This window comes from Kitasatospora sp. NPDC053308, from assembly GCF_055585785.1.
The window spans coordinates 1-57,671 of record NZ_JBVJJY010000021.1; the positions used below are offsets into that span (position 1 = coordinate 1).

The window sequence follows — 57,671 nt, forward strand, 5'->3', positions numbered from 1 at the left end:
CCAGCCCGGACAACAACTCCTCACGGCCGCCACCGACCACCACGGCACGGTGCTCGAACACCGACCGCGTCGCCGCCAACGACCACGCCACCTCCGCCGCCGTCAACTCCGGCCGCGCCGCCACCCACTCCCGCAGCCGCGCCGCCTGAGCCGCCAGCCCCTCCGCCGTACGACCCGACACCACCCAGGCCGCCAGCCCGTCCGGCTCCACCACCGCGGGAGCGGCCGGAGCCGCCTCCACCTCGGCGGCCCGCGCCCCGCCGGTCTCCTCGTCCGTGTCCTCACCGGCGGGCTCGTCCGCACCCGCGGACGCGCCGTCCCCGGTCGGGGCCTCCTCCAGGATGATGTGGACGTTGGTGCCGCTCATCCCGAACGACGACACGCCGGCCCGGCGCACGTGCTCCCCGGCGGGCCACTCCGCCGCCTCGTTCAGCAGCTTGACGTCGCCGGCCGCCCACTCCACGTGCGGTGTCGGCTCGTCCGCGTGGAGCGTGGCCGGCAGCCGCTCGTGCTGCAGCGCCAGCACCATCTTCATCACACCGGCCACACCGGCGGCCGCCTGGGTGTGCCCGATGTTCGACTTCACCGACCCCAGCCACAGCGGCCGTCCCCCGGCGCGCTCCTGACCGTAGGTGGCGAGCAGCGCCTCGGCCTCGATCGGGTCCCCGAGCGTGGTCGCCGACCCGTGCGCCTCCACCGCGTCGACCTCGTCGGCACGGACCCCGGCGTTCGCCAGCGCCGCCCGGATCACCCGCTGCTGCGACGGGCCGTTCGGCGCCGTCAGACCGTTCGACGCACCGTCCTGGTTGACCGCCGAACCGCGCATCACGGCCAGGATCCGGTGCCCGTTGCGGCGCGCGTCCGACAGCCGCTCCACCACGAGGACGCCGACGCCCTCGGCCCAGCCGGAGCCGTCGGCCGCCGCCGCGAAGGACTTGCAGCGCCCGTCCACCGAGGTCCCGCGCTGGCGGGAGAAGCCCACGAAGACGGACGGGCTGGAGATCACCGTCGCGCCGCCCACCAGCGCCAGCGAGCACTCACCGGAGCGCAGCGACTGCGCGGCGAGGTGCAGCGCCACCAGGGAGGACGAGCACGCGGTGTCGATGGTGACGGCCGGGCCCTCCAGACCGAGGGTGAACGCCACCCGGCCCGAGGTGACACTGGTCGCGATGCCGGTGAGGAGGTGCCCCTCCGACCCTCCGCTCTGCGCCGCCGGGTCGGTGCCGTAGCCCTGGCTGTAGGCGCCGGCGAACACGCCGGTCCGGCTGCCGCGCAGGGAGGCGGCGTCGATACCCGCCTGCTCCAGCGCCTCCCAGGACACCTCCAGCAGCAGGCGCTGCTGCGGGTCCATCGTGACCGCCTCGCGCGGGCTGATCCCGAAGAAGCCGGCGTCGAACTCGGTGGCGTCGTACATGAATCCGCCGTGTCGGGCGTACGAGGTGCCCGGGTGGTCGGGGTCGGGGTCGTACAGGTTCTCGAGGTCCCAACCGCGGTCCTGCGGGAACGGCCCGATCGCGTCGGACCCGTCGGCGAGCAGCTGCCAGAGCTGCTCGGGGCTCTGTACCCCGCCGGGGAACCGGCAGCCCATGCCGACGATCGCGATCGGCTCCTGACTCCGCTCCTCGACCTCAGCCAGTCGACGGCGGACCTGGCGCAGATTAGCCGTCACGAGCTTCAGATAATCGCGGAGCCTGTCTTCGTTGGCCATTTAATTCCGCCACCCCTGCTTGCCGAGGATATGCCAATACTGATCTGCACAGCCGCGGTGCGGGATTACCGCGGGAATTACGCAAAAACCGGGATTCTCTCAATACCTGCAAAAGATCGAGCCCACCAGCAACAGGAACGTATCCACCCCTGTTGGGCGGCGCAAACGTGGCAGTTGAACACTTGAACCGCCACTTGACCACGCAAGGGAATCGAGGAAACCGACACTCGATCCGCCGGACCGCACGGGTACCGGATAGCATTGAATACCACGGACGGCTATTCAGGTCCAGAGGCCTCCGTCGCGGGGAGCCCCACCACCGGGCGGACAGCACGGAGGGCGGCGGCCGGCCCCTGCGAGCCGCCCACCGCCCTCTGCCCACCGCCCCGCGCCCGCCGCGCCCCCGCCGCCTGCCGCCTGCCGCCGGACCACCGTCCGGCCCGCGCCTCAGAGCGCGCTTTCCCCGCGCATCCACTGCCCGAGCGTCCGCCGCGGGTACCTGACCACCACGTCACCGCCGCGGACCCGGCCGCTCACGTTCACCCGGAGCTCGACGGGCTCGTTCCAACCCGGCTTGGGCACCCGGACCTTGAGGTCCCCCACGCCCACGGCCAGGTCGTGGGTCGCCACCACGATGCCCGGCCTGACCACGAGGATCAGGTCGCCGCCGATGCTCAGGTAGACGTCGAGGTCGAGGGTGGCATGGCTGATCACCGCCTGGGTGAAGTCGAGCTTGACGTCGCCCCCGTGCATCCGGATGTCCAGCCGGCGCGGCACCTCCCAGGGCCCGACCCGCCGCAGGGTGCCGAACCGCTGGTTGATCTCCACCACGTCCTTGCCCGGCCGGCCCGGCTCGGCGCGGCGCACGGGAACGGGTGCCGGGACGGGAGCGACCGGCAGGTCCCGGGTCAGCTCGGCCAGTTCGCCGAAGGTCCGGGCGTTCAGCGCCAGCGCGAGACGCTCGTCGAGCTCCTCCGCCGTGAGCCGGCCGTCCGCCGCGGCATCGCGGAGGATCTCGACGACCTCGTCCCGGTCGGCGTGCGAAGCCCTGATGTCCCCCGCGGACACGTCCCCGGCGCGGTGACCGCTTGACGACCTGTCATCCGTCATGTCTCCAGCCTGATCTTCCTCTGGCAGCGTCACGTCCAATCGACGGTACATGACACCGGATTGCTCCCCGGCCGCAAACGGAACATCCGGCGCTGTTCAACTGGCCGCCCCCGCACGTCCGGACGGATCCGGAAGTGCCACCGGGTCACCGGACACCCCGCGGACGCACCGCTGCGCGCACGGCAGTTGAACGACGCGACGCGGACCCACGGCTCCCACTACGGTCGGCCGGACGAACCGTCATCCGGAACCCGCCATCGAAGCCGAGGAAGTGAACGGGGCCATGGAAACGTCGCTGGTCAGTCTTGTCATGGGGTCCTTCACATCCGCCACGGTGGGCGCGGCGGCGCGCCTGGGCATCGCCGACGCCCTCGCGGACGGGCCGGCCACGCCCGACGAGCTGGCCGAGGCCGTCGGCGCGGACCGCGACGCGCTCGTCTCCCTCATGACGGCCCTGACCGCGCTGGGGGTCTTCGCGAAGGGCGAGGACGGCCGCTACACCAACTCGCCGCAGTCCGAGCTGCTCCGGACCGACCACCCGGATTCGATGCGCTACCTGACCGCGCTGCTCTGCGGCCTCTACGCGCAGGCCGCGGCCGGCGGGCTCGCGGAGGCCGTGCGGACCGGCACCTCGGTCATGCCCCACGCGTTCGGCGTCCCGCTCTACGAGTACCTGGACAAGGACCCCGAGACCGCCCGGATCTTCGACCTCGCCATGCAGGACTGGGCCCGCCCGATCGGCGCCGTGCTGGCCGAGCACGTCCCGTTCGAGAACGTCCGCACCGTCATCGACGTCGGCGGCGGCAACGGCACCCTCCTCAAGGCCGTCCTCACGGCCCACCCGCACCTCAAGGGCATCTGCGTGGACCGTCCGGACACCTGCCGGCGGGCGGAGGAGGACCTCCGCGCCTCCGGCAACGAGGACCTCATCGCGCGGCTCACCTTCCAGCCCGCCGACATCCTCCGCGAGGTCCCCGAGGGCGGCGACCTCTACATCCTCAAGAACGTACTCCACGACTGGAGTTCGGAGAGCGGCGTCCAGATCCTCGGCAACATCCGCCGCGCGATGAGCGCCACCACCGCCCCCGACGGCGCCCCGACGCTCCTGGTGATCGACCCGCTGGCCGAGCACGACTCCGGCGCCGCCTTCCGCAACGTCATCAAGATGGTCGTCGGCGAGTCCAAGGCCCGCGAACGCACCGAGGCCGACATGCGCCGCGAAGCGGCCGCCGCCGGCCTGCAGGTCCTCTCCATCACCCCCTGCCCGGCCGACCTCAGCGTCACCGCCTGCACCATCGCCCCGAACAAGCAGACCCCCTGACGCGCCGACACCCGCTGGCGCACCCCCGATGGGCCCCAGCGCCGAGGTGATTCCGCAGGCCGCACCACCCCCAGAGCGCGCCGCCCGAAACACGGTCACCCCTGGCGAACCTTCGCCCCACAATCGGGATTCCCGCCACAATCCCGGCTGGAAATCGATTACCACGATCCGATCTCGACTACCGACGGCAATCGAGAATGCGGGCGAATCCAACACAGCCCAAGAGCGCCCACTCCGACAACCCGGACCCTGCCTGCGCTACCCACCGCACATGCTCCGCGATCACCTTCGCGGCGTGTCGCCGGCGCGTGTCCCGACCGATCGACCTTACCCGTGCTCCACGCCCCGCCCCGCACGCCCTGCGGCCACACCCGTCACTCCCGCCGCTCCGGAGACGCCATCACCACCTGGTTCGAGGGGGACTCCAGGGCGCAGTGCCCCAAGCGGGGCCGGCCAAGAACAATCGCGGCCCCGCCCCGAAAGACCTGACAGCAGGTCAGAAAATCTCTCACTTTCCAGGCAAAACGCCACCAATCAGCACCATGCGGAGGCAATCCGTTACAAAATCTTCATCCCGGCTGGTCATGGACCCTCTCCCGGGGGTGAGAGATTGTCATTCGGCTTCGAACAAGCCTTTACCAACAATGGCAATCTCTTGAGAGAGTCTTGATGTCACGACGGTCTCAGGCCTCGTCCGGTTCCACGGACGGGGCCTTCTCCACGCGCAGGGCGCGGCGAATAGCCGCGCTCCTGACACTCGGTCTGCTGGTGCAGACCGGCGTAGCGGTGGACGCGCTCACGGCGCCCCCCGCCATCGCCGCGCCCACACCCCCCGCACCCCCGGTCGCCCCGGCCACCGAGGCGTCGGACGAGGCGTCGGCCCTGCTGACCGCCCGGCTGCAGAAGCGGCGCATCGAAGTCACCGGTTCCCGGACGGAGTTCACCACCCTGTGGGCGAACCCCGACGGCACCCTGACCTCCGACCGGTCCACCGGGCCGATCCGGATGAAGGTCGGTGAGGCCTGGGTGCCCGTCGACACCACCCTGGTGCAGACGCCGGACGGCAAGGTCGCGCCGAAGGCGCACCCGGGCGGAGTGGTCTTCGAGGGCGGCGACGCCGGGGTGACCGTGGGCGACAGCCTGCCGAGCGCCGCGGCGGCGAGCGCTGCTGCGGGCGCTGCTCCGACCGCGCCTCCCAGCGCGGCGCCGACGACGCCCGCTGCCACACCGTCAGCGAGCAGCACCGCTCCCCCGACCGCCTCGCCGTCGGCTGCCCCGTCGCCGTCCGGTTCCGCCTCCGGTTCGGCCTCCGCGTCGGCCTCCCCGTCGGCCTCCGCCTCCGGCGAGCCGACCCGGGCCTCCCGCAACGGCGCCCGCGCCGCAGCGGCCCCGGCCACCGCCCCGAAGCCAGCTGACGACAAGCCCGCCGACGTCAAGCCCGCCGAGCGCGACCTGGTCAAGCTCGGCTCCGGTGAGCAGCAGGTCACGTTCGGTTGGCTGGGCAAGCTGCCCAAGCCCAAGCTGGAGGGCAACAAGGCCACCTACGTCGACGCCCGGCCCGGCGTCGACCTCGTCCTGGAGGCCACCCGGACCGGCTTCGAGCAGTTCCTGGTCGTCAAGGACCGCGCCGCCGTCGCCCAGACCGGCACCGTGACGATCCCGCTCGACACCACCGGCCTCACCGTCGCCCCGCAGCAGGATGGTTCCATCCAGCTGCTCGACAAGGCGAGCGGCAAGACCACGGTCCGGATCCCGGCCCCCGTGATGTGGGACGCCGCCGTCGACCCGGCCTCGCAGGAGCACCTGAACCGCGGCGCGGTGACGATGGAGCTGCGCGGCCAGGGCGCCGACACCGAGTTGGTGTTCACCCCGGACGCGGCCTTCCTCACGGACGAGAAGACCCGGTTCCCGGTCACGATCGACCCGGTGGTGGACGTCGGCACGACCTTCGACACCTACGTCCAGACCAACGAGAACATCGACGCCTCCGCGTCGACGGACCTCAAGCTGGGCAGCTACGACGGCAAGACCGTGGCCCGGTCGTTCCTGACCATCCCGGGCGGCCCGTTCAACGGCAAGCAGATCCTGAACGCCACGCTGCACCTCGCCAACTACCACTCCTCCTCCTGCACCCCGAAGCAGTGGGAGGTCTGGAACGCCCGCGGCGCCGCCGGGTGGACCCGCTGGGGCAATCAGCCCGCGATGGAGAAGAAGTGGGCCACCTCGAGCGACACGTGGGACGTGAAGAACGACGGTGACGGCTACGACTGCTACGCCCCGGACGGCTCCTTCTGGGCCAATGCCGACGTCACCGAGATGATCCGGTACTTCGCCGGGTTCGGGTACAACGACTACGGCTTCGCCCTCAAGGCCGCCGACGAGTCCAGCAGCCTGTCCTGGAAGCGGTTCAGCTCCGCCGAGGGCTACTGGCCGCCGTTCGTCTCGATCACCTACAACACCGTCCCGGCCACTCCCGGTACGGTCGAGGTACTGCCGTCGCAGCAGGGCAACCCGCGCTACACCTCGGACGCGAACCCGCGCTTCCAGGTGCAGGCGGCCGACCCCGACGGCGATCCACTGAAGGTCTACCTGGACCTGTGGCGCGGCGGCACCTTCCTCGGCAGCATCGTCCGCGACACCCCGAACGGCGCCATCGCGACCGTCCGCCCCTCCGACTACGGCATCGCCAGGCTCGACGAGGGCGTGCAGTACTCGATCTGGGCCACGCTCGACGACGGCAAGTCCCGCTCCGGCTGGGTGGGCACCAACGTCGTCGCCGACACCGTCAAGCCCGGCACGCCGTTCGTGAGTTCGGCCGACTACCCGTCCGACGACCTGTGGCACGGCACGGCCAACCAGCCGGGCTCGTTCACCTTCTCGCCCGCCCCGGGCACCGATGACACCGCGGCCTACGTCTACACCCTGGACGGCGGCACCCCGGTGACGGTCGCCGCCACCGGGGCCCTCACCGCGTCGATCACGCCGACCACCGAGGGCCGCCGTGTCCTGTCGGTGCAGTCCAAGGACCGTGCGGGCAACCTGTCCCCGCCCGCGAGCTACGTGTTCCGGGTCGGCCAGGCCGGCATCAGCTCCCCGGTCAACGGCACCCAGAGCGCCAAGCGCGTCAAGCTCTCGGTCGACGCCCAGACCCAGTTCAAGCGGGTGGTCTACCAGTACCGCCGCGGCCCGGGCGCCACGGAGTACAACGTCCCGCGCACCAACCTCACCAAGGCGGACAACACCCCGGTCACCGAGGACAAGCCGCGCCTCGCGGACCTCGGCCCGCACGCCAACTGGAACGTGCTGGACACCCTCGGCCAGGTCGGCGGCGTCGTCCAGGTGCGCGCCGTGCTGTTCCCCGAGGACGGCTCCGGAAGCGGCTACACCACCGTCTGGAACACCATGACGGTCGACCGCAACGCCGACGGCGCCGCGAGCGACAACATCGGCCCCGGCTCGGTCAACCTGCTCACCGGTGACTACTCCACCGACGTCACGGACGCCGACGAGTTCGGCATGTCGGTCAAGCGCGTCACCTCCTCCCGTGACCTCGGCCGCGGCTGGCAGCCCCAGGGCGAGCGGCTGACGGCCAACCAGCGCCAGATCGGCACCGACACGGCGGGCTTCACCCCGGGCCAGGCCAACCTGGCCCGTTCCACGGCGCGCGGCCACGACAGCTCCACCGACTCGCTGCTGATCACCCCGGCCGCCTCCGGCTGGGACTCCTTCGCCGCGCTCGGACCGGAGTACACCATGGGCCAGGGCATGAAGCCCGGCCGCACCTACCGGCTCACCGGCTGGATCTACGTCCCCGGTGCCACCGGTCTGGACAACCCGCTGGCCAACCGCGGCCTGCGCCTCGTGGGCGTGTACCGCACCCCGGCCGGCTACGGCGAGACCGCCTCGCCGAAGGCCTCGTTCACCGACGGCTGGCAGCAGCTGACCGTCGACATGGTCGTCCCGGCCGACGCCACCGAGGCCTGGTTCCGCCTCTACAACGGCAACGCCGCCGGCAGCGGCAAGGAGGTCTACTTCGACGACCTGTCGCTGAAGGAGATCGTCGCCCCGTTCGGCCCCCAGTGGGCCGGCGGACCCGACGCCGGGACCGGCGGCGACTACCGCTCGCTGTCCTTCCCCCAGTCCGACCTGGTCGAGATCAAGGGCAACGACGACACCTCGCTGACCTTCGCCAAGGGCAACGACGGCAGCTTCTTCCCCGAGCCCGGCGCCGAGGCCCTGACGCTGAAGGCCGTCCCGGCCAAGTCCGGCGCGCTGGTGCTGTCCACCTCCGGCCAGTGCCTGGAGGTGCCGAACGGCGCCGCCGGCAACGGCGCCAGGCTGCAGCCCGCGCCCTGCACCGGCGCCGCGAACCAGCAGTGGACCCGCGGAGACGACCTCACCCTGCGGCTGCTGGGCTACTGCCTCGACAACCCCCGGGGCCAGGTCAACGACGCCACCCCGCTCGCCCTGTGGGGCTGCAACGGCGGAGACAACCAGCAGTGGGAGGTCCGCCCCGACAACACGGTGCTGAACCGCCACTCGGGCAAGTGCCTCGACGCCGACAAGGGCGCCTCCATCTGGGTCTGCTGGGCCGGCCCCAACCAGATCTGGGACATTCAGACCGCCGGCACCACCTACGAGCTGACCGAGCTGGACGGCTCCAAGACCGTCTTCGCCCGCCAGGCCGGCTCCAGCATCTACCAGGTGGTCAGCGAGACGGGGCCCGACGCCGCGTCGACCACCCGCTACCAGTACGACACCACCGACGGCCGCTCGCTCGTCAAGCGGGTCATCCCGGCCGTCGAACCGGGCGTCGACGACGCCAACGGCTGCACCGTCGACCCGCTGCCGCGCGGCTGCGAGGTGATGGAGTACGACTACGCCAAGGCCACCACGGCCACCGCCGCCGCTCTGGGTGACTACCTGGACCGCGTCCGGGGCGTCAAGGTCTGGTCGTGGAACCCCGCCACCTCCAAGCAGGAGCCGGTCGAGGTCGCCCACTACGCGTACGACGACCGCGGCCGCCTGTCGCAGGCGTGGGACCCGCGCCTGGCTTCGCCACTGAAGATCGGATACGGCTACGACGACGCCGGCCGGGTCACCCGGATCGGCGCCGCCGGCGAGCAGCCGTGGAACCTCGACTACGGCAAGGCCGGGGCCGACCAGGACCCGGGCCGTCTCCTGAAGGTCCGGCGCAACACCCTCGCGCCGGGTACCAAGGACCAGGTCATCGGCGAGAACGCGACCAACCTCGTGTACGAGGTGCCGCTGACCCGCGGCGCGGGCGGACCGTACGACCTCTCGGGGGCCGAGGCCCTCAAGTGGGCGCAGACCGACGTGCCGACGGACGCCACCGCGGTGTTCGGCCCGGAGGACGTCCCCGCCGTCAACACCGCCACGGCTGCCAAGCCCGGCCCGGACGGCTACAAGCCGGCCACCGTCCACTACCTCAACGCCTCCGGCAACGAGGTCAACACCGCGACGCCGTCCGTGACGCCCGGCGGCGACATCGACACCAAGGAGTACGACCGCTACGGCCACGTCGTGCGTTCCCTGGAGGCCACCAACCGCTCCATCGCACTCGGCACCCACCCGGACACCGGTAAGTTCGTCGCCGAGCTGAACCTGCCGGAGGACTCGGCCTCACGCGCCCGTCTGCTGGACTCGCGCAGCGCCTACTCGGCCGACGGCCAGGACCTCGTCGACACCCTGGGGCCGGTCTACCGGGCCTCGCTCGCCGAGCAGGTCGACGGCCAGGCCACCCCGGTCAGCGTGACCTCGGAAGCGGAGAAGCTGCCGCAGCTGGGCACCAACACCAAGGTCCAGGTCGACAACGACTGCTGCGGCCTGACCTGGTCCGGCGGCGCGCACCTGAGCATCCGCGGCACTTCGGCCGGTGCTTTCGACAGCATGCGGGTCACCGTGCCCGAGGAGGGCGACTACGTCCTCTCCGGCCAGCTGACCAGGTACACCGACCACGGGATCGTCCAGTGGGCGATCGACGGCAAGGACGTCGGCCAGCCGATCGACACCTACACGGCCACGCCCGCCGTCGTCCCGTACACGGTCGGCGAGGCGGTCCACCTGACGCGCGGCGATCACGAGCTGAGGCTCACGGTCACCGGCACCAACACCGCGAGCGGCGGCGAGCGCTTCCACGCGGGCATCGACACCGTCACCTTGACCAAGACGACCGTCAACCCGACCCTCCCAGCGGGCACTTCGGTCGTCGCCCGGGACCACAACACCAACACGTACGACGAAGGGAAGCCCGACGGCCAGGCCTATCACCTGGTCACCACCGCCACCGACGGCGCCCGGATCGACGGCTACGCCGCCGACGTGGAGCTGCGCGTCACCAAGCACGGCTACGACGCGCCGGTCGGCGGCACACCCGGGTGGAAGCTGAGGAAGGCGACCTCCGTCACCACCGACGCCCTCGGTGCCAAGCTGACCGCGACCGTCAAGTACGACGCCTCGGGCCGGGCGCAGGAGTCCCGCAAGCCGGGCTCCACGGGCACCGACGCCGGTACCGTCAAGTCGGTCTTCTACACCGCCGGTGCCAATCCGGACGACAACGCCTGCTCCGGTCGACCCGAGTGGGCGGGCCTCCCGTGCGTCACGACGCCGGGCGGTGCGGTCACCGACGCGGACACGAGTCGGATGCCCGCCACCCTCCCCGTGAAGCGGATCACCCGCTACTCGCCCTTCAACGCGCCGGAGGAGACAACCGAAACCAACGCGGGCAAGTCCCGCAAGACCGTCACCACCTACGACGAACTGGACCGCGTCCTCTCGACCGAGATCACCTCGGACGAGGGCAGGCCACTGCCCAAGGTCACCGTCGAGTACGACCCGGCAACCGGCGAGGCGGTGAAGACCACCGCCGGCGGCAAGTCCCTCACCCGGGTCATGGACTCCCTCGGCCGACTGATCTCCTACACGGACGCCGACGGCGCCACCACCACCACGGAGTTCGACCGGTACGGCAAGCCGGTGAAGGTCAGCGACCCGACCGGGTCCACCACCTACGCCTACGACCGCGCGAAGGAGCCGCGCGGGCTGGTGACTTCGATCAACGACAGCGTCGCGGGCGAGTTCACCGCCAAGTACGGCCCCGACGGCCAGCTGGTGGAGCAGACGTACCCGGGCGGGATCACCCGGAAGGACACCTTCAACGCGGTCGGAGAGGCCACCAGCCGCAGCTACACCCGCAGTTCCGACAACACGGTGATCTGGGCCCAGACCACCGACATCTCCACCCAGGGCCAGGTGGCCAAGGACACCAGCTCCACCGCCACCCGCTCCTACCAGTACGACCGGCTCGGCCGGCTGGTGAAGGCCGAGCAGACCACGGTCGCCACCGGCTGCGTCACCCGCCAGTACGCCTTCGACGCCCACTCCAACCGCCTCTCCAAGCAGACCTCCCCGCGCGGGGCGGCCGGCGAGTGCAGCACGGCCGGGGCCACGACGGAGACCCACGCCTACGACAGCGCCGACCGGCTCACCGACGCCGGGTTCACCTACGACGCCTTCGGGCGCACCGTGAAGACGGCCACCGGCGCGACCAACACCTACTGGGCCAACGACCGAATCGCCGCTCAGGAGAAGGGGGACACCAAGCAGGAGTGGGCCGTCGACGCCGCCCACCGCCTGACCGCGTTCACCACCGGCAAGAAGCAGGCCGACGGCACCTGGGCCAACGCGACCTCGAAGCTGAACCACTACGGCGACGACTCCGACCAGGTCCGGTGGACGGTCGAGGACACCACACTCGGCACCCTGACCCGGAACGTCTCGGGCCTGGACGGCAGCCTGGTCGCCAGCACCAGCAGGACTGGCGACGTCCAGCTCCAGTTGGCGAACCTGTTCGGCTCGGTGGTCGTCACCACGGACACCGCACTGACCAAGCCGGTGGTGCTGGACTTCGACGAGTTCGGCATCCCCCAGGACGGCCAGGCCGACGTCCGCTACGGCTGGCTCGGCGGCAAGGAGCGCTCCGCGGAGGCCCTGGACGGCGACATCCTCATGGGTGCCCGCCTCTACAGCCCGGCCCTCGGCCGCTTCCTCCAGGTCGACCCGGTACCCGGTGGCAATGCCGGCGCCTACGACTACTGCACCGGCGACCCGATCAACTGCACCGACCTCGACGGCAACTGGGGCATGCCCAAGTGGCTCAAGAAGACGGTCGAGGTCGTCGCCAAGGTCGCCGAGGTGGCGTCCTACATCCCCGGACCCATCGGTGCCGTTGCCGCCACCGTTTCGGCAGTCTCCTACGCCGCCACGGGCAACTGGGAGAAGGCCGCGGAAATGGCCGTCACGGCTGTCGCGCAGACCGTCGGGGCCGGCCCGGTCGTCAAGTCCGTCGCGGCAGCAGCCAGAACGACCCGGGTGGCGGCGAAGGCCGGTAGGGCGGCCGGCGCCTCCAGGATGCTGAGCAGGGCCACCTGCAACTCCTTCGACCCGGACACCCTGGTCCTGATGGCCGACGGCACCCAGGTGCCGATCGCCCAGGTGAACGTCGGCGACTACGTTGCCGCCGTCGACCCGGAGTCGGGCACGACGACGGCCCAACCGGTGCTCGGTGTCCTGGTCGCGAACACCACCAAGCACATGGTCGACATCAAGACCGATCAGGAGCCCACCACCTCGGGCATCCGCGCGACGTCCTACCACCCGTTCTGGGTCGCCGGACGGGGGTGGGTCGACGCCATCGGCTTGAAGCCGGGTGACCGCCTGCTTTCGCCCGACGGCAGCGGTCCGACCGTCACGTCCGTGGTCGACGAGGGTGAGCTGCCGTCGCAACTCGTCTTCAACCTCAACGTCGGCGATGTCCACACCTATGCCGTGTCCGACGGCGTAAACGATGTCGTCGTCCACAACGCCAGCTGCCCCATCCCGCGACGGGTGTGGGCGAACCATATCTACACCGGGCACATATCGAAGGCGACCCAGAAGCTCCGCAGCAAGTTCATCGGTGATCGCGAGGAGGTCCGCGGACTCATCGCCGACACCATCCGCACGGGCAAACGGGCGCGCTCGACCCTCGGCCGGGCAGGCCACACGTACGAGAAGACGTACGACCGCCAGGTCGGAGTGCAGAGGAATCTCAAGGGAAGGGTTTCGAAGAAAAAGCGAGTCCGAGTGGTCGTCGTCAGGGGTAAGGTGGTAACGGCCTACCCGTTCTAGAAAATCCCAGGGGGTGCGAGGCGGAGTTCTTCCGCCTCGCACCCCCCTCATTCGATCCCTCGATGCGAAAATCCACCCCAGGAGAGCAGCCAATGACCGTGTCGGTGAAGATCAGCGCAAAAGGCAATCCTTTCCGGAAATCGAAGTCCCCGGCCCAGCAGGTCGGCCTGACCGAACTGACGCACCACCGCCCACTCGGTGACATCGAGATCCACGGAGACGGGATCACCTTCGAGATGCCGGGCGTCCCGCTTTTCGACTTCACCAGGGTCATGCTGCTCTGCCTGGAGGAGGCCCGCCTGTCTGGAAAGTCCGAGTACTATTTCCCGGAGGGCGAAGGATATATCTTCCTGGCGAAGGCCGGAAGCATTGTCGAAATGACATGCGACTTCGAGGACGGAGTCATCCGGGCGACACCCGGGCAATTCCGGAGGGCACTGGCGGCTGCCGGTCTCGACATGATCGACCACCTCCAGGGCCACGACGCCGGAGTCCTTCGCAACCCGCACTTCAAGAAGCTCCGGGCAGATCTCCTCCTGGCCGCCGAGGAGATCGATTGAGAGCTCCCGCGGACAGGTGGCGCGAGGAGATCCGGCGGCAACGCGGGTAGCAGGAATCGGTGATGCCGGAGGTGCGACGATCTGTGATCACCGGGGAGAATGTGCCCGCTCTGCCGTCAAGGCCGCCATACGTGCAAGATCCCGCTCATGCCGCCCAGGTCAACCAGGCGCGCTACGGACCCGCCTGGGCCATCCGCCTTGGGGCGAAGGCGGTGTTCCCGCCGTATTCGCCTGCTCCGTCGAGCAGGAGCGCGGCGACTGCCTGCGGGGCCCCGCGCATCTGGTTGCGGCCGACCGGCAGCCGCGCCACCTCGCCGCCAGCTTCGCCCTGGCCGCCGCCGGCACCCCACTCCCCGTCGCCTCCAAGACCCTGCGCCATCGCGCCCTGTCCACCACCACCGCGAACATCTACACCGGACTCACCCGCCTCGCCGCCGCGCCGTGGTCGACGCCACCTCCTGGACCCTCGACACCGCCGACCGCGCGGTCCTGGGCGAGCCCGCCTGCCGCAGCCGACGCCCACGGCACCAGAACCCCCGTCCCCACCACCGACTGGCCGCCCATCAGACACCGCAAAGAATAGAACCCGCCCCCCCGCCTGGCCGATGCCGCCCGGCGACACACTGCGACCATCAGCCGGCAGAACATCAAAAAGGCCGCCCCCGCCAGAAGCGGAAACGGCCTACGACCTGCAGTTAAGCAAGTCGGGACGACAGGATTTGAACCTGCGACCCCTTGCCCCCCAGTTTAGTAGGGATATCCTATTAACCCTCAAAATGCGCCCACGTACACGTCGTGCGCGTGCAGATGAGCACGTTTCGCGCACGTCGCGCGGCAGCACGCATGACATGTGGTCCCCAGCTGGTCCCCAGGCCAGGGGCTTGACGGGGGGTCCGGGCGGCGTTCATGTCTCCAGGGTAGCCCCACTCCGAGCGAGGATCCAGCGATTCCCGAGGATCGCCGAGAAACTCACCAGACAGGGACCATGAACTGGGGTGAGAAATAAGTCCGATCCGGGCCGAACGCCAGCCATAAACTAGCCACCGAAAATCCCGGACTCACCCATTCCCTGCGGGCTCGCAAGATTCTCAGCGTTGGCCGTGGCGTATTCCGGGGACCGGTCCGAGACTCGGCGCCCTCGCACCGCACCTGCTCCGGGTTATACGAGCCCAACAACCCACGGCCGACCGACAGACGCCTTCTCCCGACCTGTGGCCACTCCTCCGAGCAGCAACCCCGTTCGGGCAGAATCGGCGCGATCAAGCTGCCCTACCCACCGCACATGCTCCGCGATCACCCTCGCGGCGTGTCGCCAGCGCGTGTCCCGACCAGTCGATCTTGCCCGTGCTCCACGCCCCGCCCCGCACGCTCTGCCGCCACACCCACCACTCCCACAACTCTGGACACACGACCACCACTCGGTTCGAGGAGGAACTTATGGCGCAGCGTCCCAAGCGTGGCAGGGTGTACCGCAGGTGCGGGTGCAAGGACGGCGCCAGCGGGAAGCAGTTGGGTTCGTGGTGCCCGCAGTTGGCCGCCGACACTTCGCATGGTCGGTGGACGTACGCGGTGGACCTGGCGCCGGAGGACGGCAAGCGCCGGACTCGGCGGCGGGGCGGGTTCGCGAGCCGGGCGGAGGCTGCTCGGGAGATGGCGCGGGTGCTGGATGCCGAGTACCGGGGTGTGTACGAGGACCGGACGCTGCGGGTCGGCATGTTCCTGTACGAGTGGCTGGAGTCGAAGCGGCCGGCGCTGGCCCCGAACACCTGGGCGGGCTACCGCGCGTGCATCGAGCGTGACCTGGTCCCGGCGTTCGGCGGCATGCTGCTGCTCGATCTGCGGCCCAAGCACATCGACGCCTGGGTCAGCGCGCAGCTCACTGCCGGCCGCGGGCGCACCACCGTTCACCACGCGGTGGCCATGCTGCGCAACGCCCTGAACCACGCGGTGCGCACGTGGCGGCTGCGCTACAACCCCGCCAAGCACTCCGTACCCGCCAAGCCCCGCGCCGCAGCGCGCACCTGCTGGACCCCGGACCAGGCGGCGGCGTTCCTCCGCCACAACGCGGAGCACCACGCCGACCGGCTCACCGACCTGTTCGAGGTCATGCTCGGCACCGGCATGCGCCGAGGCGAGATCCTCGCCCTGCACTGGTCCGACGTGCACCTCATGGACCGCAAGCTCTACGTCCGCTGGACCCTGACCGCCGTGAACAACGGGAAGATCCACCTCGGCGAGCCCAAGACCGAAGCCAGCCGCGCCTGGATCAGCCTCTCCCGTCATGGCCGCCCTCCACCGCCAGGCCGCCCTCCAGATGGACACCCACCCCGACGGCCGCCTCGACGGCCTGGTCTTCACCCGCCCGGACGGCGAGCCACTACGCCCCCAGTGGGTCCTCGACCAACTCCGCAAACGCACCGCCGAACTCGACCTGCCGAAGATCGGCCTGCACGACCTGCGCCACACCGCCGCCGGCATCCCCCTCGCCGTCGTCTCCAAGACCCTGCGCCACTCCAACCTCGCCATCACCGTCGACCTCTACGGCCACCTCCTCAAAGACTCCGCCGACGACGCCGTCCTGGCCCTGGCAAAGGCCCTCGACCGCGCTGAGCTGGGTAACACCCATCTCGACAGGATCGGACTAGCGGGCTCTAACTCGCTGGCCGCGTAGCCGAGCTGGTGCCCACCAGATATTGAGCAGCTCCGGTAGACCAGTCCGCTGCCACACCATCACAGAATGTGGCGGCCTGCTGGCCGGAGAGGCTCGGTCGCCCTCCGGCCAGCAGGTGGTGACGGCCATCGGTCAGCGGAGCGACAGCGAGGCTCCCTCCAGGTGGGCTTGCGGCCCTCGGCCGCCCCGGAGGGCGACCGCCACCAGCGGACGACGGCGCGGGACTTGTCGGCGGCGGGGTTGCGATCCTCAGCCGCCCCGGAGGGCAACCGCCACGTTCAACCGGTACGTCGAGTTCGCCGAGATGGAGTGGTTGCGATCCTCGGCCGCCTCGGACGGCGACCGCCACCCTGAACGTCCGCGGCCGTACTCGGAACGCAGTCCAGGTTGCGATCCTCGGCCCCCGGAGGGAGACCGCTACTTTCCTTGAGCGGGACCAGCGACGCGTACCCGGGGTTGCGATCCTCGGCCGCCCCGGAGGGCAACCGCCACCTCCGCGCTCGTGCAGGCGCTGCGCAAGCGCCACGAGTTGCGACCCTCGGTCGTCCCGAAGGGCGACCGCCACGGCCCTGGCCGGCATCGGCCTGTACCTGTCCTTCGGGTTGCGATCCTCGGTCACCCCGGAGAGCGACCGCCACCTCAAGGTCGAGACCCTCCCCGGCGGCAAGGAGGTGTTGCGATCCTCGGCCGCTTCAGAGGGCGACCGCCACGTTCACAGTGTTGTCGGGCAAATAGTTGCGCAGGGTGTTGCGATCCTCGGTCACCCCGACGGGCGACCGCGACGAGGGCAACCCCGAGCGCTGAGCCGCCGCTGTTGAGTTGCGATCCTTGGTCGCCTCGAAGGGCGACCGCCACCAGGCCGCGCCCCCACCGTGAAGCCGCCCAACGAGGGTTGCGATCCTCAACGTGCCGTTCGGCGCGTAGGGCGCGGTCAGCCCGCGCGGCAACGCCCCCGGTGCCACCGCCGCGAAGGTCGTGCGGCGCACGCACTCGGTCTTCAACACACTCCAGAAGTTCTCGGCCAGGGCATTGTCGTAGGAGTCGCCGACGGTTCCCATGCTCGGCTCGATTTCCGCCTTCAGAAGGCGAGTTGTGAGCTTGATGAAGGCGTACTGGCAGCCGTGATCGCTGTGGTGGACCAGCTTGCCGGGCTCGACGGGCCGGCCGTGCAGGGCGTACTCCAGCGCGGTGAGGACCAGGTCGGCGTCCGCGCGCTCCGAGGTGTGCCAGCCCACGATCCGGCGGGAGAAGGCGTCGCGGATCGTGGCCAGCCACCACGATCCCTCACCGGTCGGGATCAGCGAGATGTCGGCCACCCACAGTCGGTTCGGCGCGGCGGCGGTGAAGTCGCGCTGGACCAGGTCCGGAGCGAGGTCGGCTGCCGGGTCGCGGCGGGTGAAGGAGCGGGGCCAGCGCAGGCTGACGCCCTGCAGGCCGGCCTGGCGCATCAGGCGCTCGGCATCGCCTTCGACGGCCGACTCTCCATCGGCCGCCGGTAACTCACACAACATCAGATACACCAGTCACTAGACACACCCGACCGTGGTTACGGACCTTCCACCAGACCTCGTAAGGAGAGTCGGCGTCGGTGGTCACCTCGAACCTCGTGCTCCGGCGGCGCGGTGGAACGGCCCGGACGGGGGTCAACTGTGCTGCAGGCAGCGCTTGAGTTCGTTGAGGTCGTAGAAGTGGCTGTCCTGGGCGACGGGCTTGCAGGAGGGCTTGAAGGCGGTCTCCTTCTCGTTGTAGAGCATGCGGACGAGGTACGTGGCGGGCTGTCCGGGCGCGGGCGTGTTCGCGAACAGGTCCCACTGGATGTTAGCGGCCATCGGCGAGACGTCGGCGCCGCGCCACGGGTTGTTCCGGTAGGAGTACGGCGTCCCGGGATCGGCGGGCTCGGTGCTTCCGGGCAGACCCATGAGGGCGGCGAGCGGCTCGATCTCCTCGGCGTGGGTGAACCGGAGCACCGCACCCTTGTCGCTGGTTCCTGCGGCTTTGCCCTCGGCCTGGGCGAGGAGGTCGTCGAGGAGGACGCCGGCCATCTTGTACGTGATCGTGCGGCCGCGGAAGGCGGGGCCCTTCTGGTAGAACTCCTCGGCGTCGTCCAGGTAGGCGAACCACTGGGCGTCGCGCGGGGTGACGAACCGGGCGAGGTCGACATCCGGCGCCTCGACGCTCAGGTCGGGCGCCGCGCTGTAGAGCTGGTACAGCGACCGGGCGAAGGACACCTGCTCCTCGGCGGGCATCGCCGCGACGAAGTCGTCCCGGAACAGGCGCACCGCGACGTGCCGCGCGGCTTCGGCGGTTCGCGGGTCGTTCTGGATCCGCGCGAGGGTGGCGGCCAGGTCCGGATCACTCTTCACGTAGGCCTGGTAGTCGGCGTTCTGAGGCTGCTTGTGGAAGTACAGCAGGTCCTTGTCGGTGACCGGGGCCTTGATCAGACCCGCCAGCGCGGGATCGCCGGAGGTGAGCCCGCCCGTGAACGCGTTGGCGCTCGCGACCGCACGCGGGACGCCCGAGGTCTCCACCACGATCGGCTCGTGCCGGGCCGCGATGGTGTGGAACAGCGACGGGAGTCGCTGTTCCATGCGCAGTGCGGTCCGGCGGTGCTCGTCGGCCCCGCGGCCGGAGAGGTTGCCGTAGCCGAGGGTGGACGCGGCGTCCAGGAGCGATCGGACCTGCGGACCGAGGTCCGCACCGAGGTCGGTGAGGGCGTTCTGCTGCTGGGCCGAACGCAGGACGGCGAGCACGGCGTCACCGTCGTCGCTGTTCGTCATGGCCCGGGATCCGTGGCGGGCGACGTTCTCGGTGAACATCGGGGTGAAGCCCTTCGGCGGCTTCCGGTAGCGGTTGGGCTTCTCCTGCGGGGCGTAGGGGGCCTTCGTGCCGTAGAGCTCCTGACGGGCGTAATGTGCATCGGTCCAGTCGCGAGCTGACGCGGTACCCGCGGCGGACAGCACGCTGGCGCTCAGGGCGATGGCGACGACGGCGGAAACAGTGGCGTGACGATTCATGTCGTCCTTCGGGTCTGCTGGGTTCTGTCGGCCGGTGGTGGCGACCGGATCTTCGCAGGGACGGGGGAAAGATCGCGGGCGCCCCTCGGTGCTCCAGGTGAAGGGCAGTTGAACGCTGACCGTCACCGGGTGCCCGGGTCTGTTCCGCCGGTGTCAGCTGGGCGGATGGGCTCGACTGACGGCCCGACGCCGCGATGTCGTGTTTGGCGCCCGGTGGGCCTACCCGGCTGAGGCAGGCCCACCGGCGACTGGTCGGGGCCGACCGGTCAGGCCGGTTCGACGCAGAACAGCGCTGCCCGAACGTCATCGACGCTGATGTCGCCGCACCCGGTGACTCGGATACGCAACTGCTCGCCGGGCAGCAGGGTGGCAAGGCCACGGTCGGCCGCCGCCGAGGGGCCGAGCCGGTCGGGCTGGAGCAGGAGGTCACGGACCAGAGTGCCGGCGGTGACGGTGACCTCGACTGCGCCGTCGATGTCCTCGGCCGCTGTGACGGTGACATCGAACTCGGGCTTCGGGTAGGCGAAGTGGCGGTCCGCGACGGCGAGGTGGACGGCCCGCTGCCCGTCCGCGTCGGCCACCAGCAGCTCGGTCGTCGAGCCATCGGCCGGCAGGAGCTCCGCCGGCACCACCAGCCGGGTCACCGAACGGGCGTCCGCCCGCACCGGAAGCTCGGTCTGAGCCGCGACGGTGCCGTCCGCGGCGAGCCGGCGCAGCCGCAGGACCGTCTCCCAGATCTGTCCGGCCTGGTTGACGAGGGCAGCTTCGGGCGCACCGGTGACGCCGGGCGGCTGGAGGGTGAGCAGACGGTCGGCGTACAGTCGTCGCAGCTCGTGGTAGAGGGGCTTGAGGCGGCCGTCCCCGTCGATGGCGGCCCAGGAGGACACCGGCCAGCAGTCGTTGAGCTGCCACACGATCGTGCCCGCGCAGCGGGGCCAGTGGGAGCGCCAGTGTTCGATGCCGGTGGCGATGGCACGGGCCTGGACGACCTGGGTGAGGTAGTGCCACCGGTCGAAGTCCGTCGGGAGTTCGAAGTGGCGGGCGAGGCCGCGGTCGAGCTTGCCGTTGCCGTCGTCGGCCTTCTGGTGGTGGAGCATGCCGGGCGAGTCGGGTGCCAGGACCTCCCCAGGCAGGGCGCGGCGGAGGGTGGTCAGGGCGGGCGGGGCCTGCCAGCCGAACTCGGCGACGAACCGGGGGACGTTCTCGCGGTACTCGCTGTAGTCCCGGCGGTTCCAGACCTCCCAGGAGTGATGGGTGCCGTGGTCGGGATCGTTGGGATGGTGGTCCCAGCTCCCGGACCAGGGGCTGCCGGCCGTGTACGGACGGGCGGGGTCGAGTTCGGCGACGATCCGGGGCAGCAGGCCGAGGTAGTAGCCCTCGCCCCAGGAGTCGCCGACGAGTTCCGGCTCCCAGTCCCAGTCGCGGAAGCCCCACAGGTTCTCGTTGTTGCCGTTCCACAGCACCAGCGACGGGTGCGGCATCAGGCGGACGACGTTCTCCCTGGCCTCGGCCTCGACCTCGCCGCGCAGCGGCTGCTCCTCGGGGTAGGCGGCGCAGGCGAAGAGGAAGTCCTGCCAGACCATCAGGCCGAGTTCGTCGCAGGCGTCGTAGAAGGCGTGGTCCTCGTAGATGCCGCCGCCCCACACCCGGACGAGGTCGATGTTGGCCTCGGCGGCGCGGGTGAGGCGCTCCCGGTAGCGGGACGGGGTGACGCGGCTGACCAGGGTGTCGTCGGGTATCCAGTTGACGCCGCGGACGAAGAGGCGCTCGCCGTTGACGACGAGGGTGAAGCCGGTGCCGTCCTCGTCGGCGGAGCGGTCGAGTTCGACGGTGCGGAAGCCGATCCGGCGGTGCCAGGTGTCCAGGGGTTCGGTGTCGTCGGAGAGGGTGACGTCGAGGTCGTACAGCGGCTGCTCGCCCCGGCCGCGCGGCCACCAGAGTGCGGGGCCGGGGACCTCCAGTACGATCACGGCGGCGTCGCCGTCGAGGACGGCTTCGGCGGTCGTGCCCGCCACCGTGGCCCGGACCGTGAGCGGACGGCCCGTACCGGTGGCGGTGCGCTCGACGGCGAGGTGCAGTTCGACGCGGCCGTTGCCGTCGGCGACCGTCACCAGGGGCCGAACCTGGGCGATGCGGGCGGTTGACCAGTGCTCCAGCCGGGCGGGGCGCCAGATTCCGGCGGTGGGCAGGGTGGGGCCCCAGTCCCAGCCGAAGCTGCTGGCCATCTTGCGGATGTACTGGAAGGGCTCGGGGTAGACGTTGGGGCGCGCACCGGTGAGCGCCCGGGTCTCGGCGGCCTCCTGGTAGGCGCTGGTGAAGTGGACGGCCAGCTCGCCCGCCAGGCCGGTGACGTCGAAGCGGTAGCTCCGGTGCATGTTGCGGGTGCGGCCGAGTTCCGTCGCCCCGAGGGTGATCCGGGCGGCGGTGTCCAGGCCGGCGAACACCACGTCCGTGCGCTCGTGGGCGCTGACCGCCGCCATGCGGGTGGTGTAGGTCCAGTCGCGGCGGCCGACCCAGGCGACCTCGTTCTCGTTGGCGGCGAGGAACGGGTCCGGGATAAGACCGGCGTTCAACAGATCGGTGTGAACGCAGCCCGGGACCGACGCGGGCACTTGCTCGCCTCCGTACTGCAGGGCCCAGCCCTGGTCGAGCTGAGTGACGTCCTTCATGGTGCGGCTCCTGTCCGGTGGCCTGTCGGTGGCGCCAGTAACCGTAGCCCCCGCGACAACCTCTGTCTATTAACCGGTTAGGTTGACTATATTGGCTTCTATCAGGCATTGAAGAGATGAAGGATTAGCTTCTACCTAAATCGGTTCACCACCCGCGGTCGACGCGGCTGCCGGGGGCTGGACCAGTGCGGCCGTCCCGCCACCACGGAGCCGGCGCGAGGGCGGGAACAGTCGGTGTGCCGGCTCCGGACATGGGCGGCTCAGATGGCCGGCACCTGCACCCAGAACCGGACGTCGTTGCCGAGGTTGGCGGAGTTCGAATCCAGCCGGGCCTTGATCCAGTAGACCGCGGCCTTGTAGCGGGAGATGTCGGCGGTGTCGGGGTTACTCAGACCGGAGGCTCCGTTGCGGTGTCCGGCGAACCAGGTGTCCAGGCCGTAGTGGCCCTGGCTCTGGTGCAGGCAGGAAACATCCTGGCCCAGAACGGAGTTGAGCGCGGCGCCGTTGGTGTACTGGGCCGCCGACTGGCCGGAGAACGGCCCGCACGAGGCCCTGAGCATCAGCCAGTTCTGCTTGAAGATACCGAAGTTGGCTGCGTCCCCTGACTTGTTGTCGCCGTACGGGTAGTCGGCGGTCATCCGGTCGCTCTCCAGCATGGCGATCGCCAGGTCGAGCGAGGTGGCACCAACGGCCCGCACCTGGCTCTTGCGGCCACCGAGACCGCTGACGAGGTAGGAGCCGCACGGCATGCCCGAGGGGCAGGCGGTGCCGCCGTCACCGGTGTCGGCCCGCGAGCCGCGGACGACACAGGACTGGTTGTTCTCCCATCCCCAGCCGTCGCCGTCCGGATCGCTGGCGCTGCCGTTGGCGCAGTACGGGTACCCGTTGAGCGCGCTGTCAGCGGACGCGGGCTGGGCGAAGGCCGCAGTGGCGGCGAGGGTGGTGAGGGTGGCGCCGAGCGCCTGGGGGAAACGGTTCATGACTGCTGCTCTCCTGGTTCGCTGCCTCCCCCGGGCCGGCGGCGCCCGCCCGGGGGAGGGATGGGTCAGTAGGTCGTGCAGGCCGATCCGTTCAGCGCGAAGGCGGTCGGTACACCGTTGGTGCCGGGCGTCGACGTGCCGGTGAAGCCGAACGCGACCGTGCCGCCGGGTGCGATGGTCGTGTTGTAGTCGGGCGGATTGCTGGCGGTGACCCGCTTGCCGTTCTGGTTTCCGCGGGCGTTCCACATGGCGGTGACGGTCTGCCCACCGGGGAAGGCGAACACCAGCCGCCAGCCGTCGACCGGAGTGGAGCCCGTGTTCCTGATGGTCACGTCGCCGTTGAAGGAGGATCCCCAGTCGGACAGGCCGTAGTGGACGGCACAGGCGCCCGCCGGGGTCGGGCTCGGAGAACCGGAGGGGCCGCCGCCCGGGGAGGGCGACACGGAGCTGGTCGGGGTGACAAGCCCGCTCTTGGCCGCCATGCGGTCGGAGTGGTCGCGGAACACGGCCAGTTCCGGCGCGCCCGCCCGAACGCCGAACGTACCGTCGACGTCGTGGTCCTCGTACCACCAGAAGGCGCTGCCGTCACCGTCGGCCGACTCGAAGTCCGTGTAGAGGGCCTTCCACCACGCGGAGCGGTCGACGTTCTGGACGTTGAACTCGCCCATGAAGAAGGGCTTGCCGATCACGTCGTGCGAGTCGGCGATCCAGGCCCGGATGAGCGTCCTGGTCTGGTCGATCGTTAGGTTCGCCCAGGGTTCGGTCGGGTACGGGTGGGCCGAGGTGTAGTCGATGTACGGCGACTGCTGCACGGCCACGAACGGATTGCCCTCGTCACCGCCGAACCCGTACGCGGTCCCGTGGCCCTCGATGCCGACGCCGAGCAGGTGCTTGCCGTCGATGCCCTTGACGAAGGCCCCCATCTCGTCGACCCAGGCTCGCAGGGTGGCGCCGCTGGTGTCCTCGGCGGCGCCCTGCCCCTGGTAGCGGGGCTCGTTCATGAGGTCCCAGGCGAAGATGGTCGGGTCGTCCTTGTACCTGACGCCGCTGTAGTGGTTGGTGCGGTTGAGCACGTGGCCCACGTAGTCCTTGTACGAGGTGAAGCAGCCGGGGCACCGCCTTCTGTCGAAGAACGCCGCCCGGCCGGGCTGGCCGCCGGACAGTCCCTCCCACTGCAGGCGGGTGTCGATTCCGCCGTAGGCCTCCCAGTAGTTCTCGAACACCGGGATCAGCTTCAGGCCGTGGGCCCTGGCAGATTCGATGACGTAGTCGAACTGGGCGAACTCCTGCTCGTCGTAGACGCCCTTCGCCTTCTCGAAGCCGTGCCAGTTCTCGTGGCTGAACATCCACAGCCGGACCACGGTCGCCTTGTCCGCCTGCAGATTGGCGAAGTGGGCGTCGATGCGCGCCTTGTCCATGAACTGCGTCTCGGTGTCGCCGGACCCCGAGCCGAAGGTGAAGAGGTCGTAGGAGTCCGCGCCTGCGAAGTAGTACGGCTTGCCGTTCAGGCAGAAGTGGATGCCGCAGCGGCCGGCGAAGGCGCTCGCGGTGTCGGCCGCGGAGGCGGTTCCCCGGCTCACTGCGAGGCCTGCTGCGGCGAGAACGGCCGCGAGGAGGAGCGCCAGCGGCCAGAGGCGGCTTCCGGCGAGGGAGTGTGGTTGGTGATGCACGCGCGTCCCTTTCGTCCCGGACGGGTGGGTGGTGAGGGAAGACCCCGGCGCCCGGTGACTTCACCGGGGACGCATCGGGGGCGGTGCGGCCCCGGCTCGGAGTGTCGGCCGAGGCACGGGGGAAACCGGCGGCAGAGTCCGCCCGCGGCTCTGGTTAACCGCTTAATGCAGGTGGACCGTATGGCTGCCGATAGTTGCCCGTCAATAAGTGATTAACCGTTTGTTGCGATGAGCTTGCCGACCGGCCGCTGTCGTCGGGTGGGCGCGTAGTAGCTTGAGGGCATGTCCCAGCAGAAGAGTCCCGCCGCTCGGCGGCCGACCATCACCGACATCGCGAAGATCGTCGGTGTGTCCAAGGTGTCGGTCTCCAACGCGCTCAACGGTCGGCCCGGTGTCTCCGAGGCCACCCGGGCCCGGATCGAGGCCGTGGCCGAAGAGATCGGGTTCGTGCGCAACAGCGCGGCCCGGGCTCTCAGCGGGGCGACGGCGGCGGCGGTTGGACTGGCGCTCGCCCGCCCCGCGCGGATGCTGGGCACCGAGCCGTTCTTCATGGAACTGATCGGCGGCATCGAGAACGTCCTGTCCGACGCCTCCTACTCGTTGGCGCTCCAGGTCGTCACGGACCACGAACGCGGCCTGGAGGCCTACCGGCGCTGGTGGAGCGAGCGGCACATCGACGGCGCCATCCTGGTCGACCTTCACGAGAACGACGCCCGGGTGCCCGCGCTGGAGGCACTGGGCCTGCCGACCGTGGTGATCGGCCACCCGTCCGGGTCGGGCTCGCTGACCCCCGTCTGGTCGGACGACGCCGCCGCAGTGCGGGAGACCGTGGAATACCTGGCCGCCCAGGGCCACCGGCGCATCGGTCGGGTGGCCGGCCTGGAGGGCCTGGTGCACACCTCGATCAGGGACCGGGCCTTCGCCACCGCCAGTTCCGAACTCGGTCTGGACCCCGCGCCCACGGCGCACACCGACTACACGGGCGAATCCGGGGCCCGGGCCACTCGGCGTCTGCTGCTCTCACCCACCCGGCCGACGGCGATCCTCTACGACAACGACATCACCGCCGTCGCCGGACTGTCGGTGGCCCAGGAGATGGGGCTCCAGGTGCCGCGCGACCTGTCGATCGTCGCCTGGGACGACTCCCCTCTGGTCCAGGTGGTCCGGCCTCCGCTCACCGCGCTGACCCGCGACATCCACGCCTACGGCGCGAACGCGGCCCGCACTCTGCTCGCCCTGATCGCCGGCGGGCGCGTCGAAGGCTTCGAGGACCGGGCTCCCCGGCTCACCCCGCGCGGGAGCACCGCACCGCCGTCGGCCTGAACGTTCAGGTGCGGGCCGGTGGGCCGGTGGTCCCGCGCGGTACCAGCACCGGAGCGTCGGAGACCCGCGAGCGGGCCCGGCCGTCGTCCAGAAGCTCCAGCAGGCAGCGGGCGACCTCGGCGCCGAACGCGAAGGGGTCGTAACTGAGCGCCGAGAGCGCCGGCCGGGTGATCCGGCACAGGTCCGAGTCGTCCCAGGCGACCAGCGACAGGTCCTCGGGCACACGCAGGCCGAGCTCGCCCGCCACCGCGAGGCCCGCCACGGCCATGAGGTCGTTGTCGTACACGATGGCGGTCGGCCGGTCGGCGTCGGCCAGCAGTGAGCGGGTCGCCGTGGCGCCCTCGTGTGCGGACAGGGCGGTGTGCACGCTTCTGGCGTCCTCCAGCCGCAGTTCGGCGGCGGTGGACGCGAACGCCTCCGCGCGGACGATCGACTGGCCCAGCGTCACCGGCCCGCTGATGTGCGCGATCCGGCGGTGGCCGAGGATCGACAGGTAGCGCACGGCCTCCGCCATGGCCATCGCGTCGTCGTGCCACACTGCCGGGAAGGGGCCGCTGAGCTGCGGAGGCGCAACGGCGACGACGGGCATGCCGAGCCGGTGGACGGGTTCGATACGAGGGTCGTCGCTGGTCACTCCGACCAGGACCGAGCCGTTCACCTTGCCGGACTGCCACCACTGCTTGTACAGCGCGATCTCGGCGTCGAGGTCGGGGGCGATGTGCAGCAGCAGCGAGCAGGGCCGCTCGGTGAGCACGCTCTCGATCCCGCCGATCAACGCCATGTGCACCGCGTCCAGAACGGTGCCGGCGGCGTCGCGGGTGAGCGCCATGCCGATGGTGTGGACCCGGTCGCCCTGGGCGAGGGAGCGGGCCGCGAGGTTGGGCGCCCAGCCCAGTTCGCGGGCGGCCTCGACGATCCTCTTGCGGGTGTCGGCGGAGACTCCGGGTCGGTCGTTGAGAGCGAGCGAGACGGCGCCCGCCGACACCCCGGCACGGGCGGCGACGTCCCGGATCGTCACCCGGCTTTCCATGTGCGTTCCTTCCCTCGGCCCAGTGGATGCGCGACGAGGCGCTGCCCGGCTCCATCCTGTCAGGTGAGGTGACCCGTGCGGGACCGCGGGCGGCGGGGAAGGGCGAGGGGCGAGGTGGTCAGCCGGCGCGGGGGCCGATCTCCCCCGAGCCGCGAGGGATCAGGCGGGTGGGGATCTCGATCCGGCGGGCCGCGCCGGTGTCCCCGGCCAGGCGCTCGAAGAGCGTACGGGCGGCCGCGGCACCGAGCGCGGCCGGGTCCTGGGCGACGACCGTGAGACCCGGCGTGAGCAGATCGGCCAGTTCCAGGTCGTCGAATCCGACCAGGGCGGGGCGGGGCCGGTCCGGTGGGAGCTGGTGGAGCACGGCCAGGGTGATCCGGTTGTTGGCGGTGAACAGGGCCGTGACGGGTTCCGGGCCCGCGGTCAGCCGGTCGACGGCGGCGGTGACCCTGGCCGGATCGGTGGGTCCGGTGTCGATCCACCGCTCGTCCACCGGCAGGGCGGCGTCGGCCATGGCCGTCCGGTAGCCGCGCAGCCGCTCGGCACTCGTGTGGAGGCGGGCCAGGTCCCCGATGAAGCCGATCCGCCGGTGGCCGTGGCGGATCAGGTGGGCAACCCCGGTCCGGGCGCCGCCCGCGTTGTCGCTGAGCACGGCGTCCGCCTCGATGGCCGCCGCCGGGCGGTCGAGGAAGACCACAGGGGTCCCGGCGGCGGATTCCGGAAGCAGGTAGCGGTGGTCGTCCCCGGTCGGCACCACGATCAGGCCGTCCACCCGGCGGGCGCAGAAGGCGAGCGCGAGGTCGCGTTCCCGGCGCTGGTCCTCCGCGCTGGAGCCGGTGAACAGGAGGCAGCCGTGCTCTGCGGCCACCCCCTCCACCGCACGGGAGAGGGCGGAGGAGAACGGGTCGCCGATGTCCTCCAGGAGCAGGGCGATGCTGGCGGTCCGGCCGGTCCGCAGCAGGCGGGCACTGTCGTTGCGGCGGAACCCCAGCCGGTCGATGGCGGCCCGCACCCGCTCGGCCGTCGCGGAGGCGACGCCGCTCTCTCCGTTCACCACCCGGGACACGGTCTTCAGGCCGACCCCGGCGTCCGCGGCGACGTCGTTCATCGTGGGCCTGGCTGGCCTGGTGCCGTGTCCCCTGCTCATGCCCGGCAGCATACGGCGGAAGCGTCGGCAGGTCCGAGGACCAGGTCGGACCAGGCCGCGCCGAGCAGCCGGTGCCCGTACGGGGTGGGGTGGACGCCGTCGGCGGCGATCCGATCCGGTGCGCCCGCGGTGCGGGCGGCCTGGTTGAGCAGGCCGTCGGCGGCCAGCAGGAGCGCCTCGAACTCGGTGGCGAGCCTGCGGACGGCATGGATGCGCGGGTCGAGGTCCTCGCGCCAGGCCCACTGCTCGGGGGTTGCGGGGACCAGGAACGGTTCGATGAGCAGGATCCGGGCGTCGCAGCGTTCGCGGACCCGGGCGAGCAGACGCCGGTACGCGTCCTCCCAGCGGTCGGGCGGTGAGGCGAGCTCGGAGTCGTACCGGCGCCAGGTGTCGTTGACGCCGATCATCACGGAGAGCAGGTCGGGCCGGTGGGCCAGGGTGTCGCGCTCCCAGCGGTCGCGCAGGTCGACGACGCGGTCGCCCGCTACGCCCCGGTTGAGAACGGTCGCACCGGGGTGTGCGGCGTTCAGGGCGGCCGCGGCGTACGCCGCGTAGCCGTTGCCCAGGCAGGCGGGGTCGTCGTGATCGCGTCCGGCGTCGGTGATGCTGTCGCCTTGGAAGAGCACGATGGCGTTGCGCGGCAGGTCGGATGGCATGCGGTCCTCGGACGGTAGGCCACCGCCCCGTCGGGTCGGTGGACGGCGGGGCGGCGGCGGTGTGGGGGCCGGTCAGCCGGCGGCCATCGCCCTGGCGTGGGCGGCGAACAGCCGGGCGGTGGTGCGGGTCGGGTTGGCGGGGTCGTTGTCCCACATGATGCGGTGGCCGTCGTAGTCCGGGTAGAAGGAACCGTCGTCGACCCGGGAGGTGAGCAGCCAGAACTGGTCGCCCGCACCGCCGCCGGTGCGGACGGCGTCGGTCCAGGCGGTGTAGGCGGCGTCGCGGGCGGCGGTGTCGGGGATGTCCCGTGCCGCGTCGATCTGGAGCCCGAACTCCTCGATCACCACGGGCTTCCCGAGTGATCGGCCGGCGGCGAGGTGGTCCTCGATCCAGCGTGTGCCCCAGGAGGTGGCGTCGGTGCCGGGCTTGCCGGCCCTGGTCTCGCCCCAGTTCTGCGGGTAGACGTGGACGGTGCCGTAGTCGACGGCGGGGAGGGCCACCAGTCCGTTCCACCGGACGCCCTCGTAGTCCGAGTAAGGGTAGTCGGTGTGTCCGGGCTGTCCGAAGAAGCCCTCGTCGCCGACGGCGAGCAGCTGGCGGGGGGCGAGCGACTTGACGTAGGCGCTCATCTCGGCGGCCCAGGCAAGCAGGGTGGCACCGCTCTTGTCGCTGCGGCACCGCGGTTCGTTGGCGAGTTCGAAGGCCATGATGGTGGGGTCGTCGCAGTAGCGCAGGCCGGTGTAGCGGTTGCGGTGCTGGACGAGATGCTTGGCCCAGGCTCGGTAGCAGGCCCTGATCTCCGGGTCGGTGTAGAAGCGGTCGTGGTTGACGCCGTCGCCGTACGAGTCGTCGGGCAGGCCGAGGAACCAGCTGACGTACTGCTGCATGCCCCCGTAGTCCGGCCAGTTGTTGACCAGCGGCAGGACGAGGCGGATCCCGAGCTGCCCGGCCTTGTGGACGGCGTAGTCGAGGGAGTCGAAGGCCTCATCGTCGTAGCTGTGGGGCTTGGGCTGGAGCGGGTGGTACGAGTGTCCGGAGCCGTCGGCGAACGCCCAGGCCCGGACCACGGCCAGGCCCATCGCGGCGGCGTCGTCGAGAACCGCGTCGGCCGTGTAGTGGGACTGCTGGTGCAGGTAGTAGCAGTTGGTGCCACCGAAACGGAACGGGTTTCCCCCCAGGCGGAGTTCACCGCCGCGGGCGGTGACGAAGCCCGCGGTGCGACGGCCTCGGCCGGTGAGCGGCGCGGGCTCGGCGGCGGCCGGCGTGGCCAGGGCCGGCACGGCGGCCGCCGCCAGGGCGGCGGAGGCCGCTCGGAGCAGCGAACGGCGGGTGGGGGCGGGATCGGTTCTGCCAGAGAGTGCGTTCACGGGAAGGGACCTCCGGAGTGGGCGCCTGGCGGCGCCGACGGGTGGGAGTGGTGCGGTCAGACGGCGGTGTGCTCGGGAACGCGGGCCCGGTAGAGCGTGGCGGTCCCGCGCAACTCCGCCGGAGCGCCGGCGGCCGGGAGGAAGGCGCTGTCTCCCCGACGCAAGGTGAGCGGTCGGCCCGGCGGCCGGTGGAGTTCGGCGGTGCCCTCGGTGCAGAGCAGCATCTGCGGGCCGTCGGCGGAGAGAGCGGCGCGGCCGAGGAGGTCGAGCCGGGACAGCGCGAACTCGGCAGCCGGTGTCGGGTAGTGGAGTTCGCCCTCGTCGCCGCCGGCCGGGTGGACCAGGGCCGGTGGGCCGGGTCGGAAGTCGACGACGGTGGCGAGGGCTCCCACGTCCACGTGCTTGGGGGTCAGGCCGCAGCGCAGCACGTTGTCGGAGTTGGCCATGATCTCCACGCCGGTCCCGCGCAGGTAGGCGTGCGGAACGCGGGCGTCGAGGAAGAGCGCCTGTCCGGGCCGCAGTCGCACGTGGTTGAGCAGCAGTGCGGCGGCCAGTCCCGGATCGCCGGGGTAGTCCCGGGCGGCCGCGGCGTACGCGGCGTAGGTGGCGGCGTGCGGGCCCGGGGCCTCGGCGGCGCGTTCCAGCGCGGGAGCGAGTTCTGCGGCGGCCTCCTCGCCCCGGGCCCGGTCGGCGTCGAGTGCCTCGGTCAGGACGGTGCGCAGGGCCGTAGCGGGGTCGGCACCGCGCAGGGTCGCGATCCACGGCGCGAGGGCCGGGGCGTCCAAGGCGGCCATCAGCGCGGCGGTGGCGGCCGGGTCGCGGAAGCCGCAGAGGGCGTCGAAGTCGTCGAGTGCGCAGAGCAGTTCCGGCTTGTGGTGGCGGTCGCGGTAGATGCGGTGGGCCGCGTCCCGCGGGATGCCGGCGGCCTCCTCGGCGGCGTAGCCGGCCTCTGCCTGGGTGGCGTCGGGGTGCACCTGGACCGACAGGGCGTGCTCGGCGGCGAGCACCTTGACCAGGAACGGCAGTCGGGCACCGTAGCGCTCCGCGACTCGTCGGCCGAGTTCGTTGTGCGGGTCGCGGGCGATGATCTGGTCGAGGGGTTCGGGGCCGTTGCCGCGGTCGACGGTGGACGGCGCGTCGGGGTGGGCGCCCATCCAGAGCTCGGCCTCGGGTTCGCCGGTCGGGCGGCGGCCGGTGAGTCGGGCGATGGCGGTGGCGGAGCCCCACGCGTAGGGCCTGATCCGGTTGGTGAGCAGGTCGGCTGCGGGGAGCGGGCCCACGGCTGGAAGCAGAGGGGCGGGGCGGTGCGGCGGGGTCATGGCGGGCTCCGGTCTGAGGCGGTCCGGTCCGCCCACCGGTTTTCCTCACCCTCAGGAGGAGTCGGGGGGCGGACCGGGGTCTGGAGCGGCACGTGGTCAGGGCGTGCCGGGGGGCGCGGTGGTGCCGCGAGGTACGAGGACGGGGGTCGGGGCGGGGCCTGATGTATCGGCGCGGCGGTCGAGCAGGGCGAAGAGGCAGCGGGTGACCTGGGCGCCGTAGCTGTGGACGTCGTGGCTCATGGCGGAGAGCGTGGGGTGGGTGAGCCGGCACAGCTGGGAGTCGTCCCAGGCGACCAGGCTCAGCTCGCCCGGGACGGTCAGTGCGAACTCGGCGGCGACGGCGAGTCCGGCGACAGCCATGATGTCGTTGTCGTAGAGGATCGCGGTCGGCCTCCGGGTTCCGGAGGCGAGCAGTTCGCGGGTGGCCCTGGCGCCGGCCTGGCCGGAGAAGTCGGTGGGCAGGCTTCGGGGTTCGTCCAGGCCGAGTTCGGCTGCGACCTGTTCGAGTGCGCGCGCCCGCATCGCGGAGTGCCCCAGCCGTGGGTCGCCGCCGACCCGGGCGATCCGGCGGTGGCCGAGCAGCGCGAGGTAGCGGACGACCTCCTCGACGGCGGCGGCGTCGTCCGTCCAGACGGAGGCCGTCGAGCCGCCGGTGAGCCCGGGGTGGCCGGCCGCGACGACGGGCATGCCGGTCCGGGCCAGGGCGGGGATTCGAGGATCGTTCTCGATCAGGTCGACCAGGAGGGACCCGCGGACCCGCCCTTCGCGCCACCAGGTGTGATGGACGGCGGTCTCCTGGTCACGGTCGCGTACCAGCCGCAGCAGCAGCGTGGCCGACCGCTCCTCCAGCACGCTCTGGATGCCGGAGACGAACTCCATGTAGAAGGGCTCCAGGCCGAGTTGGCGGGCCGGGCGGGCGAGCACCAGGCCGACGGCGCCTCCCCGACCGCCGCTGGCCAGGCTGCGGGCGGCCTGGCCGAGCACCCAGCCGAGTTCGGTCGCGGCCGCGCGGATCCGCTCACGGGTGCGTTCCGACACCCCTGGACGGTCGTTGAGCGCGAGCGACACCGCCCCCGGCGAGACCCCGGCGCGCTCGGCGACGTCCCGGATGGTGGTGCGCGCGCTCACCTGCGCCTCCGCTCATCGGCTCGGCGGTGACGCGGCGCAGGTGCGGTACCGGGGGGACGGATCACTTCGTGGAGCCCGCCGCGAAGCCGCTGTAGATGAAGCGCTGCAGGGCGAGGAAGACGATCAGGGTCGGCAGGATGACCAGGACGGTTCCGGCCGAGATGGTCTCCCAGTGCGCGCCGAACGGCCCTTTGAAGCGGAACAGCGAGGTGGAGATGGTGCCCAGGTCGGCCGAGGGCATGTACAGGAAGGGGATGTAGAAGTCGTTGTAGACCGCGATGCCCTTGATGATCACCACGGTGGCGATGGCTGGCCTGAGCATCGGCAGGATGATCCGCCGGTAGACGGTGAACGAGTTGGCGCCGTCGAGCCTGGCCGCCTCGTCGAGTGAGACCGGGATGGAGCGGATGAACTGGAGGAAGACGTAGATCGACACGATGTCGGTGCCCAGGTAGAGCATGATCGGTGCCCAGCGGGTGTTGAACGCCCCGAGGTCGTTGACGATCTGGAAGGTGGCGACCTGGGTGGTCACGCTCGGGACGAGCGTGGCGACCAGGAAGAGAGCCATCACGAGCTTCTTGAGCCGGAACTCGAAGCGGTCGATCGCGTAGGCGGTCATCGAGCCGATCAGCACGGTGCCGGCGGTGGAGACCACGAGGATGATCGTGGTGTTGACGAAGCCCTGCAGCATCTTGCCCTGCTGGAAGGCGGTCGCGTAGTTGTGGAGGTTGAGCCAGTCGCCCGGCGGGGCGAGCGGGCCTGTGGTCAGCGCCTCGTTGCTGCTCTTGAGCGAGGTGAACAGCACCACGGTGAGCGGTATCAGCACGAGCGCACTGGCGAGTCCCAGGGAGGTGTACTTGCCGACCGTGGCGGCGAGCACCCGGGGGGTCGGGGCGGCCCGGCGGGCGGCCCGGGTGGCGGGAATGGTCACGACAGTTCAACCCTCTCCTCCGGCACCAGGCGGCGCTGGATCCAGGTGACGAGCAGGATCAGGGCCAGCAGCACGACGGCGCAGGCGGAGGCGAGGCCGACCTTGTCGAACTTGAAAGCGAGCTTGACGGTCTGGATGACGAAGGTCTCGCTGCCGTTGGAGCCGCCGGTCATGACGTACGGGATCTCGAACACGGCCAGTGAGCCGGAGACCGCGAGGATCGCGCTGAGGCTGATGATCGGTTTGATGCTGGGGGCGATGATGTGGCGGAACTGCTGCCACCGGCTCGCACCGTCGAGTGCCGCGGCCTCGTAGAGGTGGGGCGGGATGGACTGGATCGCGCCGAGGAACAGCACCATGTTCAGGCCCATGTAGCGCCAGACCGACACCCCCGCCAGTGACTTGTTGACGAGGTCCGGATCCCCCAGCCACAGGTGCTGTCCGCCGACGCCCAGCAGGCGCAGCACGGTGTCCAGCGTGCCGCCGGGCTGGAAGAAGTAGAGGAACACGAAGCCGATCGCGACGCCGTTGATCAGGTACGGGAAGAACAGGATGCCCTTGAAGAAGTTCCTGAAGCGGGTGTCGAAGCTGAGCACGGTGGCGAAGTAGAGCGCGAGCGCGATCTGCACGAAGGAGGCCAGCAGGTACACGCCGCTGACCAGGAAGACCTTGAACAGTTCCGGACGCGTGAACAGCGCCGTGTAGTTGTCCGCCCCGACGTTGTTCCGCTCGGGGCTGATGCCGTCCCAGTCGGTGACGCTGTAGCCGAGCATGTCGAGGATCGGCAGGTACGTGAAGGTCACCAGCAGCGCCAGTGGGACCAGCAGGTAGAGCCAGGGTGTGAACCACCGGTGGGTGCGGCCGGCCCTTCGGCGCCGGACCGGCGCGGCCGTTGCGGCCCGGTCGCCGGAGGGCGGCGTCATGCCCGCGCTCCGGTCCTTCTGCAGTGCAGTCATCTTCCTGTCCTTCGTTGAGCCGGACGCCCGAAGCCCGCCTCCCCTCCCACCGCCCGTCCGGGTGGCGGGGCTGTTGCTTCCTTGCGCCGCCGAGCAGCCGGGGCACCGGGGGCGCTGGGTGCGGTGCGGCCGGGAGGTCAGGGCCGTGCGCCCCGGCCGCACCGCAGTCCTTCGGGGCCGTCAGCCCGCGAGGGTCTTCTGCGCCTCGGACCACTTCTTGTTCAGGTCCGCGAAGTAGCCGTCCTGGTCTCCGGCGCCGGCGCCGCGGGCGAAGTCGACGAGCTTCTGCCGGTAGTCGGGGGCGTCGAGGTCGATCTCAGCGGCCTTGTCGATCTTCTTGACGGCCGCGGACTTCTCCTGCTTCTGGCCGATCATGGTGACGCCCTTGTCGGCGAAGGGCTTGAGCGCGGTCGGCATCGGGGAGCCCTTGACCGAGGAGATGCCCTGTTCGGCCTGAGCGCTGCCGGACTTGTTGATGAACCAGTCCAGCCAGGCCCGGGCCGCCTCCTGGTTCTTGGAGTGCTTGTTGATGCCGTACTTGTAGTCCGGCTGGAGGACCGTGCAGAGTTTGCCGTCCGCGGTCGCCGAAGGGAACGGCATGTAGCCGATGTCGTCGGGGTTCTTCCCGGCGGCCTTCGCGGCGTCCTGCATCTGGGCGATGGACCAGGAGCCGAGGTACATGGTGGCCGCCTGTCCGGTGCCCAGAAGCGTCTTGGAGTTCTCCCAGTTGGTGGTGGTGGGGTCGGGCTCGGTGAGCTTCTCGTGGACGACGGAGTACAGCAGGCTGTCGATCGTGTGGATGTCGTTGCCGCTGGTCCACGGGGCCGCGGTGGAGGCCATCGAGTCCTTGGCGCTCTCGTTGCAGCTCGGCGAGCCGATGGCGTCGGTCCACTGCTTCAGCGGCCAGCCGTCGTGGTAGTTGGTGTAGTACGGGATCGCCTGGGTCTTGGACTTGACGGCTTTCAGGTCCTCGATGAACTCCTGCGGGGTTCTCGGCCACTCGGTGATACCGGCCTGCTGCCAGAGCGCTTTGTTGTAGACGAAGCCCGTGACGGTGCCGTAGTTGGCGATGCCGTACACCTTGCCGCCGACGGTGCCGTAGTCAATCCAGTCGTACTGCTTCGAGAGGTCTGCGGCCTCACCCAACGGGGCGAAGAAGTTGGGGAGTTGGGTGATCGAGAGGTCGGACGGGATCGGCAGCACGTCACCGTAGTTCTCGGTGTTCATGCGGATCTTGACTTCGCCCTCGTAGTCGGTCATGCCCTCGAACTTGACCTTGACGTTCGGGTAGGTCTTGTTGAACTCGGCGGCATACCCGGCGAGGACCCCCTTGTTCAGCTGGTCGGTCCGGTTGGTCAGGACCGTGATGGAACCCGACACCTTGGCCGGATCGGAGTTGACGGTCGCCGCGGAGGACGAGGTCCCGCCGCCGCCACTGCTACAGGCAGTGAGCAAAATCATGGAAGCGGCCGTGCCGGCCATCCACCCTCTGCGCATCTTCGCTCATCCTTCGCGCTGATCGTCATGAACGCCGGGAAGCGGCCTCCCGGTCGTTGGCTGCTTAACGTAGACGTCATATCGCGGCCATGTCCATAGACCGATCAACATTGAAATACAGGCGTTTTTTTACGATCTCCGCCCGATTTACTAAACCTTTGCCTAACTTGATGACGAAAGGGCCTCGGCCTGCCGACTCCATGGACAACGTTGTCCAGCGCAGCGAGAATCACCGGGACCGCCAGGGGGCGACATGCCCGAACCAGGTCGGCACTCCCCGGCCCTATCAGCGGAGACGTCACGATGAGTTACGAAACGGCCCTCGCGGTCGACGGCCGCCCCACCCCCGCGCGCCCCCTTCTGGCGGCACTGGACATCGGCGGAACGAAGATCGCGGGAGGTCTGGTCGACGCGGACGGGACCCTCCTCCACCAGGTCCGGCAGCCCACCCCCCGGGAGGACGCCCGCACGGTGCTGGCTGCGGTGGAACACGTGCTGGACGGCCTCGCCCGGCACCCGCTGTGGGGAAGCGTGCAGGCTGTCGGAATCGGCAGCGCCGGCCCGGTGGACATCACGGAGGGCACCGTCAGCCCGGTCAACATTCCCGCCTGGCGGGCGTTTCCACTACGGACTGCGGTCGCCCGCCACCATGCCGTCGACAGCCTGCCCGTGGTACTCGGAGGCGACGCGGTGGCGATGGCCGCGGCGGAGCACTGGCGCGGCGCCGCACGCCCGTACCGCAACGCCCTGTGCCTGGTGGTCTCCACCGGAATCGGCGCGGGCCTGATCATCGACGGGAGACTCCACACCGGGCCCACCGGGAACGCCGGCCACCTCGGTCACATCAGCGTCGACTATGCCGGCCGTCCCTGTCCCTGTGGCTCACGCGGCTGCGTCGAGGGGCTCGCCAGCGGAACCGCCATCGCCCGGACCGCAGCCGAGAACGGTTGGCGGGCCCCCGATGGCGACACCTCCGCCGCAGCGGTCGCGGCCGCCGCTTGTTCGGGCGACCCGCTCGCCCTGCACGCCTACGACCGGGCCGCCCAGGCCCTCGCCGCCGGGATCGCCGCCGTCGCCACCCTGGTGGAGATCGAAGCCGCGATCATCGGCGGCGGCGTCGCCGCCTCCGGCGACCTCCTCCTCCAGCCGTTGCGCCGCCACCTGGCCGACTACGCCACCCTGCCCTTCGCGGCCAGAACCGCTGTCCTCCCCGCCGCCCTGGGCACCGGCGCCGGCCTGGTCGGCGCGGCAGCCCTCGCGCGCCCGGCACTGCCCGTTCACTGACCCCGTCCAGCCCACTGTCGAGGCAATCCGGGTCGGTGCGGATCCGCCGGCCCGGTGACCCCGTTTCCCGAGGTGTCACATCCGTGTCCGAGCAGACCTTCCTCCGCTTCCCCGACGGGTTCCGATGGGGCGCCGCCACCTCCGCCTACCAGATCGAGGGCGCCGTCTCCGAGGACGGCCGGACATCCTCCATCTGGGACGTGTTCAGCCACAGCCCGGGCACGACCGTCGACGGCACCACCGGCGACACCGCCTGCGACCACTACCACCGCCACGGGCAGGACGTCGCCCTGATGGCCGATCTCGGCCTCCAGGCCTACCGCTTCTCACTCTCCTGGGCCCGGCTCCAGCCCGACGGCAGGGGCCGAGCCAACCCGAAGGCGCTCGACTTCTACCGCCGGCTACTCGACGAGCTGCACGAGAACGGCATCCAGCCCGTCGCCACGCTCTACCACTGGGACCTCCCACAAGCGCTGGAGGACCGCGGCGGCTGGCGCGCCCGTGACACCGCCTGGCGCTTCACCGACTACGCCCAGCTGGTCGGTGAACACCTCGGCGACCTGGTGGACACGTTCATCACCGTCAACGAACCCTGGTGCGCCGCCTTCCTCGGCTACGCCAGCGGCCTGCACGCCCCAGGAGTGCAAGACCCGCCGGGCGCGCTGCGCGCCGCCCACCACCTACTCCTGGGCCACGGGCTGGCAGCGAGGGCACTACGGGTGCCGGGTCGGCACCCGGAAATCGGACTGGCACCCAACTTCTACCCCGTACAGGCGGTGAGCGACGACCCGACCGATCAGGACGCGGCCCGGCGGATCGACCTGCTGATGAACCGGCTCCTCCTCGAACCGGTGGTCACCGGCGCCTACCCGGCCGACGTCCTGGCGCACATCGAACCGATCGCCGGCCTCGGCCACCTCCGTGAGGGCGACGAGGCCGTGATCGGCACCCCGATCGACTTCCTCGGTGTCAACTACTACAGCTCCCACACCGTCGGCGCGGGCCTGGTTGATCATCGGCCATCGCCCTGGGTCGGAGCCGAGGACGTCGTGTTCCACCCAACCGGACTCCGCACCACCGCCATGGGCTGGGACGTCGATCCCGACGGCCTGCGTCGGCAACTGGAGCGCATCGCGTCCGCCCGCCCCGACCTGCCCATCTGGATCACCGAGAACGGCGCGGCATACGCCGACATCCCCGACGACAACGGCCGGGTACACGATCCCGACCGGATCGAGTTCCTGCGCGACCACCTCACGGCACTGCACGAAGCGATCCAGGCAGGGGTGGACGTCCGCGGCTACCTGCTCTGGTCGCTGATGGACAACTTCGAGTGGTCCGAGGGGCACACCAAGCGTTTCGGCCTCGTCCACGTCGACTTCGCCACCCAGCGGCGCACCCTCAAGTCCAGCGCGCACTGGTACGGCGAGGTCATCAGGAGCAACGGCTTGAAGCGATAATCGCCTTCTGCGGCCATGGAAGACGCACAGGTCACAGGCCGATCTCCGGGGCCGATCTCCGCTCGGCGGCCGGTACGTCGGGGCGGGCCCGGGCCTCGGCGACCCCACGATTCCGCCACCCGGACCGTGACCGCCTGCCCGCAGTGCGGGCGGTGCCGGGCTACGGCCGGCGGGTGCGGGGCTTGTTGTACTGCGGGTCGGTGACGGGTTCGGCCCAGGTCGTCTCGGGGCTGCCGTCGGCGGTTGCCTCCCACATGGCGATGTGCTCCATGAAGCGGTCGGGGGCGGCTCCGTGCCAATGCTCCTCGCCGGGCGGGCAGGCGACGGTCTCGCCCGGGTTGGCCTCGAGGATCCGGCCGTCGCGGGTCCCCACGTACGCGATCCCGGAGACGACGTACAGAGTCTGGCCCACCTCGTGGAGGTGCCAGTGGGTGCGGGCGCCAGGCGCGAAGCGCACCAGGTTGGCCCGCAGGCGGGAGGGTTCCTGCCCGGCTGCGATGACGTCCCACCAGACGTCACCGGTGAACCAGTCCGCGGGGGCTTTGCTGGTGGGCTGGGGCTGGACGAATTCCATGACGGTCCTTCTCGTGTCTGGAGCGGAGGGGCTACCGGGCGGTGTACCCGCCGTCGACAGGCAGGGCGACGCCGGTGACATAGCTCGAGCCGGGGCTGCACAGCCACAGCACGGCCTGGGCGATCTCCTCGGCGGTGCCCAGCCGCTCGATGGCCTGGCCGGTCTCGGCCTGGCCGCGGTCCAGTTCGCTGCCTTCGACCATGGCGTCGACCATGGGGGTGGCGATGGTGCCGGGGCAGACGGCGTTGACGCGCACACCGCGGGACCCGTATTCGAGGGCGGCGCTCTTGGTCAGGCCGAGCACTCCGTGCTTGGTGGCGTGGTACGCGGCGCGGCCGGGGTTGCCGACCAGGCCGCCCAGCGAGGAGCAGTTGACGATCGCGCCGCTGCCCTGTTCCCGCATGTGGCGCAGTTCGTGCTTCATGCTCGCCCAGACACCGCGCAGGTTGACGGCCGTGACCCGGTCGAATTGCTCGGCGCCCTCATCGGCGGCGTCGGTGGGCGGGGGCATGATCCCGGCGTTGTTGTAGGCCGCATCGAAGCGGCCGAACGTGGCGACGGTGCGGTCGACTGCGGCGGCGACCTGCAGCTCGTCGGTGACGTCACAGACGAGGGCGAGGACCTGGTGGCCGGCGTCGTTGAGCTCCTTCGCCACCCGGTCGACGGCGCTCTCGTCGATGTCGGCGAGGCCGACGGCGGCGCCCGCCTCGGCGAAGGCACGGGCGGTGGCCAGACCCATGCCGGAGGAGGCACCGGTGACGAAGGCGACCTGGCCGGTGAAGTCGTATACGGGGTTCATCAGGGAGTGCTCGCGGCGGGTTCGGGGGGCGGTCTGGATGGTGATCTCTTGGGCGCGGGCAATCGCGTCGGGATCGGTGTCGAGGCTCCCGAGGATCAGGAGGTCCGGGGATGCGGCGGGGCCGTCCTTGTGGAAGAGGGCCAGGTTGCCCCAGGGCGCGTAACAGGCGGTGTCGCCCGCCTTCGCTGCAGCGGGCGCGGGCGTGCCGGAAGCGGTGATCTTGCGCGGCGGGTAGCCGATGCGCTCGGTGCCGTGGAAGTCCTCCAGCTCGACGGTCAGCGGGAGCATGGCAGCCAGGTCGCGGGCGGCGGGGCTGTCGTTCAGCACCGCTTCGACGGGCGTGCCGTCGAGGGTGGCGCGGATGTTCATCGGGGTCCTCCTGTCGGCGGTGGCCGGGCGTCCTGCCGTCCGGCCGTAGGTGGCGCCGCGGTGGCCGGGCCGGCGGTCGGCCAGCTGTTAGTGCAGGCAGCCGTGGCCAGCAGGAAGGCCGGGGCGGGTGGAGCAGCGAGGTGCGCGGGGTGAGGGCGGTCATGGGCGGACCGGCACGGTCAGGGCTTGAGCAGGGCCTTGATCGCGCGACGCTCGTCCATCGCCTTGTAGCCCTCTGCGACGTCGGCGAGGGGCAGGGCGAGGTCGAAGACCTTGCCGGGGTCGATGCGGCCGGACAGGACGCGCTCGATCAGGTCGGGCAGGTAGCGGCGCACGGGGGCGGGGCCGCCGCGCAGGCCGACGTGGGAGAAGAACAGCTCCTGGCCGTCGACGGCGACCCCGTGGGGGACGCCGACGAAGCCGACGCTGCCGCCGGGCCGGGCAGAATGCAGGGCCTGCTGCACCGCCTGGGCGGTGCCGACGCACTCCAGCACGCTGTCCGCGCCGATCCCGCCGGTCAGCTCCTTGACCCGGGCGATACCCTCTTCGCCGCGCTCGGTGAGGATGTCGGTCGCACCGAACTCCAGGGCGAGCTTCTGCCGCGGCTCGTGGCGGGACATCGCGATGATCCGCTCCGCGCCCATCTCCTTCGCGGCGATCACGGCGCACAGGCCGACCGCGCCGTCCCCGACCACCACTGCGGTCGAGCCGGGTCGGACCTCGGCGGCGTCGGCAGCCCACCACCCGGTGCCCATCACGTCCGAGTTCGCCAGCAGGCCCGGCCACAGCTCCTCGCCGGGCACCTCGTCGGTGGCGACCAGGGTCCCGGCGGCGTTGGGGATGCGCACGTACTCGGCCTGGCAGGTGGACATGAACTCCCGGTGCAAGCAGTTCGACTGGAAGCCGTGCGAGCAGTTCGGGCAGGTGTTGTCGGAGGTTGCGAACGAGCCCACCACGAACTGGCCGGACCGCAGGCCGGTGACCTCGGAGCCGACCTCCTCGACGAAGCCGACGTACTCGTGGCCCATCGGGTGCGGGTCGCCGATCGGCTCCGCCCCCCGGTAGGGCCACAGGTCCGAGCCACACACACATGTCACCGCCGTTCGGATGATCGCGTCGGTGGGCTTGAGGATCTTCGGGTCTTCCACGGTCTCGAAGCGGACGTCGCCAGGGGCGTGGATCACTGCACCGCGCATCAGAGTGCTTCCTTCGGTTCCGGGGCGGACGGCCTGCCGTGTCGGTCGCCGCCAAGTGCGGGTCGGGCACCCCCGCAGGCCTTCCGAAGGCCGGGCCGGGGAGCGCCACGCTTTCCAGACAACCTCCTGTCGTCCACGGCAGCGAGTCACCGATGAGGGGTGTACCGGCCGTACACCCCTCCGGGTTCAGCGGGGCCGTAGGGTCGAAGGCGTGGACAACACTCAGGAGGTCCGCGAGTTCCTCACCTCGCGACGCGCGAAGATCACCCCGGAACGGGCGGGCATGCCGGCCGGACCCCGCCGCCGGGTGCCGGGCCTGCGCCGCAGCGAGGTCGCCGCCCTGGCCGACGTGAGCGTGGAGTACTACGCCAAGCTGGAGCGCGGCAACCTCGCCGGCGCCTCACCCGCCGTCCTGGAAGCTCTCGCCCGGGCCCTGCAGCTCGACGACGCCGAACGAGCCCACCTGCTGCACCTGGCCCAAGCCGCCGACGGCACCGACGCGCTCGCCCGCCCCCGCCGTCGCACCAGTCGCCAGTGGACGCCGCACCGCAGCCTGCAGTGGATGCTCGACGCCGTCACCGGCGGCCCCGCCTTCGTCCGCAACGGCCGCATGGACTTGGTCGCTGCCAACCAACTCGCCCGCGCCTTCTATGCCGACGTGTACGAAGCCTCCGGCAACCAGAACAACCTCGCCCGCTACCAGTTCCTCGACGCCGCCTCCCGTCGCTTCTACCCCGACTGGGACCAGGCCGCCGACATCACCGTCGCCATCCTGCGCACCAAGGCAGGCCGCGACCCCCACGACAAGGGCCTCCACGACCTCGTCGGCGAACTCTCCACCCGCAGCGACGACTTCCGCACCCGGTGGGGTGCCCACAACGTCCGCTACCACGGCACCGGAACCAAACGCTTCCACCACCATGCCGTCGGCGACCTCACCCTCGCCTACGAAGGCATGGACATGGCCGCTGCACCCGGTCTCACCCTCACCATCTACGCCGCCGAACCCGGCTCTCCCAGCGAACAGGGTCTGCGCCTGCTCGCCAGCTGGGCCGCCACCCGCGAAACCACGGCGGGCTGCCGGCCGCGCCCTGCACACCCTCCGCAACGCTGACCTCACCGACGCCGTCCTCGCCGAGACCGCCACCGAACTCGCCGCCGTGGAGAACGCCGAACTCGGCAACCTCACCGACCGCGCCCGCCAGGCCGTCCTCCTCAGCCGCGAAGGCGCCTCCCCAGTCCAGGTCGCCGCCGCCGACCACCTCCTCGAACAGGATCCCTTCGGCCCGGCAGCCCTGTTCACCGAAATCGACCCCACCGCCGCAACTGTCGCCGCGGCTCACTGGCTCGCCGCCGCAGCCGAGGTCGCCTCCGAAGCCTCCGGCCACTCCCCCGCCGCCGTACTCGTCGAAGCCGACAACGTCGAAGCCCTCCCCCACGAGACACCCACCCTCGTCCTCCAGCTCATCGAAGCTGGCGCCTCCCCCTACGACATGGTCACTCGCCTGGTCGGCCACGCCCTCCACGTCGCCGACGGCCTCCTCCCTGACCCTGCCGGCCTGCGCGAACAACTCGACGGCATCGACGACACCCTCGCCCAGCACACCGACCCCGAGGACACCGGCCTGCGCCTGACCCCGCTCGACCCCAGGCGCCCCGCCCGGGACCTCCTCGAAGACCTCGTCACCGGCATCCGCGCCTGCTGGCTCCTCCACACCGAATACGACGACCTCGACGACGAGGACGACGACACCAACGCCGAGGACTGGAGCGACGAACAGGCCGAACAGCACCAGCAGCGCAGCCGCGCACGCTTCGCCCAGCTCGTCCGCGAGACCGCCGCACACCGCGACCCGCTCATCTGACCTGCCCGCCCGGGGTCTCCCTTCCACTGATCAAGGGAGACCCGCAGGTCATAGCCGGATTGTCCAGCCGGTGGTCGCGCGGTGGTCGCACCGCGAGCCCACACTGGAGGAGAGGACTCCTCGCGCACGACCCTTCGAGGCGATCACCATGCGCAGCTCACCCACCCCATCCAGCGGCCGGGACCGCGGCCGCGTCTACCGGCGCTGCGGCTGCCGCGACGACCACCACCGCCAGCTCGGCACCCACTGCCCGCACCTCGCCAGCGACCCCCGCCACGGCAGCTGGGCCTTCGCCGTCGACGCCCCCTCCCCCGACGGCCACCGCCGCACCATCCGCCGCGCCGGCTTCCCCGACGAACTCGACGCCCGCATCGCCCTGCGACGCTTCAACGAGTCCCTGCCCCTCGGCATCATCACCGATCCCAGACAGAGCACCGCCGACTACCTCACCAGCTGGCTCACCGAGAAAGCCCTCCACCTCAAACCCACCACCATCGCCCGCTACCGCGACTACATCACCCAAGACCTCATCCCCGCCCTCGGCACCATCCCCCTCGACGACCTCACCCGCCAGCACCTGGCCGCCTTCGTCACCGACCAACTACGCCGACACCGGGGCAGAGTCACCGTCCACCGGATCATGTCCACCCTCTCCAGCGCCCTCACCACCGCCGTCAACACCGAACGCCTGGCCCGCAACCCCGCGAAGCCCCCGCTCATCTCCCGCCCCGCCGCAGCCGAACGACACCTGTGGACCGAGGAACAGGCCGCCCGCTTCCTGCGCTTCACCCACATCGTCGACCCGCTGTACGCCGATCTCGCCGAGCTGATGATCGGCACCGGCATGCGCAAGGGCGAGGCTCTGGCCCTGCACTGGGGCGACGTCCACCTGCCCGAACGCACCCTTTTCATCCGCGCCACGCTCTCCGCGATCGACAACAACCAGCTCCTGCTGACCACCCCCAAGACCAAGGGCAGCCGCGCCTGGGTCGCCCTGTCCGACCGCGTCGCCGACGCCCTCGACGAACGAACGGGCTCACACGCCTTCGGGCAGATCACCCCCGCCGACGGCTACGTCTTCCACCGCCACGGCCGCCCCCTGCACCCCAAGGCCGTCCTCGACCGCTTCCACCTGCTCTGCGACAAAGCCGGCGTCCCCCGCATCGCCCTGCACGACCTGCGCCACCTCGCCGCCAGCTTCGCCCTGGCCGCAGGCACCCCACTCCCCGTCGTCTCCAAGACCCTGCGCCACCGCACCCTGTCCACCACCGCGAACATCTACGCCGAACTCACCCACCTCGCCGCCCGCGCAGCCGTCGACGCCATCTCCTGGACCCTCAACACCGCCGACCGCGCGGTCCTCGGCGAGCCCGCCTGCCGCAGCCGGCGCCCCTGGCACCAGAACCCGCGCCCCCACCACCGCCTGGCCGCCCATCAGACATCGCAAGAAATAGAACCCGCCAGCGCCTGGCCGATGTGGCCCGGCGACCACACTGCGACCACCAGCCGACAGAACATCAAAAAGGCCGCTCCCGCCAGAAGCGGAAACGGCCTACGACCTGCGGTTAAGCAAGTCGGGACGACAGGATTTGAACCTGCGACCCCTTGACCCCCAGCTGTTTGCGCTGGTCAGAGCGTTTTCGGCGCACGCCGAGTCGCCCGTCCACCCCGGTTCCGTTCTGGTGCGTGCACAGCGTGTGGTCCCGCCCTGGTCCCGCGCCCCAAGGCGATCTGACCACTGAACTCAATGCGCCTGAGGACCAATCAGCCTGCCCTGACTCCAGCGAGTGCATCGTGCGACCCTCGATGCGCCCTTGATCGGCAAGGCTCGCCCCCGGACCGTCGGAGGTCGAACCAGCGGACCGCAATCGGGGGATCTATGGGATCGGAAAGCGTCGCCAGTCCGTGGGCCACGGAGGTCTTCGGCAAGCTCGCCTCCCAGCTGACGACGATCGTGCCGGCATGCATCCTCCAGGCGCACGACCGAGCCCGTGGCGGCCATGAGGGCGTCCGCACTCAAACCCACGAGGCTTACGGCCACGGCCTCTACGCGGCACAGTACGAAGAGCTTGCAGCCGGCCTGGCGGACCTTCCCGGCTCCGAGCCTGTCCGGCTCCAGGCACGAACGGTCATGGTCATCGCTGGCCACCTCATCTTCCCGATCCGCTACGCGAAGAAGGACGTACCGGTCACCGTCGCCAGGCTCCGACGCGCCTCCGGGCTCCGCGCGGATCTCATCCGTCGATATGGCCCTGAGCCTCGCCAGTTCGCTTTCGACCTCGGCATCGAGCTGCCTGAGGAAGACGAGCCGCACACCGACCTCCTGCGCCTGTCGCCCGAAACCAAGCTGGTGCTCATCGCCTACGCGTGCTCCCTGGCCAGCGGAGTGGTTCGACTGGAATGGGGATCAGCCGAGCTCCGCCGCGAAGACCGATCGCTCCTCTGGCATCACCACGAACCTTTGCCGCTTCCCAGGACCCCACGCTGATGATCGTGATTACGACTGCGGCGCCGGCTGCTGGCCTCTTTGTTGCGCAGGAACTGGTGTCGCCCCAGGACGGGATCAATCAACAGACGCGGACCGGCCGTGGAGCGGTCGTTACTGGGTGTTGTTGGCCACCATTGGCTACCCCCGGACGGCCCACAGACGGCCCGGCCGCTGGCGCCACAAGGCAGCCCTCTTGCCCCCCTACGACTTCCCACTCTCAGGAGCATAAAGTGGCACGCACCAGTCAGCCGACGGAGGGATCTCACAAGGAGATGGGCGAGAAGACCGAGCGGGTGGAACACACCATCCGCGAGTGGATCGACTCCGGCAAGTTGGCTGTCGGCGCCAAGCTCCCATCCGAGCGCACGTTGTCGACCGAACTCGGTGTCGGCCGGACGACGGTCCGGCTGGTCCTGTCGAAGCTTGCCGCCGAAGGCCTGGTAGTTGCCCACCACGGGAGTGGCTACTTCGTCAGCGCCCGACGCCCGGAGGGGCAGGTGTCGCCCGACACCCCCCAAGAGGAGCCGCAGCCATGGCGCATCCATGGTGAGCGCCTGGTCTACGACAACCAATGGGTGAAGCTCGCGCTGGTGGATGTTGAGCCTCCCGGCGTCGAGCGCTTCGAGCACCACGTGGTGCGGCTTCAGCACGTCGCCATCACGGCCGTGGTCGATGACCAGGACCGCGTCCTGATGCTCTGGCGATACCGCTTCGTCCCGGGCCGGTTCGGCTGGGAGCTACCTGGCGGAATTGTGGACGCCGGCGAGGCCGCTGACGCCGCCGCCGCGCGGGAGGTCGAGGAAGAGACGGGCTGGCGCCCCGGCTCCGTTGAGCATGTGGTCACCTACCAGCCCATGGTCGGCATGGTGGACTCGCCGCACGACATCTTCGTGGCCAGGGGCGCTACGAAGGTCGGAGAGCCGACAGACGCTGAGGAAGCCGGGCGAATCGCGTGGATCCCCTTGACCGAGATCCCGGGCCTAATCGCCCGGGATGAGCTGCTCGGGTCGGGGACGCTTGTCGCCCTGCTCCACCTACTGGCGACCCGCCCTCAGCGGCCTACAGGCGCCCGGTAAGCCCCTCAATCCGCCTCCTGTGCCGGACCGACCCTGTTCGGTTCGCCAGGAGGCGGGCTTGTTGCAGGTGCTCCCTCGCTTGCCCGTACTCTCCGCGCACCAGGTGAGCCTGCGCCAAGTCGCACCGCAGCCCCGCTGACGCCCGCATGAATGCCGGGTCCATCCGTTCGAGGGCCGCGTACAACTCGGCCACGGCGGCGTCCTCTCCCAGGATGGCAAGGGCATTCCCGCGCCAACGTGCCAGGTGGTTGGCGTTCAGGAAGATGCTCAACATGTCCGGGTCCCTTAGCTCGTCCCCGGCCGGTAGCACCGCTGCTGCCTGGTCGAGCGCCTTCCGGCAGTCGTCCGCGAGGCCCGCCTTCGCGCACAGCTCCGCCTCCGCCGCGAACAGCCAGGCGGCAAGCCGCGGGGACACCTTGCTGCCTCCCGTGCGCTGGGCGTCGCGGACGAGGTCTACGGCCATTTCCGGGCGACCAGCGTCAGCCAGGACGTAGGCCTGCTCCGCCATGGCGTGGGCTAGGTACATGGGATGTTCGGCTTCGGCCGCCGCCCTCTTGCCCAACTCGTAGTGACGCCAGGCGCGTTCCACCGCCCCCGCGTCTAGCGCTTGCCACGCTGCGAGCGTGGCGGCGCCGGCCAGGGCCGCCGCTACAGGCCTTCTGGCGTCCGGGAGCACGGCGAAGGTCAGGGCATCTTCCAAGGCGTCGAGGTGCGCACGCATCTGGTCAACCAGAGCTGCCGCACCCATCTGCCTATCGACGCTCCGCAGCAGTTCAGTTTGGTTGAGCAAGGTATCCACCATGCCGAGGCTCAGACTCCGCGCGGAGTCGATGCGGCTGATCAACTCGTCGTAGCCATCCGCGGCCGGCGCGACCATGGATGAGGTGCCGAACAGCTCATCGTCGGTCTTCCCGAAAAGGGCCCGCAGGATGGTCGCGTAGGCGTCCGAGACAGCCCGCCGACCGTTCTCCCACTCAGAGATGTAGACCTTCAAGCTCGCCGGTGACGCCACATCCAGAAGCCGCTGCTCGGCGTATCGGATGATCTCGCGCACCAGCCGGTCCTGGGACCAACCGCGATCTTTGCGAGCCTGCCGAAGCCGTTCTGCCATATGCCCACCTCCGTCGTGGCAATGCCGTGAGTCCACAGCATGCCGCACCAGTGGGGCATGGCATGGGGGGTTAACAAAACTGGGTTAACCCCTGCTGGCTACCGGGCCGTTGGCACACGCAGTTCCATGGAGACACGGCCGAACCAGACAGGCCGTCAGGGAATCGCTTGACACTGGTGCGCACCAGTTGCAGACTACTGGTGCGCACCAGTTAGCCGACAGGCTCACTGAACGGGTGCTGCTTGTTCTCGCGACTTCCCGCTGTTGCCCGGTCTGGGCTGCCCCTGCGATACGCACGTGCCTAGGAGGCTTAGCCATGCCTGCCATGCCCCGCACGACCAGCACGCCGACTCTGACCGGCCGTTCCTACGCCCGCCGCGTGGCGACGCTGACCAGCGGTTCCGCCCAGTTGTCGTCGGGGGCGTGGGTGGCGGAGGCTCAGGGGACCGAGCGTCGGCGCCGGGCGGTGGTGTGCCGCCTCGGCCGGCTGACCGGTACCCGGTCGCCGCGCTGGAGCGGGGAGATCAGCGAGGAGGACTGGCGCACGGTTCTCGCGGCCGGCGCGGCGACCCTCGCCGAAACCGAGACGGCGGTCCGCGTCACCACCGAGGGGAACCGCGCCACGTGCGCCAAGTGCGGAACCAAGCTGAACCGGGCCAACACCGGCAGCCTGTGCAACCCGTGCCAGACCTCCACCGACACCGAGCCGGAGCACCAGCAGGCGCCTGCTAGCGAGCGTTCGGCGCCGGACCCGGAGCGCCTGGCCGTCGCGGCCCAGGAGTTCGTCCAGCTGGCCGCCCGCGACATCGACCGCGTGGTCGACCGGACTCGTAGTGGCCGGGTGGAGGCGCTGGTGAACGAGCTGCTGGCCGCCCAGCCGGCGGGCGCGCTGGACGTGGTCGGCGAGGACGAGCGCCGGTTGGTCGAGACGTGGAGCCCGTTCCGCAACGGCCCGCGCCACATCGTCCGGTGCGCTGACGGCTCGCGTCGCTACGGCAACGGCGAGTTGGTGCCGGAGCACTAAGCCCCAGCTCAACCCATCTACTGCCCTGCGCGGTGGACGGCTCCCGTGTCCTTGGCCGGAAGAGGAGCCGCCCCCGCCGGGCCCACCGCCAACTAGGAAGAGGTAGACCCGTGAGCTCGATTGTTGCAGGCCAGAGGCCCATGGACGAGGACGAGTTCGCTGAGCTGGCGCTCGGCCTCGTCGGGAACTCGGAGTTCGGCCAGCTGTTCACCGGAGTGCCCGGTGAGAGCGAGGTCGAGCGCGAGGCTCGGATGGACGCCGCGGACGACATCGTGGCGTGCCTGCGCCGGGAGGACCCGGTGCTGGCCGCCTACGCCCAGCGGCTTCTGAACACGGCGCCGACGCCGCTGCGGCGCCCGGCGGTCATCCGCCGCACCGCGAGCGTAGAGCGGGTGGCCGCGTGACCGCCGACGCCCGCGAAGAAGCCGCACGGGCCGCGGCCGCCGCCGAGGCGGCCCGGGCCGCTGCCACTGCCGCCGCCGAGTTGGCCCGCGCCACCCGCGAGAGGGCACAGGATCTCTGCGGGGCCGGATCGCCCGGGGGTGCCCAGTGACTCAGGCACCCGCTCACGGCGCTCACGACGCGCTCACCGCTCACCGGCCGATGGCCGCGGGGCGGGCTCCGATGAGCCAGGAGCAGATCCGCTCGGCGGAGAAGGCGCTCGCGCTGGGGACGTGGACGATCACGCTCGGCGCGGTCCTCTACAGCGTGCTCACGGTCACCCCGCTCATGTCCGGGCACTCCCCGAAGGGCTGGGAGTGGACGGCACCGGTTCTGCCGCTCGTGGTGGACGCGGCGGTGGTGATCGTGGTCCGCATGGACAGCACGCTCGCCCGCCTCGGCGGCGACGGCGGCCGCTGGCCGGCGGTGCTGCGCTGGATGACCGGCGCCATGACGGTGCTGCTCAACGTGGGTCAGTCCGCCCTGAACCACGACAAGGTCGGGGTGGCGGTCCACGCGGTGGCGCCGCTACTGCTGATCGTCACGGCGGAGACTTCCCTCGCCTACCGGCGGGCGATCGCCGCCGCGCTGGCCGCTCGTGATGCCCGTGAGCGCGGTGAGCGGGCCGAGCGCCAGCGCCGCGAGGAGGAGCGTCGCCGGCGGGAACGCGAGGACCGGTTGGCCGAGTACGACCGGGCCGAGCGAGCCGAGCGTGAGCGCCGTGAGCACGACGAGCGGATGGCCCGCGAGCAGCGTGAGCACGAGGAGCGCATGGCCCGCGCGGAACGCGAGGAACGGGCCCGGAAAGAGGCTTCCGAGCGCGAGGAGCGGCAGCGCAGGGAGGAAGCCGAGCAGCGGGAGCGTGAGCGTCGTGAGCGCGAGATGAGCGAGCGTGAGCGCCGTGAGCGCGAGCGTGAGCAGGACGCCGAGCGGGAGATCGAGCGGCTGCGGCAGGAACTGCTGTCCGCGCCGGCCGTGACCGGGCGCCTGCCCGAGGACGAGGCCCGTCTGAAGATCCAGACCTGCGTGGTGGCCGGCGTCCCGCAGCGCCGGGCCGTCGACCTGACCGGCTGGTCGGCCGGCTGGGTCGCCAACCGCTACCAGGAACTGCGCTCGGCCCGGCCGGAGCGCCCCGCCCTGCACGCCGTCGCCATGACCGACGACAGCACCGCCGACATCACCGAGGAGCAGGCATCGTGACCACCCCTACCGAGACCACCGGCATCACCGGCACCCAGATCAACGCGGCCGCCGCCCTGATGGCCCTCCTGACCGCCCACCCCACCCTGCCCACCCCGGCCGTCACACTGGAGCAACTGCGGATCCCCAGCACGTACGACTTCGCGTGGGGGCTGGACGTCGCGCTGCACCGCGACCTCGACCACTTCGAGCAGTGGCGCCAGGCCCTCGACATCGCCCCGGACGCCGTCGACTTCGACACCGTCTCGTCCGGCACGCTCGGCTGGCTTACCGTCACCATCACCTACGCGGGCGTCCCGCTGAAGCTGATCGGCTACCACGTCCCCCGCTTCCCGATCGAGCGCGCCAACCCCGGCAAGGAGGACTCCCGATGACCACCCTCGCCACCAGGGGCGACGCCGCCCACACGCTGATGATGCTGCTCATCTCGCACGAGAACGCGCCGCAGCCCGAGTTCGAGCTCTACGAGTACATGACCGGCAGCGGTGACATGGGCTGGGGCATGACGCTGGTGCTGCGTGACTCGCTCGGCGGGTTCGAGTACTGGCGCCGGGCGCTCGACCTGCAGTCCGGCAGCCTTGACTACGACTTCTGCCACGGCACCGTGTGGCTGCGCGTGACGGGTGAGTACGAGGGCGTGGAGCTGCAGCTCATGTCGATGGCCGAGATCCCCGCCCCCGGCACCGGGCAGTAGCCGTGGCCCGGCCCCGGTTCTGGGACCCGGAGGGCCGCCGGTTCGGGGGCATCCCCACCTACCCGTGGAGGATGGCCCCGGCCGGCCTGCTCACCCGCCGACAGCTCCGTGCCCGCGGCTTGCGCCCCGGCGGGCAGCAGGTCGCCGCGCAGCTCATGTGGCGCTCCCGCCGCTCCACCAACGGCGTGCGCGTCGCCTACCTCTACCGCCTCACCCACGCCAAGCCCGTGCGCCCCATGACCGACGCGCGACGCCGGGCCCTGGCCGCCGCCAACGCGGCCCGCCGCACCTGCCCGCAGTGCCGACGCGACGCCGGATACGTCCTGCCCGCGCACCTCGGCACCTGCCTGCCCTGCGCCGACGGCATGCCCCTCGCGGCCTGAACCCCCCAACCAGCCTGCACCACGACGCTCTTGGAGCCCCCATGACCAGCGTTCGCGCTGCCCGCTTCGCCGCCGCCTACGCCCTCTTCCGTGCCGCCGGCGACGTGGCGGACCACTGGATCCAGACCGACCACCAGGCCGCCACCAAGGGCCACCACGACCACACCGACGGGCAGTCCAGCGCGGCCGGCCGCCGCGCCTGCGCCGCCCACGTCGCCACCTACACCACCACCCAGGGCGTCGCCCTCATCGCCGGCACCCGCCTGCTCGGCGTCCGCCTGAGGCCTGGCCCCGTCGCCGCCGCGCTCGCCCTCAGCGCGGTCACGCACTACATCGCCGACCGGCGCGAGCCCCTGCGCCGCCTGGCCGACGCCACCGGCAAGGCGAAGTTCGTGCGCCTGGCCGACCACGGCATGAACGGCGCCTACGCCCTCGACCTTCTACTAACGGGACGGTCATGCGAGTGGCTTTGCCTCGATGCTGGGTTTCAAATGGCGATCGGGAGGGCCTCGATCCAGCAGTCCGCGACCTTGGGCGCGATCACGGCCCGGGCATCTTCCGCGTCGGTTTCGGTGAGGAAGACGCCAGCACCCGAAACGCCTGCCCCGTTAGCTGGTTCGACTCGGGTCATGACGACGTAGACGTGGCGATAGCGCTCTCGGCGGACCGGGTCGCCGTCGGTGGTGCTCAGAGCGGTGATCAGTTCCGGCACCGAGGCGAGGTTGAAACTGGGGCCGGCGCTGAACAATGGCTGGCTGGGCCAGCGAGGCCTGCTGGCGTCGACGTCGTTGAAGAAGCTCTGCCGAGTGGGCGGCAGGACGCCCTCGTGCCAGCCGACGGCCATGGCCACGACGTAGTCGATTTCGCCCTTGCTTTCCAACATGAAGACTCGATCATCGCGATAGAAGCGAATGCTGGGGTAGGCGGTTTGGATGCCATCGGCCTCCTGGACAGTTGCGCATCGGATGACCAAACCGTCGTAGACGTCCCGGATCTTCAAGACTCCAGCAGGCTTGAACAGCACGTCGATTGTGGTGTTAGCCAGGTCACCAGGGCGATCCAGGTCCGCGTGGCTGCGCAACAGCAGCTGGCCGTGGCTGTTGGCGTAGGCACAGAGCTCGAACCTACGGCCGCTTCTGAAGAGTTCCGTGCCCGGCTGCAGCGTGGACTCGGTGTTGAGCCACTCCTTGGTTGTCATGCGGGCAACGCTGTCGATCGTCTCCGTCCCTCGTCAACTCGATTGGGTCGGGGAGGTCACCGATGATCGCGATCGATCAGGTTGCCACCTTGGCCACGTTCGGCTCGGTGTGGGCGGTGCTGGCGGTAGGTCACAACATGGCGGACCACGTGTTCGGCCAGAGCGACCACCAGGCGGCGAATAAGGGGGCGCCGACGGCCGAGGATGTGGCCGCCGGGGCGAGCCCGCGGCGGGGCTGGGCGGCGTGTCTGGCCCACGTCGGCCAATACCACCTGGTTATGGCCGCTTTGCTCGGCCTGGTGTGGCTGTTCATCCCGCTGCCGTTGTCGGTGACCGGGGTGGCCGCCGGGTTCGTGTGGTCGGCGGCCACCCATGCCGTGTTGGACCGGCGGTGGCCGGTGCGGTGGTTGTTGCAGCGCACCGGCTCGCCGGACTTCGCCGAGCTGCGGGCGGCCGGGCTCAACGGGATGTATCTGGCCGATCAGGCCCTGCACTCCGGGGCTCTGCTCGTCTCCTCGCTCCTGATCACCCGTCTGTGACCTGGGGTTTCTGATGCGGAATCACGGGAAGTCCCAGCGGGACCGGGCCGGTGCGCTGGAATCGCTGGACCTGCTCGCGCTTGCTCCGCAGGAAAGTGAGGGTGAGGTCGAGTCCGTCGATCTCACCCCGCCAGCCCTCGGTGACGGCGCGCTCGCGGCGGGCGAGGAGGTCCTCCTCCAGCTCGTCCAGGCGGGGCAGCATCTTCGGGTTGATGCTCAGCATCGGGCAGCGGATGCAGGCGTGTTCGTGCGTGCAGGGGGTGCCGTAGGGCCGGCCGCAGGAGCCGAGCTCGACCCGGCGCTTGTCGAAGTGCTCGTTGAACTCGCTCCACTCGGTCTCGGTCGGCTTGCGGTACTCGCTCTCGGGCCGTTGCGCCCGGCGGCGGTCGAGGAACTCCTGGTAGTGCCGGACCACGTCGTCGTCGAAGACCGCGACGTAGCCACGGGTGGTCTGGATATTCAGGTGGCCCAACAAGGCCGCGCCGATGTGGATCGGCAGCCCGTTGTTGACCAGCTCGGTCGCGAAGAGCCTGCGGAAGTCGTGCGAGGCGAACTTCACCTCCGCGAACCGCGGATCGGCGGAGACCAGCCCATCGGCGGTGCGGTGGATCATGCGCCACATCGTCGTGTTGGACATCGCCTTGACCGCCCCGGAGTGAACGGTCTGGAACAGGTAGGGCAGCGGCTCGCTCCAGATCTTCTCGTGCAGGTCGTAGCGGGTGCAGACCGGGACGGTGCCGTGCGCGCTGATGTGGCGGCGGATCACCTGGGCGATGACGTGGAAGAGCTCGGCGGACATCGGGATCACCCGCTCCCGGTCGCTCTTGGAGGGCGTGATGACCAGCAGCGCGACGACTTCGCCGCTGAGCCGCTGGTAGTTGCGCACGCTCAGGTGGGTCAGCTCCGTGAGCTCCTCGGCGCGCAGGCCGGCAAGCCGCAGCGTCTCCACGATCGCCCACTGCCAGAACGCCTGGTTCTCGGCGTGGGTAAGCTGCACCAGTTCGCCGGTACTCCTGTTGACCGCGCGGACGGCCGCGGTCGACGGGTCGGGCCTCTTCACGTCCGATTTCGCCGAGACGCGCTGCCACTCGACGCCATCGACGGTGAACCGTTCGCCCAGGCCGACGGCGCGGGCCGCCTCCAGCAGGGTTCGCCAACGGTGCCACTGGTCGGTGACGTGCTGGGACAGGATCGGCACCAGCGGCTGGCGCTCGCGGGTGCGATTGGCCATCCGCTCCTGCAAGCGCCGGCGGCGGACGTGGAACCACCGCAGGTCCTCGTCGCGGATCGGGCAGGGCGCGACCCATTGCGCCCAGCGTTCCGGTTCGGCGACCGCCCAGGTGTGCAGGTCCAGGTAGAAGGCGCGGACCGCCATGAACGGTGCGTCCAGGTGCAGCCGGGGCGTGCCGTCCCGGTTGACCAGCAGCTTTTCCTTCCAGTGCGCGACCGCCTCGGCGGTCAGCCGCAGGTCGGCCTGGTCGGGGTTGAACTCCTCGATTACCTTCCAGAAGAGCCGGACCAGGTTGCTGACCAGTCCGGTGAGGCTGGAGTAGTCGATTTCGACGGATCGGCGGCCGATGTAGTCCACCAGCAGGTCCCTCACGCCTTGGTTGCGGAGCTGGTGCTTGTCGACCAGCTCGGCCACGGTGCGCTGACCCCTGGTCACCGCGCCCCGCAGGGTGCGTGGGGTCGAGGCCGGGAAGTGCCCCATCTCGGACAGCACCACCCATGTCTGTGTGGCGGCGAAGCAGCCGTCGGCGGCCACCTCACCGGGCGTGACGCCGTACTTCCTGGACTCCATCGCGTAGTGCAGCAGCGCTTCGGGGGTCAGGTCGGCGATGTCGATGCCGAATACGGTCAGCGCGATGCACATGTCGAACTGGGCCCGCCGGATGGAGGCGCCGCTCATCGGCAGCTTCAGGGTCCGCTCGAAGAACTCCTCCAGTACCGGGTCCTGGGCGAGCTGGCGGAACCAGCCGACGTAGTCGGAGAACCGGTAGGAGCGGAAGGCCAGCAGCGACGGTTGGATCACGCGCATCGCGAAGGCGTGGCCGGCGGCGGTGTTGACCGCGCTCATGATCGCCTTGGAAGTGCCCGGGTAGAGGTCCTTGGCCAGGCGGCCCCGCTCGTTGAGCCCGGACGCCTCCCAGCGGTCCTGCCAGGTCGAACCGGGGAACTGTTCCAGGAGCTTCAGCAGCTTCCGCATCCCCTCGACCGGCCGGGAGGTGCTGCGGGTCAGCGAGCCGAAGGCCGTGCCGGCGAGCTCGGCGATCTCCTGGGCCGGGGCGGTCGACAGCTCGCCCAGCGGCCGGGGCGGATGGACCGGTGGCGGTGGCGGCGCCGGCTGGACCGCCGTCGGAGTGAAGGCGAAGTCCCGTTCGTAGACCTCGACCGAGTGGCGGCGGACCCGGCCGGTGGTGGGCCCCTTGACCCGGGCGCTGGTCCCGACCTTGCTACCGGGCACCGAACACCACCGCCACGTCCTCGGGGTCGTACTGCTGCGACCAGGCGGCCGGTTGCTGAGGTCGGCTGTAATGCTCGGCGAGCTTGTCGACCAGGTCCTCCAGCCCGACCACGGTGTAGAGGGCGGTGGTGGTGATATGCGAGTGCCGCAGGATCGTCTGCACCTCCGCCAGCGTCATCGCCGGATCTCGGGCCAGCCGAGTTGCCGCCGTGTGCCGGGCGTCGTGCAGCGTCCAGTTCATGCCCAGGTGCTCGGTCGCCCGCTGGAGGATGCGCCGGGCCGCCCAGTAGGTCAGCGGCTTCACCTCGCCGCGGCGGGTTCGCCAGACCGGCTCACCGGGGCCGGGCAGGCCGGCCTCCTCCAGGTAGGCCGCGAGGTAGGCCAGGGCCTCCGGGGAGACCGGGACGGGCTGACGCTCCCGGGTGCCCTTGGAGATCACCCACAACTGGCCCTTGTGCCAGTCGATATCGCTCAGATGGATGCCCAGCAGTTCGCTGGCCCGAGCGCCGGAGGAGACGTAGCAGGCCAGCAGGGCGCGGTCCCGGGTGCAGCGCATCTGCGCGAACAGCTCATCCCATTGCGCGTCGGGGATCGCCCGGGGCTGGCGCACCGGCACCTTCGGCCGCAGCCGGCCCCGCTGGTGCCGGGCCTGGGCGTCGATCGGAGACCGGTGGGCGAGCGCGGAGCGGCGGGCCCGGTTCTCCGGCACCGGGTTGAGCACGGGCCCGCGTCCGAAGTGCAGGTGGAAGGCGTAGAACCCGTGCACCACCGAGAGGCTGTGCGCGATGGTCGCCGGTGCGTACCCGGTCGGCAGGATCCGCTTGCCGGTCGTCGGATTCACCGACCCGGGCGGGTGGCCACCCTCGCGATGGCGCTGCCGCTGCGGATTCCGGGCCGCCCGCAGCCAGCCGACCATCGCCGCGACCTCGGCTTCGGTGGCTCGCTCCCAACCGACGTCCACTGTCCACAGCACCCGGAACCAGCGCAGCAGATCGAAGGCATAGCTCCGGCAGGTCAGCGGGCTCACGTCCCCCAGAAACCGGTCCCGCAGGTAGGCGCTGACCGGCTCGACCTCCCGGCCCGCCGCGTCCACCACCACCCAGGGCAACGACACCGTCGGACCGGCGATCACCGCGCCGGCGCCCGTCAGCTGTACCCGACCATCCATCAGATCCCGATGAACACGGGAGATCTCATGCGACAACGACATGCCCAGATGCTCCAGAACTGCCGCCACCGAGTCGAGCCGGTCACCGAGT

The 57,671-nt window shown here is 70.5% G+C and carries 43 protein-coding genes and 2 pseudogenes (1 of these 45 running past the window's edge); 21 read left to right on the forward strand and 24 right to left on the reverse strand.

What is annotated here, in order from left to right; all coding sequences use genetic code 11:
* Together ACZ6Y7_RS31940 and ACZ6Y7_RS31945 are read right to left on the reverse strand one after the other, a co-directional pair.
* Positions 1-1,708: type I polyketide synthase (locus ACZ6Y7_RS31940; RefSeq protein WP_465761419.1), on the reverse strand; the 1,708-nt coding region annotated here is incomplete at its 3' end.
* 447 nt (positions 1,709-2,155) lie between these two features.
* Positions 2,156-2,818 carry a DUF1707 domain-containing protein gene (locus ACZ6Y7_RS31945; RefSeq protein WP_465761420.1) on the reverse strand — a complete coding sequence of 221 codons (663 nt, stop codon included), beginning with the start codon at positions 2,816-2,818 and terminating at the stop codon, positions 2,156-2,158.
* Between the two features lie 310 nt (positions 2,819-3,128).
* Between ACZ6Y7_RS31945 and ACZ6Y7_RS31950 the strand changes: the two genes are divergently transcribed.
* The 5 genes and pseudogenes from ACZ6Y7_RS31950 (at position 3,129) to ACZ6Y7_RS31970 (ending at position 16,559) form a co-directional block, all read left to right on the forward strand.
* A complete protein-coding gene (locus ACZ6Y7_RS31950) occupies positions 3,129-4,139 on the forward strand; it encodes a methyltransferase (RefSeq protein ID WP_465761421.1) in 1,011 nt (336 codons plus the stop codon).
* A 768-nt stretch (positions 4,140-4,907) separates the two neighbouring features.
* A complete protein-coding gene (locus ACZ6Y7_RS31955) occupies positions 4,908-13,328 on the forward strand; it encodes a ricin-type beta-trefoil lectin domain protein (RefSeq protein ID WP_465761422.1) in 8,421 nt (2,806 codons plus the stop codon).
* A gap of 92 nt (positions 13,329-13,420) precedes the next feature.
* Entirely contained in the window at positions 13,421-13,888 is a 468-nt protein-coding gene (locus ACZ6Y7_RS31960) for a hypothetical protein (protein WP_465761423.1), read from the forward strand.
* A gap of 1,437 nt (positions 13,889-15,325) precedes the next feature.
* Positions 15,326-16,147 (forward strand): annotated as a pseudogene (locus tag ACZ6Y7_RS31965) (site-specific integrase); the annotation flags it as partial.
* A 22-nt stretch (positions 16,148-16,169) separates the two neighbouring features.
* Positions 16,170-16,559, forward strand: coding sequence for a hypothetical protein (locus ACZ6Y7_RS31970; protein ID WP_465761506.1), 390 nt, complete (start codon positions 16,170-16,172; stop codon positions 16,557-16,559).
* Positions 16,560-17,251: 692 nt separating this feature from the next.
* Here ACZ6Y7_RS31970 and ACZ6Y7_RS31975 read toward each other — a convergent pair.
* The 5 genes from ACZ6Y7_RS31975 to ACZ6Y7_RS31995 all read right to left on the reverse strand — a co-directional run bounded on the left by ACZ6Y7_RS31975 (position 17,252) and on the right by ACZ6Y7_RS31995 (position 24,892).
* Positions 17,252-18,070 carry an IS3 family transposase gene (locus ACZ6Y7_RS31975; RefSeq protein ID WP_465761499.1) on the reverse strand — a complete coding sequence of 273 codons (819 nt, stop codon included), beginning with the start codon at positions 18,068-18,070 and terminating at the stop codon, positions 17,252-17,254.
* Positions 18,071-18,202: 132 nt separating this feature from the next.
* Positions 18,203-19,573, reverse strand: a complete 1,371-nt coding sequence (locus tag ACZ6Y7_RS31980) for a histidine-type phosphatase (protein ID WP_465761424.1) — start codon at positions 19,571-19,573, stop codon at positions 18,203-18,205.
* 266 nt (positions 19,574-19,839) lie between these two features.
* Positions 19,840-22,242, reverse strand: coding sequence for a glycoside hydrolase family 2 protein (locus ACZ6Y7_RS31985; RefSeq protein WP_465761425.1), 2,403 nt, complete (start codon positions 22,240-22,242; stop codon positions 19,840-19,842).
* A gap of 260 nt (positions 22,243-22,502) precedes the next feature.
* Positions 22,503-23,222, reverse strand: coding sequence for a carbohydrate-binding domain-containing protein (locus ACZ6Y7_RS31990; protein ID WP_465761426.1), 720 nt, complete (start codon positions 23,220-23,222; stop codon positions 22,503-22,505).
* 65 nt (positions 23,223-23,287) lie between these two features.
* Positions 23,288-24,892, reverse strand: coding sequence for a cellulose binding domain-containing protein (locus tag ACZ6Y7_RS31995; protein ID WP_465761427.1), 1,605 nt, complete (start codon positions 24,890-24,892; stop codon positions 23,288-23,290).
* Positions 24,893-25,174: 282 nt separating this feature from the next.
* On the opposite strand from ACZ6Y7_RS31995, the gene ACZ6Y7_RS32000 reads away from it, so the two are divergent.
* Positions 25,175-26,215, forward strand: a complete 1,041-nt coding sequence (locus tag ACZ6Y7_RS32000) for a LacI family DNA-binding transcriptional regulator (RefSeq protein WP_465761428.1) — start codon at positions 25,175-25,177, stop codon at positions 26,213-26,215.
* Between the two features lie 4 nt (positions 26,216-26,219).
* Here ACZ6Y7_RS32000 and ACZ6Y7_RS32005 read toward each other — a convergent pair whose 3' ends face one another.
* From ACZ6Y7_RS32005 to ACZ6Y7_RS32045, 9 genes are all read right to left on the reverse strand, one after another.
* Positions 26,220-27,245: a LacI family DNA-binding transcriptional regulator gene (locus ACZ6Y7_RS32005; RefSeq protein ID WP_465761429.1), complete on the reverse strand. Its 1,026-nt coding sequence runs from the start codon at positions 27,243-27,245 to the stop codon at positions 26,220-26,222.
* Positions 27,246-27,363: 118 nt separating this feature from the next.
* Complete coding sequence (locus ACZ6Y7_RS32010; protein WP_465761430.1) at positions 27,364-28,392, reverse strand: LacI family DNA-binding transcriptional regulator; 1,029 nt, start codon at positions 28,390-28,392, stop codon at positions 27,364-27,366.
* A complete protein-coding gene (locus ACZ6Y7_RS32015) occupies positions 28,389-29,048 on the reverse strand; it encodes a GDSL-type esterase/lipase family protein (RefSeq protein ID WP_465761431.1) in 660 nt (219 codons plus the stop codon). Before ACZ6Y7_RS32015 ends, ACZ6Y7_RS32010 begins: the two co-directional genes overlap by 4 nt.
* A gap of 72 nt (positions 29,049-29,120) precedes the next feature.
* Positions 29,121-30,416, reverse strand: a complete 1,296-nt coding sequence (locus ACZ6Y7_RS32020) for a glycoside hydrolase 5 family protein (RefSeq protein WP_465761432.1) — start codon at positions 30,414-30,416, stop codon at positions 29,121-29,123.
* Between the two features lie 56 nt (positions 30,417-30,472).
* Positions 30,473-31,696, reverse strand: a complete 1,224-nt coding sequence (gene manA, locus ACZ6Y7_RS32025; protein ID WP_465761433.1) for a mannose-6-phosphate isomerase, class I — start codon at positions 31,694-31,696, stop codon at positions 30,473-30,475.
* 135 nt (positions 31,697-31,831) lie between these two features.
* On the reverse strand, positions 31,832-32,863 hold the full coding sequence (locus ACZ6Y7_RS32030; protein WP_465761434.1) for a LacI family DNA-binding transcriptional regulator: 1,032 nt from the start codon (positions 32,861-32,863) through the stop codon (positions 31,832-31,834).
* Positions 32,864-32,924: 61 nt separating this feature from the next.
* Positions 32,925-33,794: a carbohydrate ABC transporter permease gene (locus ACZ6Y7_RS32035; protein ID WP_465761435.1), complete on the reverse strand. Its 870-nt coding sequence runs from the start codon at positions 33,792-33,794 to the stop codon at positions 32,925-32,927.
* Entirely contained in the window at positions 33,791-34,717 is a 927-nt protein-coding gene (locus ACZ6Y7_RS32040) for a carbohydrate ABC transporter permease (RefSeq protein WP_465761500.1), read from the reverse strand. The genes ACZ6Y7_RS32035 and ACZ6Y7_RS32040 overlap by 4 nt, the downstream gene beginning before the upstream one ends.
* A gap of 213 nt (positions 34,718-34,930) precedes the next feature.
* Positions 34,931-36,247 (reverse strand): ABC transporter substrate-binding protein, encoded by a 1,317-nt coding sequence (locus ACZ6Y7_RS32045; RefSeq protein WP_465761436.1) that lies wholly within the window; start codon positions 36,245-36,247, stop codon positions 34,931-34,933.
* 303 nt (positions 36,248-36,550) lie between these two features.
* Here ACZ6Y7_RS32045 and ACZ6Y7_RS32050 point away from each other — a divergent pair, with 303 nt between their 5' ends.
* Positions 36,551-37,531 carry an ROK family protein gene (locus tag ACZ6Y7_RS32050; protein WP_465761437.1) on the forward strand — a complete coding sequence of 327 codons (981 nt, stop codon included), beginning with the start codon at positions 36,551-36,553 and terminating at the stop codon, positions 37,529-37,531.
* Between the two features lie 83 nt (positions 37,532-37,614).
* Positions 37,615-38,991 (forward strand): GH1 family beta-glucosidase, encoded by a 1,377-nt coding sequence (locus tag ACZ6Y7_RS32055; protein WP_465761438.1) that lies wholly within the window; start codon positions 37,615-37,617, stop codon positions 38,989-38,991.
* Positions 38,992-39,151: 160 nt separating this feature from the next.
* Here the strand turns inward: ACZ6Y7_RS32055 and ACZ6Y7_RS32060 are convergent, their stop codons facing one another.
* The 4 genes and pseudogenes from ACZ6Y7_RS32060 to ACZ6Y7_RS32075 form a co-directional block, all read right to left on the reverse strand.
* Positions 39,152-39,565, reverse strand: coding sequence for a (R)-mandelonitrile lyase (locus ACZ6Y7_RS32060; protein ID WP_465761439.1), 414 nt, complete (start codon positions 39,563-39,565; stop codon positions 39,152-39,154).
* Positions 39,566-39,596: 31 nt separating this feature from the next.
* A complete protein-coding gene (locus ACZ6Y7_RS32065) occupies positions 39,597-40,364 on the reverse strand; it encodes an SDR family NAD(P)-dependent oxidoreductase (protein WP_465761501.1) in 768 nt (255 codons plus the stop codon).
* A 69-nt stretch (positions 40,365-40,433) separates the two neighbouring features.
* Positions 40,434-40,733, reverse strand: a pseudogene (locus tag ACZ6Y7_RS32070) (cyclophilin-like fold protein); the annotation flags it as partial.
* A 179-nt stretch (positions 40,734-40,912) separates the two neighbouring features.
* Positions 40,913-41,929, reverse strand: a complete 1,017-nt coding sequence (locus ACZ6Y7_RS32075; RefSeq protein ID WP_465761440.1) for a zinc-dependent alcohol dehydrogenase family protein — start codon at positions 41,927-41,929, stop codon at positions 40,913-40,915.
* Between the two features lie 211 nt (positions 41,930-42,140).
* Between ACZ6Y7_RS32075 and ACZ6Y7_RS32080 the strand changes: the two genes are divergently transcribed.
* The 5 genes from ACZ6Y7_RS32080 (at position 42,141) to ACZ6Y7_RS32100 (ending at position 47,358) form a co-directional block, all read left to right on the forward strand.
* Positions 42,141-43,043, forward strand: a complete 903-nt coding sequence (locus ACZ6Y7_RS32080; RefSeq protein WP_465761441.1) for a helix-turn-helix transcriptional regulator — start codon at positions 42,141-42,143, stop codon at positions 43,041-43,043.
* Between the two features lie 46 nt (positions 43,044-43,089).
* Positions 43,090-43,794 (forward strand): hypothetical protein, encoded by a 705-nt coding sequence (locus ACZ6Y7_RS32085; RefSeq protein ID WP_465761442.1) that lies wholly within the window; start codon positions 43,090-43,092, stop codon positions 43,792-43,794.
* Between the two features lie 148 nt (positions 43,795-43,942).
* A complete protein-coding gene (locus ACZ6Y7_RS32090) occupies positions 43,943-45,403 on the forward strand; it encodes a tyrosine-type recombinase/integrase (RefSeq protein ID WP_465761443.1) in 1,461 nt (486 codons plus the stop codon).
* 270 nt (positions 45,404-45,673) lie between these two features.
* Positions 45,674-46,282 carry a hypothetical protein gene (locus ACZ6Y7_RS32095; RefSeq protein WP_465761444.1) on the forward strand — a complete coding sequence of 203 codons (609 nt, stop codon included), beginning with the start codon at positions 45,674-45,676 and terminating at the stop codon, positions 46,280-46,282.
* A gap of 272 nt (positions 46,283-46,554) precedes the next feature.
* Positions 46,555-47,358 (forward strand): GntR family transcriptional regulator, encoded by an 804-nt coding sequence (locus ACZ6Y7_RS32100; RefSeq protein ID WP_465761445.1) that lies wholly within the window; start codon positions 46,555-46,557, stop codon positions 47,356-47,358.
* Here the strand turns inward: ACZ6Y7_RS32100 and ACZ6Y7_RS32105 are convergent.
* On the reverse strand, positions 47,342-48,469 hold the full coding sequence (locus tag ACZ6Y7_RS32105) for a helix-turn-helix transcriptional regulator (protein ID WP_465761446.1): 1,128 nt from the start codon (positions 48,467-48,469) through the stop codon (positions 47,342-47,344). The genes ACZ6Y7_RS32100 and ACZ6Y7_RS32105 overlap by 17 nt on opposite strands.
* 316 nt (positions 48,470-48,785) lie before the next feature.
* Between ACZ6Y7_RS32105 and ACZ6Y7_RS32110 the strand changes: the two genes are divergently transcribed.
* The 6 genes from ACZ6Y7_RS32110 to ACZ6Y7_RS32135 all read left to right on the forward strand — a co-directional run bounded on the left by ACZ6Y7_RS32110 (position 48,786) and on the right by ACZ6Y7_RS32135 (position 52,211).
* Complete coding sequence (locus ACZ6Y7_RS32110; RefSeq protein ID WP_465761447.1) at positions 48,786-49,493, forward strand: hypothetical protein; 708 nt, start codon at positions 48,786-48,788, stop codon at positions 49,491-49,493.
* 110 nt (positions 49,494-49,603) lie between these two features.
* A complete protein-coding gene (locus ACZ6Y7_RS32115; protein ID WP_465761448.1) occupies positions 49,604-49,897 on the forward strand; it encodes a hypothetical protein in 294 nt (97 codons plus the stop codon).
* A 220-nt stretch (positions 49,898-50,117) separates the two neighbouring features.
* Positions 50,118-51,134 carry a DUF2637 domain-containing protein gene (locus ACZ6Y7_RS32120; RefSeq protein ID WP_465761449.1) on the forward strand — a complete coding sequence of 339 codons (1,017 nt, stop codon included), beginning with the start codon at positions 50,118-50,120 and terminating at the stop codon, positions 51,132-51,134.
* On the forward strand, positions 51,131-51,508 hold the full coding sequence (locus ACZ6Y7_RS32125) for a hypothetical protein (RefSeq protein WP_465761450.1): 378 nt from the start codon (positions 51,131-51,133) through the stop codon (positions 51,506-51,508). Before ACZ6Y7_RS32120 ends, ACZ6Y7_RS32125 begins: the two co-directional genes overlap by 4 nt.
* The gene (locus tag ACZ6Y7_RS32130) at positions 51,505-51,828 is read left to right on the forward strand and encodes a hypothetical protein (protein WP_465761451.1); all 324 of its coding nucleotides are present in this window, start codon (positions 51,505-51,507) and stop codon (positions 51,826-51,828) included. Before ACZ6Y7_RS32125 ends, ACZ6Y7_RS32130 begins: the two co-directional genes overlap by 4 nt.
* Positions 51,829-51,830: 2 nt before the next feature.
* Positions 51,831-52,211, forward strand: a complete 381-nt coding sequence (locus tag ACZ6Y7_RS32135) for an RRQRL motif-containing zinc-binding protein (RefSeq protein WP_465761452.1) — start codon at positions 51,831-51,833, stop codon at positions 52,209-52,211.
* A 487-nt stretch (positions 52,212-52,698) separates the two neighbouring features.
* On the opposite strand, the gene ACZ6Y7_RS32140 is transcribed toward ACZ6Y7_RS32135, so the two are convergent.
* Complete coding sequence (locus ACZ6Y7_RS32140) at positions 52,699-53,409, reverse strand: hypothetical protein (protein WP_465761453.1); 711 nt, start codon at positions 53,407-53,409, stop codon at positions 52,699-52,701.
* 62 nt (positions 53,410-53,471) lie between these two features.
* On the opposite strand from ACZ6Y7_RS32140, the gene ACZ6Y7_RS32145 reads away from it, so the two are divergent.
* The gene (locus tag ACZ6Y7_RS32145; protein WP_465761454.1) at positions 53,472-53,948 is read left to right on the forward strand and encodes a hypothetical protein; all 477 of its coding nucleotides are present in this window, start codon (positions 53,472-53,474) and stop codon (positions 53,946-53,948) included.
* Here the strand turns inward: ACZ6Y7_RS32145 and ACZ6Y7_RS32150 are convergent.
* Positions 53,935-56,412 carry a tyrosine-type recombinase/integrase gene (locus ACZ6Y7_RS32150; protein ID WP_465761455.1) on the reverse strand — a complete coding sequence of 826 codons (2,478 nt, stop codon included), beginning with the start codon at positions 56,410-56,412 and terminating at the stop codon, positions 53,935-53,937. The two genes, ACZ6Y7_RS32145 and ACZ6Y7_RS32150, sit on opposite strands and share 14 nt — an antisense overlap.
* Positions 56,402-57,580: a tyrosine-type recombinase/integrase gene (locus ACZ6Y7_RS32155; RefSeq protein ID WP_465761456.1), complete on the reverse strand. Its 1,179-nt coding sequence runs from the start codon at positions 57,578-57,580 to the stop codon at positions 56,402-56,404. Before ACZ6Y7_RS32155 ends, ACZ6Y7_RS32150 begins: the two co-directional genes overlap by 11 nt.
* 27 nt (positions 57,581-57,607) lie before the next feature.
* On the opposite strand from ACZ6Y7_RS32155, the gene ACZ6Y7_RS32160 reads away from it, so the two are divergent.
* Positions 57,608-57,671, forward strand: the 5' portion of a protein-coding gene (locus tag ACZ6Y7_RS32160; RefSeq protein ID WP_465761457.1) for a hypothetical protein. It continues 71 nt past the right edge of the window; 64 of the gene's 135 nt are visible here — the first part of the coding sequence; it begins with the start codon at positions 57,608-57,610; its stop codon lies beyond the right edge, outside the window.

What these genes read in the sequence shown, in the direction of transcription:
- ACZ6Y7_RS32130 (WP_465761451.1), top strand. Translation starts at nt 51,505, where the DNA reads ATGACCACCCTCGCCACCAGGGGCGACGCCGCCCACACGCTGATGATG.
- ACZ6Y7_RS32075 (WP_465761440.1), bottom strand. Translation starts at nt 41,929, where the DNA reads ATGCGCGGTGCAGTGATCCACGCCCCTGGCGACGTCCGCTTCGAGACC.
- ACZ6Y7_RS32050 (WP_465761437.1), top strand. Translation starts at nt 36,551, where the DNA reads ATGAGTTACGAAACGGCCCTCGCGGTCGACGGCCGCCCCACCCCCGCG.
- ACZ6Y7_RS31975 (WP_465761499.1), bottom strand. Translation starts at nt 18,070, where the DNA reads ATGTTGTGTGAGTTACCGGCGGCCGATGGAGAGTCGGCCGTCGAAGGC.
- ACZ6Y7_RS32110 (WP_465761447.1), top strand. Translation starts at nt 48,786, where the DNA reads ATGCCTGCCATGCCCCGCACGACCAGCACGCCGACTCTGACCGGCCGT.
- ACZ6Y7_RS32090 (WP_465761443.1), top strand. Translation starts at nt 43,943, where the DNA reads ATGCGCAGCTCACCCACCCCATCCAGCGGCCGGGACCGCGGCCGCGTC.
- ACZ6Y7_RS31990 (WP_465761426.1), bottom strand. Translation starts at nt 23,222, where the DNA reads ATGAACCGTTTCCCCCAGGCGCTCGGCGCCACCCTCACCACCCTCGCC.
- ACZ6Y7_RS31985 (WP_465761425.1), bottom strand. Translation starts at nt 22,242, where the DNA reads ATGAAGGACGTCACTCAGCTCGACCAGGGCTGGGCCCTGCAGTACGGA.
- ACZ6Y7_RS32095 (WP_465761444.1), top strand. Translation starts at nt 45,674, where the DNA reads ATGGGATCGGAAAGCGTCGCCAGTCCGTGGGCCACGGAGGTCTTCGGC.
- ACZ6Y7_RS31980 (WP_465761424.1), bottom strand. Translation starts at nt 19,573, where the DNA reads ATGAATCGTCACGCCACTGTTTCCGCCGTCGTCGCCATCGCCCTGAGC.
- ACZ6Y7_RS32045 (WP_465761436.1), bottom strand. Translation starts at nt 36,247, where the DNA reads ATGCGCAGAGGGTGGATGGCCGGCACGGCCGCTTCCATGATTTTGCTC.
- ACZ6Y7_RS31970 (WP_465761506.1), top strand. Translation starts at nt 16,170, where the DNA reads ATGGCCGCCCTCCACCGCCAGGCCGCCCTCCAGATGGACACCCACCCC.
- ACZ6Y7_RS31950 (WP_465761421.1), top strand. Translation starts at nt 3,129, where the DNA reads ATGGGGTCCTTCACATCCGCCACGGTGGGCGCGGCGGCGCGCCTGGGC.
- ACZ6Y7_RS32005 (WP_465761429.1), bottom strand. Translation starts at nt 27,245, where the DNA reads ATGGAAAGCCGGGTGACGATCCGGGACGTCGCCGCCCGTGCCGGGGTG.
- ACZ6Y7_RS32040 (WP_465761500.1), bottom strand. Translation starts at nt 34,717, where the DNA reads ATGACGCCGCCCTCCGGCGACCGGGCCGCAACGGCCGCGCCGGTCCGG.
- ACZ6Y7_RS31960 (WP_465761423.1), top strand. Translation starts at nt 13,421, where the DNA reads ATGACCGTGTCGGTGAAGATCAGCGCAAAAGGCAATCCTTTCCGGAAA.
- ACZ6Y7_RS32155 (WP_465761456.1), bottom strand. Translation starts at nt 57,580, where the DNA reads ATGGATGGTCGGGTACAGCTGACGGGCGCCGGCGCGGTGATCGCCGGT.
- ACZ6Y7_RS32145 (WP_465761454.1), top strand. Translation starts at nt 53,472, where the DNA reads ATGATCGCGATCGATCAGGTTGCCACCTTGGCCACGTTCGGCTCGGTG.
- ACZ6Y7_RS32000 (WP_465761428.1), top strand. Translation starts at nt 25,175, where the DNA reads ATGTCCCAGCAGAAGAGTCCCGCCGCTCGGCGGCCGACCATCACCGAC.
- ACZ6Y7_RS32120 (WP_465761449.1), top strand. Translation starts at nt 50,118, where the DNA reads ATGAGCCAGGAGCAGATCCGCTCGGCGGAGAAGGCGCTCGCGCTGGGG.
- ACZ6Y7_RS32010 (WP_465761430.1), bottom strand. Translation starts at nt 28,392, where the DNA reads ATGAGCAGGGGACACGGCACCAGGCCAGCCAGGCCCACGATGAACGAC.
- ACZ6Y7_RS32140 (WP_465761453.1), bottom strand. Translation starts at nt 53,409, where the DNA reads ATGACAACCAAGGAGTGGCTCAACACCGAGTCCACGCTGCAGCCGGGC.
- ACZ6Y7_RS32105 (WP_465761446.1), bottom strand. Translation starts at nt 48,469, where the DNA reads ATGGCAGAACGGCTTCGGCAGGCTCGCAAAGATCGCGGTTGGTCCCAG.
- ACZ6Y7_RS32100 (WP_465761445.1), top strand. Translation starts at nt 46,555, where the DNA reads ATGGGCGAGAAGACCGAGCGGGTGGAACACACCATCCGCGAGTGGATC.
- ACZ6Y7_RS32065 (WP_465761501.1), bottom strand. Translation starts at nt 40,364, where the DNA reads ATGAACCCCGTATACGACTTCACCGGCCAGGTCGCCTTCGTCACCGGT.
- ACZ6Y7_RS32060 (WP_465761439.1), bottom strand. Translation starts at nt 39,565, where the DNA reads ATGGAATTCGTCCAGCCCCAGCCCACCAGCAAAGCCCCCGCGGACTGG.
- ACZ6Y7_RS32015 (WP_465761431.1), bottom strand. Translation starts at nt 29,048, where the DNA reads ATGCCATCCGACCTGCCGCGCAACGCCATCGTGCTCTTCCAAGGCGAC.
- ACZ6Y7_RS31945 (WP_465761420.1), bottom strand. Translation starts at nt 2,818, where the DNA reads ATGACGGATGACAGGTCGTCAAGCGGTCACCGCGCCGGGGACGTGTCC.